General features: G+C 43.2%; 45 protein-coding genes and 2 pseudogenes (2 of these 47 running past the window's edge). 28 read left to right on the forward strand and 19 right to left on the reverse strand.

What is annotated here, in order from left to right; all coding sequences use genetic code 11:
* A protein-coding gene (fdhF, locus tag PR766_RS04450; protein ID WP_080547033.1) for a formate dehydrogenase subunit alpha crosses the window boundary here: on the reverse strand, positions 1–1,340 show its 5' portion. 808 nt of this gene lie to the left of the window's left edge; only the first 1,340 of its 2,148 coding nucleotides appear in the window; the start codon lies at positions 1,338–1,340; the stop codon falls past the left edge of the window.
* 305 nt (positions 1,341–1,645) lie between these two features.
* Between fdhF and PR766_RS04455 the strand changes: the two genes are divergently transcribed.
* The 6 genes from PR766_RS04455 to PR766_RS04480 all read left to right on the forward strand — a co-directional run bounded on the left by PR766_RS04455 (position 1,646) and on the right by PR766_RS04480 (position 8,090).
* The gene (locus PR766_RS04455; RefSeq protein ID WP_154636259.1) at positions 1,646–3,364 is read left to right on the forward strand and encodes a lysophospholipid acyltransferase family protein; all 1,719 of its coding nucleotides are present in this window, start codon (positions 1,646–1,648) and stop codon (positions 3,362–3,364) included.
* Between the two features lie 171 nt (positions 3,365–3,535).
* Positions 3,536–4,288 (forward strand): ABC transporter ATP-binding protein, encoded by a 753-nt coding sequence (locus PR766_RS04460; protein ID WP_154636258.1) that lies wholly within the window; start codon positions 3,536–3,538, stop codon positions 4,286–4,288.
* 14 nt (positions 4,289–4,302) lie between these two features.
* Positions 4,303–5,283: an ABC transporter substrate-binding protein gene (locus PR766_RS04465; protein WP_412033820.1), complete on the forward strand. Its 981-nt coding sequence runs from the start codon at positions 4,303–4,305 to the stop codon at positions 5,281–5,283.
* Between the two features lie 30 nt (positions 5,284–5,313).
* Complete coding sequence (locus PR766_RS04470) at positions 5,314–6,999, forward strand: ABC transporter permease (protein WP_154636257.1); 1,686 nt, start codon at positions 5,314–5,316, stop codon at positions 6,997–6,999.
* 61 nt (positions 7,000–7,060) lie between these two features.
* Positions 7,061–7,444, forward strand: coding sequence for a VOC family protein (locus tag PR766_RS04475; RefSeq protein WP_006662485.1), 384 nt, complete (start codon positions 7,061–7,063; stop codon positions 7,442–7,444).
* A gap of 88 nt (positions 7,445–7,532) precedes the next feature.
* Positions 7,533–8,090 carry a DUF6630 family protein gene (locus tag PR766_RS04480; protein WP_006662486.1) on the forward strand — a complete coding sequence of 186 codons (558 nt, stop codon included), beginning with the start codon at positions 7,533–7,535 and terminating at the stop codon, positions 8,088–8,090.
* A 106-nt stretch (positions 8,091–8,196) separates the two neighbouring features.
* On the opposite strand, the gene glgP is transcribed toward PR766_RS04480, so the two are convergent.
* The 6 genes and pseudogenes from glgP to PR766_RS04515 form a co-directional block, all read right to left on the reverse strand.
* On the reverse strand, positions 8,197–10,641 hold the full coding sequence (glgP, locus tag PR766_RS04485) for a glycogen/starch/alpha-glucan family phosphorylase (RefSeq protein WP_154636256.1): 2,445 nt from the start codon (positions 10,639–10,641) through the stop codon (positions 8,197–8,199).
* Positions 10,634–12,121, reverse strand: a complete 1,488-nt coding sequence (gene glgA, locus PR766_RS04490; protein ID WP_154636255.1) for a glycogen synthase GlgA — start codon at positions 12,119–12,121, stop codon at positions 10,634–10,636. The genes glgP and glgA overlap by 8 nt, the downstream gene beginning before the upstream one ends.
* A 10-nt stretch (positions 12,122–12,131) precedes the next feature.
* Positions 12,132–13,442: a glucose-1-phosphate adenylyltransferase gene (gene glgC / locus PR766_RS04495; protein ID WP_006662489.1), complete on the reverse strand. Its 1,311-nt coding sequence runs from the start codon at positions 13,440–13,442 to the stop codon at positions 12,132–12,134.
* 9 nt (positions 13,443–13,451) lie between these two features.
* Positions 13,452–15,382 (reverse strand): annotated as a pseudogene (glgX, locus tag PR766_RS04505) (glycogen debranching protein GlgX).
* Positions 15,369–17,271 (reverse strand): annotated as a pseudogene (gene glgB / locus PR766_RS04510) (1,4-alpha-glucan branching protein GlgB); the annotation flags it as partial. The pseudogenes glgX and glgB, both read right to left, overlap by 14 nt.
* 383 nt (positions 17,272–17,654) lie before the next feature.
* The gene (locus PR766_RS04515) at positions 17,655–19,328 is read right to left on the reverse strand and encodes an alpha-glucosidase (protein ID WP_006662492.1); all 1,674 of its coding nucleotides are present in this window, start codon (positions 19,326–19,328) and stop codon (positions 17,655–17,657) included.
* 204 nt (positions 19,329–19,532) lie between these two features.
* Between PR766_RS04515 and PR766_RS04520 the strand changes: the two genes are divergently transcribed.
* Genes PR766_RS04520 through PR766_RS04535 form a run of 4 tightly spaced genes read left to right on the forward strand, consistent with a single transcriptional unit; the run spans position 19,533 to position 23,224 of the window.
* The gene (locus tag PR766_RS04520) at positions 19,533–20,531 is read left to right on the forward strand and encodes a siderophore ABC transporter substrate-binding protein (RefSeq protein WP_006658470.1); all 999 of its coding nucleotides are present in this window, start codon (positions 19,533–19,535) and stop codon (positions 20,529–20,531) included.
* Positions 20,532–20,534: 3 nt separating this feature from the next.
* The gene (locus PR766_RS04525; protein ID WP_006658471.1) at positions 20,535–21,497 is read left to right on the forward strand and encodes an ABC transporter permease; all 963 of its coding nucleotides are present in this window, start codon (positions 20,535–20,537) and stop codon (positions 21,495–21,497) included.
* Entirely contained in the window at positions 21,484–22,467 is a 984-nt protein-coding gene (locus PR766_RS04530; RefSeq protein ID WP_006658472.1) for an iron chelate uptake ABC transporter family permease subunit, read from the forward strand. Before PR766_RS04525 ends, PR766_RS04530 begins: the two co-directional genes overlap by 14 nt.
* 1 nt (position 22,468) lies before the next feature.
* A complete protein-coding gene (locus tag PR766_RS04535) occupies positions 22,469–23,224 on the forward strand; it encodes an iron ABC transporter ATP-binding protein (protein WP_006658473.1) in 756 nt (251 codons plus the stop codon).
* A gap of 37 nt (positions 23,225–23,261) precedes the next feature.
* On the opposite strand, the gene PR766_RS04540 is transcribed toward PR766_RS04535, so the two are convergent.
* The 10 genes from PR766_RS04540 to PR766_RS04585 form a co-directional block, all read right to left on the reverse strand.
* Positions 23,262–24,728, reverse strand: coding sequence for a hypothetical protein (locus PR766_RS04540; RefSeq protein WP_006658474.1), 1,467 nt, complete (start codon positions 24,726–24,728; stop codon positions 23,262–23,264).
* A 195-nt stretch (positions 24,729–24,923) separates the two neighbouring features.
* A complete protein-coding gene (locus PR766_RS04545; RefSeq protein ID WP_006658475.1) occupies positions 24,924–25,427 on the reverse strand; it encodes a RidA family protein in 504 nt (167 codons plus the stop codon).
* 84 nt (positions 25,428–25,511) lie between these two features.
* Positions 25,512–26,930: an NAD(P)/FAD-dependent oxidoreductase gene (locus PR766_RS04550; protein WP_006658476.1), complete on the reverse strand. Its 1,419-nt coding sequence runs from the start codon at positions 26,928–26,930 to the stop codon at positions 25,512–25,514.
* A 988-nt stretch (positions 26,931–27,918) separates the two neighbouring features.
* Positions 27,919–29,391, reverse strand: a complete 1,473-nt coding sequence (locus PR766_RS04555; protein WP_006662494.1) for an FGGY-family carbohydrate kinase — start codon at positions 29,389–29,391, stop codon at positions 27,919–27,921.
* A 10-nt stretch (positions 29,392–29,401) separates the two neighbouring features.
* A complete protein-coding gene (locus PR766_RS04560) occupies positions 29,402–30,271 on the reverse strand; it encodes an L-ribulose-5-phosphate 3-epimerase (protein WP_006658479.1) in 870 nt (289 codons plus the stop codon).
* Positions 30,272–30,287: 16 nt separating this feature from the next.
* Positions 30,288–31,322 (reverse strand): ABC transporter permease, encoded by a 1,035-nt coding sequence (locus PR766_RS04565; protein WP_006658480.1) that lies wholly within the window; start codon positions 31,320–31,322, stop codon positions 30,288–30,290.
* 13 nt (positions 31,323–31,335) lie between these two features.
* Complete coding sequence (locus PR766_RS04570; RefSeq protein WP_006658481.1) at positions 31,336–32,325, reverse strand: ABC transporter permease; 990 nt, start codon at positions 32,323–32,325, stop codon at positions 31,336–31,338.
* Positions 32,318–33,823 carry a sugar ABC transporter ATP-binding protein gene (locus PR766_RS04575; protein WP_006658482.1) on the reverse strand — a complete coding sequence of 502 codons (1,506 nt, stop codon included), beginning with the start codon at positions 33,821–33,823 and terminating at the stop codon, positions 32,318–32,320. Before PR766_RS04575 ends, PR766_RS04570 begins: the two co-directional genes overlap by 8 nt.
* A gap of 152 nt (positions 33,824–33,975) precedes the next feature.
* Positions 33,976–34,968 carry a substrate-binding domain-containing protein gene (locus PR766_RS04580; RefSeq protein WP_036963394.1) on the reverse strand — a complete coding sequence of 331 codons (993 nt, stop codon included), beginning with the start codon at positions 34,966–34,968 and terminating at the stop codon, positions 33,976–33,978.
* Positions 34,969–35,183: 215 nt separating this feature from the next.
* Positions 35,184–35,996, reverse strand: a complete 813-nt coding sequence (locus PR766_RS04585) for a DeoR/GlpR family DNA-binding transcription regulator (RefSeq protein WP_006662495.1) — start codon at positions 35,994–35,996, stop codon at positions 35,184–35,186.
* Positions 35,997–36,469: 473 nt separating this feature from the next.
* Between PR766_RS04585 and araD the strand changes: the two genes are divergently transcribed.
* Together araD and PR766_RS04595 are read left to right on the forward strand one after the other, a co-directional pair.
* The gene (gene araD / locus PR766_RS04590) at positions 36,470–37,168 is read left to right on the forward strand and encodes an L-ribulose-5-phosphate 4-epimerase (RefSeq protein ID WP_006658485.1); all 699 of its coding nucleotides are present in this window, start codon (positions 36,470–36,472) and stop codon (positions 37,166–37,168) included.
* A 240-nt stretch (positions 37,169–37,408) separates the two neighbouring features.
* A complete protein-coding gene (locus PR766_RS04595) occupies positions 37,409–38,761 on the forward strand; it encodes a polysaccharide deacetylase family protein (protein ID WP_006662496.1) in 1,353 nt (450 codons plus the stop codon).
* Between the two features lie 87 nt (positions 38,762–38,848).
* Here the strand turns inward: PR766_RS04595 and PR766_RS04600 are convergent, their stop codons facing one another.
* Positions 38,849–40,495, reverse strand: coding sequence for a fumarate hydratase (locus tag PR766_RS04600; RefSeq protein ID WP_154636254.1), 1,647 nt, complete (start codon positions 40,493–40,495; stop codon positions 38,849–38,851).
* 814 nt (positions 40,496–41,309) lie between these two features.
* On the opposite strand from PR766_RS04600, the gene potA reads away from it, so the two are divergent.
* From potA to potD, 4 genes are all read left to right on the forward strand, one after another.
* The gene (gene potA, locus PR766_RS04605; protein ID WP_154636253.1) at positions 41,310–42,419 is read left to right on the forward strand and encodes a spermidine/putrescine ABC transporter ATP-binding protein PotA; all 1,110 of its coding nucleotides are present in this window, start codon (positions 41,310–41,312) and stop codon (positions 42,417–42,419) included.
* The gene (gene potB / locus PR766_RS04610; RefSeq protein ID WP_006658492.1) at positions 42,406–43,269 is read left to right on the forward strand and encodes a spermidine/putrescine ABC transporter permease PotB; all 864 of its coding nucleotides are present in this window, start codon (positions 42,406–42,408) and stop codon (positions 43,267–43,269) included. The genes potA and potB overlap by 14 nt, the downstream gene beginning before the upstream one ends.
* On the forward strand, positions 43,266–44,069 hold the full coding sequence (gene potC / locus PR766_RS04615) for a spermidine/putrescine ABC transporter permease PotC (RefSeq protein ID WP_006658493.1): 804 nt from the start codon (positions 43,266–43,268) through the stop codon (positions 44,067–44,069). Before potB ends, potC begins: the two co-directional genes overlap by 4 nt.
* 117 nt (positions 44,070–44,186) lie before the next feature.
* Positions 44,187–45,236, forward strand: a complete 1,050-nt coding sequence (gene potD / locus PR766_RS04620; RefSeq protein WP_006658494.1) for a spermidine/putrescine ABC transporter substrate-binding protein PotD — start codon at positions 44,187–44,189, stop codon at positions 45,234–45,236.
* Between the two features lie 70 nt (positions 45,237–45,306).
* Here potD and PR766_RS04625 read toward each other — a convergent pair whose 3' ends face one another.
* Positions 45,307–45,864: an NADPH-dependent FMN reductase gene (locus tag PR766_RS04625; RefSeq protein WP_006658495.1), complete on the reverse strand. Its 558-nt coding sequence runs from the start codon at positions 45,862–45,864 to the stop codon at positions 45,307–45,309.
* A 315-nt stretch (positions 45,865–46,179) separates the two neighbouring features.
* Between PR766_RS04625 and PR766_RS04630 the strand changes: the two genes are divergently transcribed.
* The 12 genes from PR766_RS04630 to PR766_RS04685 form a co-directional block, all read left to right on the forward strand.
* Entirely contained in the window at positions 46,180–46,752 is a 573-nt protein-coding gene (locus PR766_RS04630) for a TetR/AcrR family transcriptional regulator (RefSeq protein ID WP_006662497.1), read from the forward strand.
* Positions 46,753–46,794: 42 nt separating this feature from the next.
* On the forward strand, positions 46,795–47,634 hold the full coding sequence (locus tag PR766_RS04635; protein ID WP_006658497.1) for a transcriptional regulator: 840 nt from the start codon (positions 46,795–46,797) through the stop codon (positions 47,632–47,634).
* Positions 47,634–48,152 (forward strand): FidL-like protein, encoded by a 519-nt coding sequence (locus tag PR766_RS04640; protein WP_006658498.1) that lies wholly within the window; start codon positions 47,634–47,636, stop codon positions 48,150–48,152. Before PR766_RS04635 ends, PR766_RS04640 begins: the two co-directional genes overlap by 1 nt.
* A 625-nt stretch (positions 48,153–48,777) precedes the next feature.
* A complete protein-coding gene (locus tag PR766_RS04645; RefSeq protein ID WP_004249182.1) occupies positions 48,778–49,056 on the forward strand; it encodes a BMC domain-containing protein in 279 nt (92 codons plus the stop codon).
* Between the two features lie 17 nt (positions 49,057–49,073).
* Positions 49,074–49,358, forward strand: coding sequence for a BMC domain-containing protein (locus tag PR766_RS04650; protein ID WP_006658500.1), 285 nt, complete (start codon positions 49,074–49,076; stop codon positions 49,356–49,358).
* A 15-nt stretch (positions 49,359–49,373) separates the two neighbouring features.
* Complete coding sequence (locus PR766_RS04655; protein WP_006658501.1) at positions 49,374–49,652, forward strand: BMC domain-containing protein; 279 nt, start codon at positions 49,374–49,376, stop codon at positions 49,650–49,652.
* A gap of 69 nt (positions 49,653–49,721) precedes the next feature.
* Complete coding sequence (locus tag PR766_RS04660; RefSeq protein ID WP_036963337.1) at positions 49,722–51,353, forward strand: acetaldehyde dehydrogenase (acetylating); 1,632 nt, start codon at positions 49,722–49,724, stop codon at positions 51,351–51,353.
* A 25-nt stretch (positions 51,354–51,378) separates the two neighbouring features.
* Complete coding sequence (locus PR766_RS04665; RefSeq protein WP_154636252.1) at positions 51,379–51,642, forward strand: EutN/CcmL family microcompartment protein; 264 nt, start codon at positions 51,379–51,381, stop codon at positions 51,640–51,642.
* A 7-nt stretch (positions 51,643–51,649) separates the two neighbouring features.
* On the forward strand, positions 51,650–52,780 hold the full coding sequence (locus PR766_RS04670) for a 1-propanol dehydrogenase PduQ (RefSeq protein WP_154636251.1): 1,131 nt from the start codon (positions 51,650–51,652) through the stop codon (positions 52,778–52,780).
* A 59-nt stretch (positions 52,781–52,839) separates the two neighbouring features.
* Positions 52,840–56,271: a choline trimethylamine-lyase gene (gene cutC, locus PR766_RS04675; protein WP_112859995.1), complete on the forward strand. Its 3,432-nt coding sequence runs from the start codon at positions 52,840–52,842 to the stop codon at positions 56,269–56,271.
* A gap of 84 nt (positions 56,272–56,355) precedes the next feature.
* Positions 56,356–57,306 carry a choline TMA-lyase-activating enzyme gene (gene cutD / locus PR766_RS04680; RefSeq protein WP_036967719.1) on the forward strand — a complete coding sequence of 317 codons (951 nt, stop codon included), beginning with the start codon at positions 56,356–56,358 and terminating at the stop codon, positions 57,304–57,306.
* Positions 57,307–57,319: 13 nt separating this feature from the next.
* Positions 57,320–57,671, forward strand: the 5' portion of a protein-coding gene (locus PR766_RS04685) for a BMC domain-containing protein (protein WP_006658507.1). Its footprint extends 41 nt past the window's final position; only the first 352 of its 393 coding nucleotides appear in the window; it begins with the start codon at positions 57,320–57,322; the stop codon falls past the right edge of the window.

Genomic DNA, 57,671 nt, shown 5'->3' on the forward strand with positions numbered 1-57,671 from the left:
GATGTTGCAGGGAAAATGACGTCAGCAATGGATGCGGTTTTCGTCATAAAGATGTCTTGAACAATCAATAACTCAAGTTTGTCGAAGGTTCGGCGAATTGTCGCTAAATCTGGCTCAGTTTGTAGTGGATCTTCACCCATGACATAGTGTGCTTTCAGAATGCCTTCATCGATAAAGTGAGGAACTTCACTCAGCGGAATACCATTTTCATCCGGCATTGCGTCAATGCCCCAGAATTTGGCAAATTTCTCCAGTGCAGCTTTATCCGAAACATACTGGTAGCCCGGTAAAGTATTTGGCAGAGCCCCCATATCGCAGGCACCTTGCACGTTATTTTGACCACGTACAGGACCTACGCCCACATGTGGCTTACCAAGGTTACCCGTCAGTAATGCCAAGCTAGTTAGAGACTGAACAGTTTCCACACCTTGGTAGAACTGAGTCACACCCATACCCCATAAAATGGTGGCGGTTTCCGCTTTTGCATACATCCGCGCTGTTTTACGAATATCCTCGGCTTTGATGCCGGTGATCTCTTCAACTGATTCAGGTGTATACGGTGCGACTAATACGCGATATTCGTCGAACTTGTCGGTATGAGCATCGATAAAGGCTTGGTCATACAGATTTTCTTCGATGATTACATGAGCAAACGCATTCAATAACGCAATGTTTGAACCGTTTTTCAGTGGTAAGTGAATATCTGCAATACGCGCGGTTTCAATATAACGCGGGTCGCAGACAATAATTTGTGCCCCTTTTTCTTTCGCTTTTAAAATACGGCGAGCGACAATAGGGTGTGAGTCCGCGGCGTTATAACCGAAGACAAAAATACATTTGGTATCCTCAATTTCAACAATTGAGTTGCTCATTGCGCCATTACCGACCGAACGCTGCAGACCTGCAACCGAAGGGCCGTGTCAGACACGAGCACAGCAGTCGATATTGTTACTACCGACTGCTGCACGAACAAATTTTTGCATCACAAAGTTAGCTTCGTTACCCGGACCGCGGGAAGAACCTGTTGTCATGATGGCTTTTGGACCATACTTTTCTTTTATGGCTAGTAAACGGGAGCTGGCAAATTCAATGGCTTCCTCCCAAGAAACAACCTCTAATTTGCCACCACGTTGACGGCGGATCATCGGGTTTTTTAAGCGCGGCGTTAAAATTTTAGTGTCATGAATGAAGTCCCAGCCATAATAACCTTTCAGGCAAAGTTCTCCTTCATTTGTGTGACCATTTGCGCCTTCAGCGCCAATGATCTTCCCGTTCTCCACCTTCAGGTTGATTTTACAGCCTGAGGCGCAATACGGGCAGACGGTGATGACTTTTTCCATCAACATTGCTCCTCTATTTTTGTGTAGCGGTTTCCCGCTCTTTCATAAGAGCTAATGCAGGGTTTGTGCCAGTTTTTTTAGCCTATAATGAATTTGTAATTAGCTGAATAAAAAGAAAATATTTTTAATCGAGAAATAAACAAAAGCTAAATGGAAGTGAGATCGTCAAAAGTGTCGAGAATTTCTCGGACAATGTCGCATAGGTTTTAAATAATTTATTTCATAATCTTGTCACAAAATGGATATTTATTAGTCATTATTGTGACTTAAATTTGCCAATAACGCGCATGTGAGAGGATTTCATTATGTTTAGTGTTGATGCTTTACTGGAAAGTGCTTTTCCGCAGCAAACACTGCCCGCTTGGAAACGGAAGCTATTAAAGCGTTTATTACATGAAAAAGATTTCCAACAGCTTGCTGAAGATTACCCGCACTTAAAAGGGCTCGATCTTGTTGAGCAATTTATGAATGATTTAAATGTGCGTTGCGAACTCGGTGAGGGAGATTTAGAAAATATTCCCAGCCAAGGACCCGTGCTATTCGTGGCGAATCATCCTATTGGATCCCTTGATGGACTCGCGATTTTACGTGCGGTTGCAACGGTAAGACCGGATGTTAAAATCGTCGCCAACCAAATGCTCAGTTACCTTGAGCCACTGCAAAACTTATTTATTCCTGTTGATAATGTTGGTAATCGCACCAACCGCCAGCAAGTGGTTGGCATGCAATCCCACTTGGATAACCAAGGGGCTTTGGTGGTTTTCCCTGCTGGGGAAGTGTCTCGATGGGGAACTAAAGGCATTCGCGATAGCCATTGGCGCACGGGATTTTTACGTTTAGCCGCCAAATCTCGCGCACCGATCGTTCCTGTTCATGTCCAAGCGCGTAACAGTCTGTTGTTTTACACTACCTCCTTAGTTTATAAGCCATTGTCAGCATTGATGTTGGTGAACGAAATGTTCAAACAGCGCAATAATCTCATCAAATTGCGGATCGGCGGGCGAATTCCCTTCTCGCAATGGTATGACGGGCGCACCAACGATAATGAACTGGCAGAGCGTTTTCGTCGCCATGTCTATCTCTTGGGGAAAGGTAAAGCGGGGTTATTTACGTGTGAAGCCCCCATTGCACTCCCTGAAGATCGTATCGAGCTGAAAAAAGCGTTAGCCGCTTGTGAAAAGCTAGGGGTGACGCCAGATGGCAAAATTATTTATCTCTACCAGCGTCAGCAAGAAGAGCGAACACCGATTCTACGCGAGCTAGGACGCTTGCGGGAAATCGCGTTTCGCGCGATTGGTGAAGGTTCAGGTAAACGCCGCGATCTCGATAGCTTTGACGATGATTACTACCATCTTATTTTATGGGATGAAGATGATTTAGAAGTGGTTGGCGCTTATCGATTTGTGCCGACAGAGCAGCAGTTATCGAAAAAAGGATTAGAGGGAATTTACAGCAATAGCCTGTTTCACTATAACCAAGACATGATGCCTATCTTGGCACAAGGTATTGAATTAGGTCGCAGTTTTATCCAGCCTACTTATTGGGGAAAACGTGGTTTAGATTACCTCTGGTTAGGTATTGGTGCGTATTTAGCAAAGTACCCTCAATATCGTTATCTATTTGGTCCTGTATCTATCTCTGGCAGCATGCCGGTTGCTGCGCGTGATTTGTTGATTGCGTTTTACCGTCTCTATTTTTCATCGGAGCTCGCGATGGCACAATCCCGCAAGCCATATCCAGCTTCGCTGCCTCAGGTGCTAGCGCAGTTCGATGGCAATAATTACCAAGAGGATTTGGTGAAGCTAAAAAGTTTACTGAGCAATATTGGCTGTTCTATCCCGACGCTGTATAAGCAGTACACTGAATTGTGTGAGCCAGGAGGCGTACAGTTTATTGATTTCGGGACTGATCCCGCCTTTAACGACTGTATTGATGGTTTGGTTTTGGTGGATTTAAGTCGCTTGAAACCGCAGCGTTATCAGCGTTATATTGCCGTACACCAAGCCCACAAGCAGACTGAATAAGTTGATGAGAAGGGTGGGGAAACTCACCCTTTCTTATTGAGTTCGTGACTTTATCCATTCCAATCCAATTATTCGTCTTGTCATTATTCCATCACAAATTTGTCATCTCTCTGACCCATTCCTTTCGTAGCATCCTCGATAACGATTAAGTCCCAAAGAGGATAACAATGTATGTTAAACACACTCTCTTCATTGAATGGGAGTTCGGATGCTTTTCAACATGCTAGCGTGGCAAGTACACAATTAGCACTGCGACGTCCGATGATTTCCATTCATCAACTTTCTCAGGTTTTTGCCCATCAAACCGTACTGGACGGCATCGATTTGACGGTGATGAAAGGCACTATCTTGGCGCTACTTGGTCCATCGGGTTGCGGTAAAAGCACGTTATTGAAACTGTTAGCAGGGTTATTGCAACCAAGCTCAGGCGAGATTTTCCTGAATGAAAAGCGGGTAGCGAGTGCTCAGCATCTTGTACCGCCAGAACAGCGTAATCTTGGGATGGTCTTTCAGGATTATGCACTCTGGCCTCATATGACGGTATTTCAAAACGTCGCTTTTCCCTTACGCATGCGTAAAGTTGCACGCCAAGAGATCGAAGAAAGAGTTAATCAAGCACTGGAACGTGTTGGATTGGCAGGGTTTGCTAAACGTAAACCTGCGGATTTATCCGGTGGTCAACAACAGCGTGTCTCGTTAGCCCGCGCCATTATCGCGGAACCCGAAATTTTACTGTTTGATGAACCCCTTTCTAACCTTGATGTTGCCTTACGCTGTGCCCTGTGTGATGAGATGGCGCAGCTACTTCGTGCACTAGAAATTACTGCCGTTTATGTCACTCATGATCCCGCTGAAGCCCATGCATTGGCGCATCAAATCGCTCATATGCAAAACGGCAAAATAGACAGTTTGACCACCTTATGAAGAGAGACTCTGTTATGCAAAAGCTGATGTTATCAAACCATTTTTCCATGAAAGGTATCGCAATGAGTTTAGGATTATCTTGTGCACTATTCTCCGTTTCTTCTCAGGCATTGACCGTCTATACCGCGGGTCCGGGGGCGATGGCAAAACAGCTAGCCGCAGGATATGAAAAGCAAACAGGCGTGAAAGTGGATGTTTTTCAGGCAACCACGGGCAAAGTGATGGCGCGCTTAGAGGCAGAACAAGCTAATCCTCGTGCCGATGTGTTGATTTCTGCCTCATGGGATACGGCATTGGATCTTCAGCAAAAAGGGGGGCTATTGGCCTATGAAAGTCCGAATGCCGAAAAGGTGCCTGCGCAATTCAAAACACCATACTATGTGGCGCAAGGGATCTCCGCATTGGGGATCGTTTGGAACAGTAAAAGTGGTACGCCAAAACCAACAGATTGGGCAGATCTAGCTCAGCCAGCTTTTAAAGATAAAGTGACGATGCCCGATCCTGCGTTATCTGGAGCATCTTTAGATCTATTATTGGGCTTACAAAATGCAAAACCAGAAGCAGCATGGACACTATTTTCTGAATTAAAAGCCAATGGCATGGTGATTTCAGGACCGAACGCTCAGGCATTGACGCCGGTATTACAAGGTGCAAAAGCGGCTGTATTTGGAGCCGTGGATTATGTGGCTTATGGCAGTATTGCTGAGGGAGAATCTATCGAGGTGATTTTCCCAAGTAGTGGAACGGCAATTGCACCGCGTCCAATGATGATTTTAAAGAGTAGCAAGCAGCAAGAAGAAGCGAAAGCATTCATTGATTATGTACTTTCCCCAGACGGTCAGAAAATTGTGGCAGATGCATGGTTAATGCCAGCAAGAACGGATATTGCAGGGAAACGCCCTGATTTCTCGACACTAAAACTGTTACCTGAACCGACAACTGACAGTACAGAGCGCAGCAGCGTGTTATCTCGCTTTAGCGGCATTTTCCGCTAACGGTTTTTTCTTTCTCGCCGCTGGGTGGCAATGAGCGACCCAGCAGGAGCTGATTTACTGATGATTACACGTCGTTTATTGCCATTTTCGGTATTAATCGCTTTGGCGATTTTAGTGATTATTCCTTTGATTTTTATTGTGTTACAAGCGCTATTTCCGCATTTTGGACAAGGGGATTTCAGCCAGATTTTCCAGCCGATTATCCATCTATTTAATGAGCAGGAACTGGCAAGCTTGCTACAAAATACCTTTTTATTGGGTTTAGGCGTGGCGCTGGTGAGTGCTGTTATCGCCATCCCATTAGGGGCTGTGCGTGGCTTATTTAATCTGCCTTTTGCTCGTGTTTGGGATTTACTGTTTTTGATTCCATTTTTAATTCCGCCTTATATCGCAGGGCTTTCATGGATGTTAACCCTGCAACCGAATGGTTATTCTCAACAATTGTTTGGCATTAGCCCCGGTAGCGCACTGTTTTCCCTTGGGGGAATGGTGGTGATTATGTCATTGAATTTATTTCCTGTTCTCTACTTTGCCGTCTCCCGCAGTATGGCGGCAAATGGCAACCGTCTGGCGGATGTGGCACAAGTTCATGGCGCATCCGCATGGCAGGCATTTCTACGGGTGACATTGCCGCTCTCTTTGCCTTCGATTGCCGCAGGTTTATTGCTGGTTTTCACTTTAGCGATTGAAGAATATGGGATCCCCGCAGCAATTGGCTCACCGAATGGTATCCGAGTTTTGACAACCGATATTGAACAACGTCTTGCTGATTGGCCGATTGATTTACCGGGAGCGGCATCGCTGTCGTTGGTGTTAGCCAGTTTGGCGCTATTGGCCTATACACTGCAACGCGCCTTAGTGTCTGGGCGTAATGTGGCGACTAATACGGGCAAAGCCGCGGCATTGGTGACACGCTCTCTGGGTATTTGGCGCATTCCCGCTGTATGTTTGTTTTCTTTCGTAGCGCTTTGTGCGGTTGGTATGCCATTACTCGCCATGTTGGGCACGGCATTTTCCAACACAGTATCGGGGGGCTTAACATTCGATAACCTGACATTACGACATTTTTCTGGGTTACTGAATAGCCACACAGAAGCACTTGATGCATTACTGACAAGCGTGTCTCTTGCGACAGCAACGGCAATATTGACAGGCGTACTTGGATTTTTGTGTGCGTGGCTGGTGGTAGCGCAGCGTATTCGCGGTGCTTCATTACTCGATGGGCTTTCGTTACTGCCGATTGCTATTCCAGGCATTGTGGTTGCTGTTGGGCTTATTCTTGCCTGGAATCAACCGTTTTGGCCTGTCTCTCCATACCATACGTGGGGGATTTTATTGCTGGCTTACAGCTGCTTATTATTGCCTTACCCTGTACGTTATTGCAGTGCAGCATTGACGCAAATTAGCGGTAGCTTATCCGATGCGGCACGGGTTCATGGCGCGGGAGTGATGCGCTCACTCAGATTAATTTTGTTTCCGTTAGTCTTGCCAAGTCTCGTGGCTGCGATGATGTTGGTGTTTGCGGTGGCATCGCGAGAGTTAGTTTCCTCGCTGTTACTGGCTCCTGCGGGCATGCAAACGGTATCGATTTTTGTGTGGCGTCAATTTGAGCAAGGTTCGATTGGTAGCGGCATGGCGATGGCTTGTCTTGCTGTACTCATAAGCTTGGTCTTGATGCTATGCGCACAATATATTCAGCAGCGGTATAGCCGTTAACGGGAATTCATGCCACAGTACGAAACTGATGATTGAATAGCCTATTAGCGGAGCAAAAAACATGAAATTTAAATACGCTATTTTGTATGTCGAGAATGTTGAGAAAACCCTCGATTTTTACCAACGAGCTTTTGGTTTTAAAAAATCGTTTCTCCATGAAAGCGGTGATTATGGGGAGCTGGATACTGGCAGCACGACAATTTCTTTTTCTTCGTTAGCATTGATGAATCAACTCGGTAAAGGCGCGGTCGCACCTAACCCTAGCGCCCCGGTTTTTGAGCTGGCTTTTGAGACCGATGATGTCCCAAAAGCGTTGCATCAAGCCGTGAACGCAGGTGCGGAGTTAGTTCAAGATGCGCAAGACATGCCGTGGGGGCAAACCATCGGTTATGTGCACGACCTTAATGGCTTCTTGATTGAAATCTGCACGCCAGTTCAGGGTTAACTCACTATAAATATCGGAATTAGTCGATATACCGAATAACCTATTTTAGTGAAAATACAGCTAATTACGCTAAAAATAAGGATCCTCTATGCAGGGCATGAACCCCGAAACTGTCGACCACTATAATGACATTATGCCAATGATCACCAAGTTGGCTGCACTGTTAAATCCCCATTCAGCAGAGAATGCTGCCACGGATATCTCTTCGTTTGAGGAGGAACTCAACGAGTGGATCAGCGAAGATGAGGAGGGATTTGTGGAAAGTATTGAAGAGGGTGAGGTTGGCTATTTAATGGCGGACCTGATTGTCAGATCAAATATGGGAAATAGCTTTTGGATCGACTGGAAAGACAGCGAGTCTGCGGTGGGTTTTTTGGACAGCGCGCTTGAGTGTGAAGGATTGGATATTCAGTTAGATTTTGCCGTTAAAGACCCTAAAAACGATTTAAGACCAGACCAAATTTTTGTTCGCGCTAATCAGCAATTACAAGGTCTTGGTTACTATTTATTGGGTCTGACTTCCGGTAACGATGCTTACCATGAAATATTAATTCCTTCCGGCATTTTCGAGCCGTTTATGGATATCATGGAACATTTCGACGTGATGGTAGAGCTAAATGACGAGGAAGTCGATTACAGCGAATAACCATAGCAACAAGGGAATACTGTTCGTATTCCCGCCATTTCTGCCTTCTCGTTAAGGTTGATATTTTCACCATTTCCGCGCATTTTCCTGTGTGGCGGTGCTTTTCTTATGAGTTTGGTTTCATGTCCCATATTTTCTCGACATATTCTTTGATGGTTCTATCGGAAGAGAAATAGCCCATATTGGCAATATTGCACAGGGTTTTTTGAGCCCATAAGTTAGGTGTTTGATATAACTTATCAACGGCATCTTGGGCTTGGACGTAGGAATGATAATCGGCGAGAAGTTGGTAATAATCCCCGAAATTAATAAGAGAATCGTAGAGAGCATAATAGCGATTTGGATCATTTGGACTGAAAACGCCGGAGACTAGCGAATTCAGCACATCATGGAGATCTTCGTGTTCTTGGTAAATTTTACGAGGGTCATAACCTTGCGCACGGAGTGCTTCAACTTGTTTTGCGGTATGTCCAAATATAAATATATTTTCTTCGCCGACATGTTCGCGGATCTCAATATTAGCGCCGTCTAATGTCCCGATCGTCAGTGCTCCATTAAGGGCAAATTTCATATTGCCGGTTCCTGACGCCTCTGTGCCTGCAAGGGATATCTGCTCAGAGAGATCCGTCGCGGGAATAATGAGTTCGGCTAAGCTCACGCTATAATTCGGAATAAAAATCACTTTTAAGCGGTTTTTGATGCGAGCATCATGGTTAATCACTTGTGCGACATCGTTGATTAATCGAATAATCATTTTAGCGTTAACGTAGGATGAGGCTGCTTTTCCCGAAAAGATCACCACGCGAGGCACCCAGTTTTTTTCAGGAAGTCGCAACATACGGTGATAGCGCCCGATCACTTGTAAAATATTGAGTAGCTGACGTTTATACTCATGGATACGTTTGATTTGCACATCAAATAAGGCGTGAGGATCAACGATAATATTTAAGTGATTCGCGATATAACTGGCGAGAGCTACTTTGTTCTCTAACTTGCAGGTTTTTAATCGTTCAATAAATAACGGGAAATCGGTACGTTGTTGTAAGCGTGAAAGTAAAGTGAGATCTTCTCGCCAGTGCTCGCCGATGGTTTCATCTATCAGGCTGGCAAGCGGTTTATTGCATAGCGCCAGCCAACGGCGCGGGGTGATGCCATTGGTGATATTACAAAAACGTTTAGGGAATACTTTGGCAAAATCAGCAAAGATCTCTTGGATCATTAGCTCAGAATGCAGTTGAGAAACGCCATTCACTCGGTAGCTGCCAACAACGGCGAGCCATGCCATGCGTACATAGCGTCCATGGGATTCATCAATCAAGGAAAGCCGAGTTAATAATTCTGGATTATTAGGGTAACGCTGTTTAATTTTAGTGAGAAAATGGTCGTTAATTTCAAAAATAATCTGCAAATGACGGGGAAGCAAGCGTCCAAGAAGATCCACCGACCAGCGCTCTAGCGCTTCACTCATCAATGTATGATTCGTATAAGAAAAGATTTTTTCACTCATTTGCCATGCGGCTTCCCATGTATATTCATGCTCATCAATCAGTAAGCGCATTAATTCAAGGATGGCTAAAACAGGATGTGTATCATTGAGATGGATAGCGATTTTATCCGCAAGATTATGCAAGGTGCCATGGACTCGGTAATGAACATCAAGGATGTTTTGTAAGGTAGCCGAAACTAAAAAATACTCTTGCCCAAGGCGTAAAATCTTGCCTGATTCTGTTGAGTCGTTGGGGTATAACACGCGAGAGACATTCTCTGAAAAATTTTTATCTTCAAATGCCGCGGAGTATTCCCCTTGATTAAATTTGCTGATGTTCATTTCATTTGTGGCGTGGGCTGACCACAGCCGTAGGGTATTTGTGGCGTCACAGCCGTAGCCCATCACGATTTGGTCATAGGCGCGAGCGAGTACTTCTTCGGTTTCTATCCAGCGAGTCACCTTGCCTTCTTGCTGGAGACGCCCCGCAAAGCGAACTTTGTAGCTAAGGTTGTAGCGGGGAAATTCCCATGCATTTCCGTATTGTAACCAGCGGTCGGTGGACTCCACTTGTTGTCCATCAATAATGTTCTGTTGAAACATGCCATATTCATAGCGAATTCCAAACCCGACCGATGGGATCTTTAAGGTTGCCAGCGAGTCTAAGAAACAGGCGGCAAGACGTCCTAGACCGCCATTTCCCAAACCAGGGTCATCTTCCTCTTCCAAAATGGCATTCAGTTCAAAGCCCATTTTCTTCAAGGCACCAGCAACATCGTCATACATGCCTAAATTTAATAAGGTATTAGAGAGGGTTCGACCTATTAGATATTCCATGGATAGATACGCGACGGCACGATCCGATTGGGACAGTGAACGACGAATGGCACGTAACCAACGGTCGACCGTTAAATCGCGAATGGCGTAGGAAATCGCATTGAGCCAATCATGTTGTGTCGCAATAATCGGATCTTTACCAATCATAAACTTTAATTTAGTTTGAATTGAATCGACGAGGGCATTGATTCGTTGTTCGCGATTTTTGATGATAAATGGGTCATTCATTTTCCGATCCTCCTACCTGTGGGGCGATTAAACTTTGGTACAACGCAAGGTATTTTTGGGCAGAAGCGTGCCAGCTAAAGTTCATTCGCATGCCTTGGCGACGAACGCGCTTCCAACGAGTGGGTTCATTCCAAAGTGCAAAGACACGGCGAATAGCATGATGGAGTTCGGTGGTTTTTCCATGGTGTGAGCGATAACCGTGGTAGTCATGGAATACAAAACCTGTCGCCGTCCGGTCGGCTAAATTTTCGAGGGAGCAATCTGTGACCGTATCAGCTAGCCCACCTGTGTGGCGAACGAGTGGTAAAGCCCCATATTTCAGGCCGTACAGTTGAGTGAGTCCGCAAGGTTCGTAGCGGCTGGGAACCACCATCACGTCAGCTGCTGCAATCAGTTTATGGGCATGAAGTTCATCGTAGCCAATCAAGACAGAAACCTGTTTGGGATATTGACGGGCTAATTGTTCAAATGCGAGTTGTAAATTGGTATCGCCACTGCCTAATACCGAAAGTTGCCCGCCTTGGTGTAATAGGTCGGGGATCACCTCTAGCAACAGATCAAGTCCCTTTTGGGTACTTAGACGGCTAACGACGCCAAAGAGTGGCACTTTGTCGGTGACGCTGAGCTGATTTTCACGTTGATGAGTCATTTTACAGATGGCTTTACCCAGCATGTTTTGACGACCGTAATTGTGCGGGATCAGAGGGTCAAGTTGAGGATCCCAAACTTGGTAATCCACTCCGTTTAAGATCCCCAAGATACTCTCTTGAGATTGTCTTTGTTTGAGTAAACTGGCAAGCCCGTAACCATATTCAGGGATCGTCACTTCTTTTGCATAGGTGGGGCTAACAAAGGTAATTTTAGAGGCGTAGAACAATCCCGCTTTGAGGTAAGAAATTTGCCCATAGAACTCTAAGCCTTCGGGAGAATAAAACGTATGAGGTAGCTGCAATTCTGGAAAATGGTTGGCAGAAAATAGCCCTTGGTATGCCAGATTATGTACCGTGAAGACACAGGGCACAGGGTAATTTCTGGCGGCGAGATAAGCCGCACAAAGCCCTGCATGCCAGTCATGAGCATGAATAAGTTCAGGTCGCCAAGTGACATCAAATCCACAGGCAAGTTCGCTGCTTATCCAACCTAATAGGGCAAAACGTAAGTAGTTGTCTTGATATTCATGCAGGTTGTTATCGTGGTAGGGGCTTCCTGCCCGCAGATATAAATGAGGCGCATCAATTAAATAGATGCCTACACCATCATAGGTGCCAAAACGTAATGTGATAGGACCAGCAAACGTGTGGATTTGACTACCCACTACTGTGTGAGGAATGGCATCGAGTAACGCAGGAAAACCGGGCAAGACGAGGCGCACATCGGCGCCCTCGGCGATTTGAGCTTGAGGTAGTGCACCGAGCACATCTGCTAAACCGCCCGTTTTGAGCAGCGGAAAAAGTTCTGAGCCAGCATGCAGTATGCGCATAAAACCTCCTTTAGGCTGCAAGATTGTCAAGCATTTCTTGGGTAATCAGGACCACGCCTCCTTCCGAACGATAGAAATGCTGAGCGTCCCATAGTGGGTCTTCGCCAACGATTAACTGATTTGGCAGAATACAGCCACTATCGACAATGCAGCGTTGTAAGCGGCAAGCATGCCCGATAGATACATCAGGCAGGATCACACAGGCATCGAGTTGGCTGTGAGCGTTAATGCGGACATTTTGAAAGATCACTGAGTTAGTTATCTTGGCATCCTCCACAATGGATCCTGCATTAATCAATGTGTTAATAAGCATGGGTGAATGGTGTGTTTCTCCCTGAATAAATCGAGCAGGGGCAAGGGAAGAATGACCTGTTTGAATAGACCAATTAGGGTCATACATATCAAGGGCGGGTTTGGCAGAGACTAAATCAATGTTGGCTCTCCAATAGGCATCGATAGTGCCAACATCCCGCCAATAGGGGGATGCGCCTGCATTAAAATCAGAGTAGACACAGGAGCGACTAAAGGGGTGTGCCCAAGCTTTACCTTGTTGTACCGCTTTTGGGATCAGGTTTTTGCCAAAGTCATGTTCGGTGTTCTGTTGGTCTTGCTCTTCAGCGAGTAGTTGGTACAAATATTGAGCATTAAAGACATAAATCCCCATGCTAGCTAGCGCGGCATAAGGTTTACCCGGAATAGAAGGGGGAATTTGAGGTTTTTCAATAAAATTAAGGATTTGCTCGTCGTCATTAATATCCATAATGCCAAATTCAGAAGCTTGGCTACACGGGATTTCAATACAGGCAACGGTGCATTGGCTGCCTTTTTCGACATGGTCGAGTAGCATGCGAGAATAATCCATTTTATAGATATGATCTCCCGCTAATACAATGATGTATTTGGCTTGGTAGTGACTAATCACATCTAAATTTTGAAAGATGGCATCTGCAGTACCTTGATACCAACCTTTGGTGTGCTGTTTTTGCTGTGCAGGAAGGATTTCAATAAATTCATTGGGTTTGCCATGGAGGAATGACCAATTGTGTTGAATATGCTGAATTAAAGAATGGGAATAGTATTGTGTGAGGATACCCACTCGATAAATACCTGAATTAATACAATTGGATAAAGTAAAATCAATAATTCGAAATTTCCCCCCAAAATGAAGTGAAGGCTTGGGTTGTTTTTGCGTGAGGGCTTTGAGGCGAGTTCCTTTACCGCCAGCCAATATGAGCGCCACAGTATTGTTAGGGAGCTCCTTGGCTAACCATTGACGCGGTATAGAGTTTGGGTAGGAATAAAATGGCGTATTCTCAGGCATATCACTTCCTTAATAAGCGCTTGGCAAAAATCTGTGGCGTTGCATAACCACGAAGGTTTTTGGGGGAATGGGGCTGAGTGAATGATGATGAAAAGGGGCAACAATTTGCCAATCCCCTTGGGGAAGCGTCATCTCATGAGGTTGTTCAGTAAAATTTATGAGTAACAGCCATTGCCCTGACAGTAATACTTGTAGTGGATACGAGTGCTGCCACTGCTCAAGAGTGACCGGCATACCTTGTGCATTCAGCCATTCAACGGTTTTGTTGGGAGCTAAAGAGTGCCACCATTCCCCTGATATAAGTGCGGAATTTGTTGACGTAAGGCGATCAATTGAGTCGTAAATGCCATCAGGTTCTTATCGGCTTCTTGCCAATTGATCCAACTGATTGGGTTATCTTGGCAATAGGCGTTATTGTTGCCTTGTTGGCTGTGCCCTAGTTCATCTCCTGCGCGTAACATGGGGGTTCCGAGTGACAATAAAAGCAAGCTTAACAAATGTTGCTGACTCTGTTGGCGCTCAACAAGAATCTCCTCTGGGGCATTGAGCCCTTCAAAACCATGATTGTGACTGTTGTTGTGGTCGTGACCATCTTGATTGTTTTCATGATTAGCCTCGTTATGCTTGTGATTGAAACTGACAAGATCCCGTAGCGTAAAGCCATCGTGTGCGGTGATGTAATTAATGGAGACAAAACTAGAATGGTGAGGTTGAAAAAAGCAATCCCGTGAACCGGCTAATCGGCTTGCCAAGATGCCAATAGGAACATCCTGATGCAAAACAATGCGTCGGATATCTTCGCGAAAGCGGTCGTTCCATTCAGCAAAAGGGCTGGGAAATTGACTCAATTGGTAGCCATCACTGGCGAGATCCCACGGCTCAGCAATCAGTTTCAGCTGATTGAGTATAGGGTCTTGAGTGATGGCATTGAGTAATGAAGCGTGTGAGTTAAATATTGGTGTTCTTCCAAGCACGCTGGCTAAGTCAAAGCGAAATCCATCAACATGGCATTCAATAGCCCAAAAATGCAGGCAATCCAACACCCATTGAATGGCAGCGGAATGGTCTAATTTCAGGGTATTGCCGCAGCCCGTCCAATCGAGATATTCCCCACGATGATTTAACCAATAATAGGTGGGATTATCTAATCCCCTAAAAGATAAACAGGGTCCTGAGTCATCGAGTTCGGCAGTATGATTAAAGACGATATCGAGGATAACTTCGATACCTGCGCGGTGTAACGTCTTAACCATATTGCGAAATTCACTTAAGGGTGTAGAGCCTTCGAGCCCAGACCAGTATTGAGGTTCAATGGCAAATGGCGCGAGAGTGTTATAACCCCAATAATTCGTTAATTGACGGGCTTGTAAATGGGGTTCATCAAGATGAAATTGCACTGGAAGTAGTTCAAGTGCGGTGATCCCGAGATTCGTTAAATGCTGAATAATGCAAGGTTGAGCAATCGCGGCGTAGCTACCACGCAATGTTGAGGGAATATCAGGGTGTAATTGCGTGAGCCCGCGAACATGAGCCTCATAAATGACGGTGTTAGACCACGGGGTGTTGGGGCGAATATCATCTCGCCAGTCATAAGGCTCGTGATTAACGATGGAGTAAGGGGATTGCTTATCGGCTAGGGCTCGGCTGTAAGGATCAATCAGTAGGCAATGATGATTGAAACGTAATCCTATTAGCGGCACCCATTTTCCTCTGGCACGGTACCCATAATGCAGACCCGTTTTTGCTCCAGCTAAATAACCATGCCAAATGTGGTTATCCCCTTGATGGAGAGGATATCGAGTTTCGTCGCCGAAAGGGTTCAATACACAAAGATCAATGTGTTCTGCATGCTCGCTGTATACCGCAAAATTCACACCATGCTCATCAACATGGCTACCAAGAGGGTAAGGCTGACCTTGGTGAAAATTAAATGTCGTCATTAGTCTGCTCCCGTTTTAAGTACAAGGTGGCGAGAGGAGGGAGAACTAAATTCAGAGAATATTCTTTGCCATGAGAGGCAATTGCTTGGGTTGAAATGGCGCCTCGATTACCCACGTTACTGCCGCGATAATAATGGGAATCTGTATTGATGATCTCTTGATAATGGCCCGGATGGTGCACGCCAATACGGTAATTATGTCGAACAATCGGGGTGAAATTTGCCACAACCAGAATTTCATGGTTGTTGGCATCTCGGCGTATGAAAGCAAATACAGAGTTTTGATGATCATCAACGACTAACCATTCAAAACCCCCCTGAAGAATAATCGAGCTGGTGCAGTGCACGATAGCGGCGATAGCAATGGTTTAAATCACGAACAAGGCGTTGTACACCCGTGTGCCAGTCATCATGTTCGGGCTCTAATAGGTGCCAATCAAGACCTGTGTCATGGTCCCATTCTCGCTCTTGTGCGAACTCGCCTCCCATAAACAACAACTTTTTACCCGGATGCCCCCACATAAACCCGTAATAAGCTCGTAGATTGGCAAACTTTTGCCATGTATCACCGGACATCTTGTTCAGCAGTGACCCTTTTCCATGTACCACTTCATCGTGAGAAAGGGGTAAAACGAAGTGTTCATTGTGGGCGTAAAACATACCAAAGGTCATTTGTTGGTGGTGGTATTGGCGGTAGATTGGGTCAAGGGACATATAGCTGAGCGTATCGTGCATCCAACCTAAATCCCATTTAAAATCAAAACCTAAGCCCTGTTTTTTTACGGAACTAGTGACGAGGGGAAATGCCGTCGATTCTTCCGCTATCATTAGCGCATGAGGGCAATTTTCTTTGATGATTTGATTGGTATAGCGTAAAAAATCGAGAGCTTCGAGGTTCTCTTTCCCTCCCCATTTATTAGGAATCCATTCTCCCTCTTTGCGGCTGTAATCTCGATAAATCATCGAGCTAACAGCATCAACACGTAACCCATCAATCCCAAAACGTTCAATCCAATACAAGGCATTACCTGCCAAAAAATTAGCCACTTCATAGCGGCTGTAGTTATAAATCAGCGTATGCCAATTTTGATGAATGCCTTCACGAGGATCAGCGTATTCATAGAGTGCGGTGCCATCGAATTGCACTAATCCATATTCATCCGTGGGAAAATGCGCAGGTACCCAATCAAGAATGACCTTGAGGTGATATTGGTGAGCAGTTTGAATCAGATAGAGAAAATCATCCACGCTGCCAAAACGGTAAGTTGGGGAATACAATCCAATAGGCTGGTAACCCCAAGAGCCATCAAAGGGATGTTCGCTGATGGGCAAAAACTCAAGATGGGTAAAGCCCATTTCGGCGACATAAGGAATGAGTTGTTCCGCCAATTGTCGATAGCTTAGCCAGCCATTATTGTGCTTGTGTCGACGCCATGAGCCTAAATGAACTTCATAAATAGAAATTGGTGCTGATAATGGTGCTGATGCCAAGGTCGACTGTGGCTGAATATATTTTTTAGGCAGTGAGGTCACCACGGATTCTACATGGGGAAACAGCACACTTTTTATCGCGTAAGGGTCTGCTTTTATTCGCCGATAGCCTCGGCTATCTTGCAGTTCATATTTATAAGATTGCCCAATCTGAGCCTCTGGGATGAACCGTTCCCAAATCCCCACCTCATGACGTAATACCATTGGATGAATATGTCCATCCCATTGGTTAAATTCTCCAATAACAGCAACACGTTGAGCATTGGGCGCCCAAACAGAAAAAATCACCCCATCAACACCGTCGAAGTTGATAGGGTGGGCACCAAGACATTCATAGGGACGTAGATGGGTGCCTTCTGCCAGTAGCCAACCATCTATGTCTCGAATGAGTGTGCCAAAGCCATCAGTGTGCTTGTGAATTGTTTGGGTCTCTGCGTCTGAAATATTCGCAGTACGACACCGTGAAGTTATTCTTGGAATAACGTCATAATTTTTATTTGGCAAATAAATAACCTTAAAAAAAGTAAAGTGAGCTGTTTAGACTTTACTTAAATTATTTAATTTGTATTTGATAGGCTTCACATATTTAGCTTTGGATTGAATTTAATTCCTTAAATAACAATGATTTAATTTGTTTTTTAATAGTATTATTAAGTTATCAATTAATAATATTCACCGTAATTAAAATCATTATTTTAGATATATCACCCGACTATGCGCTATTTCAAATTTACGGGTGAAAATATATCTTTAATTACACTGATTATGAGTGGGGTATTTAATTATTCACTTTTCTCTACCTCAAAAATTATTGATTGATAGGGTTGTAAGATAATTTGCTGATTGTGGTCGCTAATTGTCGCCATGTTATTTAAATGTACCTTAGCGTAATTTTGGCGAATAGGCTGAGGCTTATCACTAAAATTACAATAGATATCAATCGAGTGCGAATTTAGCGTTCGACGATAAGCTATCACGGATGCGGGGGCATCAATCGCTGAAAATTCACCGTCTACTAGAATGGGGCTAATGACGGAATGGCGGCGAAGGTGAATTAACTGTTGGTAAAATGCAAACAGTGAATCCGGCTCCTGTTGCTGAGCTGCGGCATTGATTTCAGGGTAGTTAGGATTGACTTTTAGCCATGGGGTTCCCGTCGTGAATCCAGCCTGTGATGCGTTATTCCATTGGAAGGGAGTTCGTGCGTTGTCACGGCTGCGTTGGTCAAAATACCTCATCATAGTGGGCTCGCTGTACCCTTGATGCTTGCCCCATTGGTAAAGTTTGAAGAGGTGGAGGTCATCGTGCTCATCTAAAGTCATTGGGCAGTTAGTCATGCCAATTTCTTGCCCCTGATAAATGAATGGTGTTCCACGCTGAGTCAGTAAGAAAGTGGCCAACATTTTCGCCGCAAATGGATTTTTAGCATGCTGGTTTAGAAACTTATTCAGTGAGCGTGGCTGATCATGATTTTCTAAATAAGGCGCACCCCAGCCTACTTGCTGAGTTGTTAGCTGGCTGTTGAAAAATACGGGTTTTAAACGCTCAGCGGTGATTGGAGAAATGGAAAAAGGAGGCTGCTTTGCAATATCGAGGTCTGCAATACTAAAGTCGAATACCATGGAAAATGCGCCATCTTCACCGATATAGTCGACTAAGTCATGTGGAGGAACATCAATTTCGGCAACGGTCATGACATTGGCGGGATGGAACGTTTGGCAGGCGAGTTCCTTTAAAAAATCATGGATCCCTGGCTGATTGACGACCCAAGGAACTAAAGAGGCGGAACCATCTTCGCGATCTGCAGGGAATTGATGAGGTGAAAGTGCTTCAGTGGATTTTTTAATATTTCCAATGGCATCAATACGGAACCCAGCAACACCTTTAGCTATCCAACGATTAATCATCTGAATAATTTCTTTGCGTAATTGTGGATTTTCCCAGTTGAGATCAGGCTGCTCAGGACCAAACGAATTAAAGTACCAGCGCGTGCTATTGGGAACCTGCGTCCAAACAGGGCAATCAAAATATGTCCGTAAATTATTCGGAGGTGTAGGATGATCCCATTCGATAAATTGATAGTAATCTGCATACGGGCTTTGAGGATCGGCAAGTGCGGCTTTAAACCACGGGTGTTGGTTAGAAGAGTGATTGAGCACCAAATCTAATAGTATTTTAATCCCTCGCTGCGCGGCTTGGCGTATCAGTTCATCAAGGTCGTCGTTATCGCCAAAAATGGGGTCGACACAATCATAGTTAGCAATGTCATAGCCATTGTCTTTCATTGGAGATTCAAAAATAGGGCATAACCAAATGACGTTAGCGCCCAAGGATTGGATGTAATCGAGCTTGGCGGTGATACCCGCCAGATCGCCGATGCCATCGCCATTATAGTCATAAAAGCTTTTTGGATAGATTTGGTATACCACAGCGGATTTCCACCATGCTTGAGTCATTTGCGTTCTCCTTAATCAAAACGAGGTAACAGTAAGGTGATTTAAATATAGGCAATGTGTGTTTTTGTGCGATACATCATTGTTTTTCGAAATGCAAATGCAAACTAATATCATTAGCGCTATGTTTCATGTAAGATATCCGCCATCTTCGGGTCATGAGTGACGTGGCTAACGATAATCACATTGAAAGGTGGAGGAATTTAGATGTTCGCAAAATCATTAGTTTCAGGGTTTGCCTTATTATCTGTTGTTGCATTAGCTGGCTGTGATGACGCTAAGCAAACACAAGGTGCGGCACCAACAACTGAGCAGCAAACAACAGAAAAGCAATCAACTGAAAAACAAACGATTGTCGTAGAACATGCTCAAGGCAAGACTGAAATTCCTAGCCACCCACAACGTGCATTTGTGATGAACATGGAAACGCTAGATATCATTGATGCGCTAGGTATTCCGGTAATTGGTGTCCCACAAACTAACGCCCATTTTCCTAAATTTTTAGAAAAATATAGCACCTCAGAATATGTTAATGGTGGAAGCTTATTTGAACCTGCATATGAAACGATCAGCAGTGCAAAGCCTGATGTGATCTTAGGTGGTAGCCGTGCTCGTGATGCTTACGATAAATTAAACGGTATCGCACCAACTATTTCTTTGGATATTGATAACAAACATTTTATTGATAGCCTGATTGAACGTACGACTCTGCTGGGTTCTTTATTTGGTAAAGAAGCCGAAGCGGATAAAGTCGTGACTGACTTCAAAAACAAAATTAATGATATCAAAGGTAAAGCCCCAAGTGCGGGTAAAGCCATGGTGATCTTAGTCAGTGGCGGTAAAATTTCTGCTTACGGTCCAGGTTCTCGTTTTGGCTTTATTTTTGATGTATTAGGTTTTGAACCAGCTTATGTCTTCACAGAAGATACTGGTCGTCACGGTAATATCGTGAATTCAGAATTGTTATTAAAACTGAACCCAGACTGGTTATTTGTGATTGACCGTGATGGCGCTATCGGTGCAAAAGATGCACAACCTGCTGCGGATGTATTAGACAACGCATTAGTGAGAAAAACGTCTGCATGGCAAAAAGGACAAGTAGCTTATTTAGATTCCTCATCAGTCTACATTGCGGGTGGTATCCAAACTTATTCCCAGTTAATGGATGATGTAAACAAAGCTTTAGAGAAGAACAAAACGAATTAATCAATGAAAACGCTTTATCTTTCTTTTGGTATTCTCGCGTTATTGGTATTAGCGGTATTAAGCTTGTTTATTGGAGCGGGTGACGTGTCACCCGTTTCGCTTTTCACCGATCCCGAGATGCAAGATATCTTTTTTGTGAGCCGAATTCCTCGCACTGCCGCGCTGATCCTCGCTGGGAGCGCCATGAGTGTCGCGGGGCTCATTATGCAGTTACTCACGCAAAACCGCTTTATTGAACCTTCCCTTGCCGGTACAACACAATCCGCAAGCCTTGGCTTACTGTTCGTGATGATCCTCTATCCAACGGCCTCTATCATGACCAAAATGGTGGTTGCGAGTGGTTTTGCGTTGTTAGGTACCGCATTGTTCATGCTGATTTTACGACGGATTATTCTGAAGTCCGCCCTGATTGTCCCTTTAGTCGGCATTATGCTTGGGGCTGTGATCAGCGCACTCACTATTTTTACCGCGTATTATTTTGACTTGCTTCAGTCTCTTAGTGCATGGATGAGTGGTGATTTCTCTAGTATTTTGCAAGGTCGCTATGAGCTGCTATGGCTGGTTGGTGGCTTGACACTGGCTGCTTGTTTAATCGCAGATAGCTTCACCGTGGCAGGTATGGGGCGTGAGTTTTCTGTTAACGTCGGCTTAAATTATCAAAAAGTCATGACCATCGGGTTATCTATCATTGCATTGATCAGTGGTGTCGTGGTGGTGGTGGTTGGCGCATTACCTTTCTTAGGATTGATCGTACCGAACCTTATCAGCTTAGTGATGGGGGACAATATTCGTAAAACTATCCCATGGATCTGCTTAGCTGGTGGTGGACTGGTGCTGTTATGCGACATTATTGGTCGCTTAATTCGCTATCCGTTTGAAATCCCTGCAAGCGTGATTCTAGGTGTTGTGGGTGCGGTTATCTTCCTTTATCTCTTGTTAAAGCATCAGCGTTATGGAAAAAGTTAATTCATTAAGTTTGCCCGTGAAGAGAACCTTCTCACCCATGCAGCGTATTGGTCTTTTGGCTGCGCTGTCGGTGCTGTCGATCATTCTGTATATGACCATTAATTTGGGCAGCAATTTAGCTTACATTCTGCCTCATCGTGGTTATATCGTACTGACGATGATTATTGTGGCGTTTGGCTCAGGTGTTTCGACGGTTCTGTTCCAGACTATCGCGAATAACAAAATTCTTACCCCGTCTATTATGGGTTTAGAGGCACTGTTTATTCTGCTGCAAACTATTTTTGTGTTTTATACCGATAGCTTTCCGGCATCATGGTTATTGAATATTGGTAAGTTTTTGCTGGAATCGTCGCTGCTCGTTATCTTCTCTGTGCTGCTGTATCGCTGGTTATTTATCTCCGTCAAAATGAATATCAACCTTGTTTTGATGGTGGGGATTATTCTCGGTACGCTGTTTCGTAGTGTGGCGACGTTGCTACAGCGCTTAATGGATCCTAATGAGTTTTCCATTCTACAAAGCCGGATGTTTGCGACATTCACTAGAGGTACGCCTGAGCTGATTCTCTTCACACTCGTGATTACGGTGATTGTGGGAATTCTACTCTGGCGCATGCGTTACTGCTTCGATGTGTTAGCACTGGGGCAAGCCAATGCGGTGAACTTAGGGATTAACTATCGCCAGCAAGTCACGGTCATTTTATTGCTGATTTCTGTCTTAGTGGCGATTTCTACCGCGCTAGTGGGACCACTAACATTTCTCGGGTTGATGGTAGCAAACTTGGCTTACTATATTGCAGGTAGTAGTCAGCATCGTTATTTACTGCCCGTCTCTTTCTTGCTGGGTGTCATCGCTTTAGTCGGTGGGCAGCTGGTTCTTGAATATGGATTAAATAAAGCCGGAACTCTGTCTGTGGTGCTGGAGTTTGTTGGCGGAATATTCTTTATTTATATGGTGTTAAGAAGGTTTTAGTATGATTGAAATTCATCAGATATCGAAAAGTTATCAAGATACTAAGGTCTTAGATAACGTCACTGCCAGTATTAAAAATAGTGGTGTTACTTCAATCATTGGTCCAAATGGTGCAGGAAAATCAACGCTATTATCGATCATTGGTCGCTTATTATCGGCGGACCATGGTTATGTCAAAGTAAACGAACTCGATGTGTCGACAACACCTAGTGACAAGCTTGCAACCTGCTTATCGGTGCTTCGCCAAGAAAACCAGTTCGCTAGCCGTTTAACGGTGGAAGAGCTGGTGGGTTTTGGGCGCTATCCATATACCAAAGGGCGCCTAACTCTGGATGATAAAAAGAAAATCGATGAGTCTTTGGCGTTTTTGAATTTAACCGAATTTCGTCATCGTTACCTTGATGAGTTATCGGGTGGTCAGCGCCAGCGTGCTTACGTGGCGATGGTATTATGCCAAGATACGGAATATGTGCTGCTAGATGAACCGCTGAATAACTTAGACATGAAGCATGCGGTGATTATGATGAAATTATTGCGCCGTGCTGCTGACGAGCTGGGTAAAACCATCATTCTGGTGATCCACGATATTAACTTCGCTTCCGTTTATTCGGATTATATTGTGGCGCTGAGAAATGGGCGTTTATCTTATCATGGTGCACCGGAAGAGATCATGAAGTCTGAGATTTTAGAGGAAATTTTTGATACGCCTCTTGAAGTCAAAGAGCTCGATGGGCAACGTATCGCACTGTATTACTAGTGATATCCGCTCCAATAGGCGATATTGGAGCGGTGTTTTATTGTGGCGGAATAGTAATATCTTCGTCGCTGTCTAATTCATCAAGTGGCTGAAGAATTTCCAAGCGTTTGATGCCATCTGCATTTACCACTAACCGAGCCAGCTCATTGTAAGCTTTTTTATTCATGATGACGCGGCGGCAAAGGTAGATATGGTAAACCTTCTCGCCAATGATGGCTGGCTCATCATCGTTAACCATTAACTCTTCATAGCTAATATCGATATATTTCAGGAAATCCGAAATATTGACCCGCGTAATATCCACAATGGAAGATTGAGTCTGCATAAACGCGGCGGAGTGGCTGTGCAGGGTTACATCTTTTCGATAATACAAAATGTCTTCAACCCGCTGCACATTGATCAAATTTACCCAGTGGGATTTTTGGCGCATCTCGTGAATGTCGGGTGAGAGGGTGCTCTCTTTTAGAAAACGGAATGACTCTTTACATATCCCGACGGGCTCTTTGACGCCTTCACGATAAATACGTAGCTGGCGGTCGGGTATCCAACGTTGGAACAAACGATACAGTTGTTCACGTCCAATCTCTTTTAAACGGTCTTTAAAGATATAACCAATGACCATTGCCAAGAATAAATTCGCGCTAAGTGCCCCATATTTTCCTTGCCACATAAATGCAATAAATGTAGCGAATACCATCGAAATTGCGGCGGCGATACCATAAATTGAGTGTAAAAGTAGAGGGAGTCCTCGCTTATGACGAATGTCTAAATAGAGGTAGCGGTTAATATATTTCTTCAGCAAATTGCGCCGATAGGTCACCATTTCTGCATCATTTTCATCGTGAGGAAAGTTATCGGGAGCCAGCTTTTTCAGATAACGCATTTCTTGATACCACAGATGACGAATTTCATCGCGCAGAGGAAGTTGTTTCTCTTTTAATAAATCGTGCAAGTAAAACAACGTGTAATGAGACATAAATTCATCGCAATACGCGAATGCGTTAGAGTGAATAATATTTTCAATCGGAGCGGTGTAAGTACTCAGTTCACGATAGCGCTTAAGCCCATGCTCAATGTCGGCTAATAACCCCGTTATGTACTCTTCAGTTTGCCTCTGCGCGTTTTGAGCGACCATTTTTAGCGTGAGTCTGACACTACGCTTAAAGGTAAGCGCGAAGCGTTTTAGGTGGTTTTCGTATTCATCTAATGTTGGGGGTAATTCTGGGTCGAGTCGCTCTAACCAGCTTTTTAATTCATCGACTAATCCATTCTCTGCGGGGATAGAGGACAATTGAACCGTAGGTGCCCGTAAACGAATATAGTTTTTTAAACTGCGCTGAAGGTTTGAGGCGGTGTAGAGATCAGGGTTAACTTGCATCGATGCAGGAAGAAAAAAGAAAGTCTCAACTTGGTATCGGATCTCTTTGGATTTTCGAGGAAAAAAAACCTGCTGTTTGATTTCAAACTGTTTTTTTCCATGGATCTTCAGAGATTCTTTAATCATATTCTTCCTACTGGTGCTCAGTATGCCCTAACTGTAAGTATATAGGCGGTGAATTCGATATAAGTATTTATCAAAGAAGAATAATAGTAATGGGAATAAAAGAGAAAGGAAACAAAAACGGCCGCTAAGGTTTACTTCCAAGCCAAAGCGGAAATAAATAGTCGGCCGTTTTAGGAATTCGTTGTCAGTTAAAAATTATTTTTTAGCTGCTGGACGAACTGCTGTAACTTCAATTTCCACTCTCCAAGCTGGGTTAGCCAGTTTAGCGACTTGGAAGGTAGAGCGAGCTGGCAGATTAGTCACTTTTTCAGTTTCATAGAACTTGTTGTAGCCAGCCATGAAGCCAGCGAAGTCCATAGTTCCTTTAGTTTCGTCACCACCCACTAAGAAAACTTGCATTTTAACAACGTCATTCATAGTCAGACCCATTTCTTTTAGGTTTGCTTGAATTTGGTTCAGGACGCTGAGTGTTTGCGCTTCGGTATTACCGTAAGATTCTAAAACGCCTTCTGGAGCATCTTTAGAGATTTTAGCAGGGACTTTTCCGCTCAGGAAGATGATGCTGTTACCTGCGCCGATTTCTACGGATTCAGCAATTGGAAAACCTTTAACTGGAACACGTTTCACATCATCTGCTGCATTTGCAGTTGCTACACCTAAAACTAAAGGTAAAGAAAGCAGTAAAGTTTTGTAGCTCATAATAACTCCATTATATATGTGAATAAGAACCTATTAAGACTGTTAAGTATTTAATAGGTTCAATTTAATAGTGTTTCGTCTTAATTAGTTAAAACGAGACAGTTTATAAGGCGTCGGATCGATAAAGGTTTTTTCATCCATTAACAATTCAGCCGTTAATCGACCAGCCGCCGGGCTTTCAGTCATACCCCAACCAGTCGCGGTATTGATAACCAGACCTGGGTATTGTTCAACTTTAGAAATGATTGGAATCTCATCATCAGTCGGAGAAACAGTGCCACCCCAACGCTCGACAACTTTAGATTCTTTAAATACTGGGAACTCTTTTCTCAGTCTTTCCAGCACGCCATCTAAATGTTCATTGTTTGGTGTGTTGGTTGCTGTACGGAACTCTTCAAATGGTGTTTTCTCGTCTAAGTTCCAAGATGTTGCCATTGTGAATGAGTTGAACAGGTCTTTACCAAGAGAGAATTCTAATGGTAATTCACCACCGCCTAATACGTGCAGGAATCTTGGCCCTAACAGGAAGCTGTCTTTCACGATAGAGCTGGTGAAGATACGTGGTGCAACTGCGTAAGTACCGTCTGCTTGTTCACGGAAGTGGATACCGTTTGGCAGGTGAACGTTACCTTTTGGTGCGCCTGGAACACCAGTAATACGCTGTTGAGACAGGTAAACGTTCAGAGTAGGGACATCAACACCTAAGTTACCCATGAACAGACGTGACCAGATACCACCAGTCAGAACGACTTGAGAGGTTTTGATTGCGCCTTTTTCAGTCACAACGTCAGAAATTTTACCGCCGGCGGTTTCTAAGCCACGAACTGCGCAATTTAGGTAAATTGGAATGCCAATTGATTTTGCGTAGTTAGCCATTGCTGGGGTAACAGTTTCTGGGTCAAGACTACCAGAATCTTCTTCAAAGCCACCAATTTTCCATGGAGTTTGAGCATCAACCAGACGATTAGCCAGTTCTTGACCTTCGATCATACGGGTTCTCAGCGGGGTATCGAAACCTGGGTTTTCAGACGCAGATTTGATCCACGCTCTTGAAACTTCCAGATCTTCTTCGCTTGAAGGAACTTCAACACGACCTTGAACGCGGTAGCTGGTATCAGCGCCGATTTTTTCGTTCATGCCGAGCCATTGAATTTTTCCGTAGTGGTGTAAAGGGAAAATAGCTGGGGAGGTTTTGTAGCTGATGATTTGGCTATATGCACGGCCAGATTGTTCACCGCCCACAACACCTTTTTCACAGATAACAACGTTTAAGCCACGTTCTTTCAGGTTAATCGCAGTCATGATCCCTTGAAGACCCGCTCCGATAACTACTGCATCAGCTGACGCAGGTAATTTACCTTCTGTACCAGCAACCGCAGGTACGCGAGACTGAGTAGATTCAAAACGACCTTCTCTGCGGATCATAGGGACAACAGCTGCGCCCCCAGCAATCACACCAGCAGCACCAACCCCTAATAATAGTTTTCTTCTCGAGATTTTCATCTATAACCTCAATAACAATCTTGTTTTTTATATAGTAAATAATTTCAAATTGAGATAATGATCTTATCATATATTTTGAAATTGTTAAGTATGGTTAGTACTTGTTAATAAATTTGAGTGAAATGTATGAATGAATTATTTGATCTGGTCAGTGTTGTTGGGGGTTTGTCGCAATTTGGCTTATTTTTTAAATAGCATAAATAGTGAAATTTAATTGTTAATGTCAGAAAAAGTGTACAGGTGTAAATAGATTTATTTTAGATAAGTTAATTATTTCGTTGGGTGGGTTGGAAAAATATTAAATAATCATTCTTAGTTGATTATGCTAGATTTTGATTAAGTCAGATTATTTTTTTTGAGACATAAAATAAATATTAAGTTAAATTTTTTAGTTATTTAATCATCACTTGATGTATTTTCAACCAATTAATTTATTTTTAATGAAAATGCATATTAACGACTCTTCTTCAGTGATTTCTTTTTTTTATGATATTTTTTTGTTTGTATCTATATGAAAAATTTAACTTTAAATTTAAGTGCTCATTTTTTAGCACAATCGGTCAAATATATGTTAGATATTTTTACTGACTTTCCAGACTTAATCAAAATATGGAAAAAATCCAATTTCTGAGCATTTGGTTGCTAATTAATCACGTTTAATTTGGGATTATTGATCTGACTCACAGTAATATTTTTTTATGCGTAATTTCTGCATTTTCATTTTTTATATTGAAAGGAAATTTATTTTTCTATTTCGATTATTATTTGGTCGAATAAATTAATTAGGAAAATTTCGCTTTATTTCGCTATTTAACATTTGAGTACTTTTTAAACTTACAAAAAATTAGTTAATAAAATGTTAAGTTGGTAAATGAAATTTTGAGTAACGAAATAATATATATAAGAGGAGGTGCCATTGGAGGGGTTATGGCAGGTAAAAATACCTCCTACCTTCGTCATGTGACGAATTTGGGAGGTATTTTTGACGTTATTGGCTCAATGCATCTGCTACCGCTTTAAAGCGGGCAAACTTATCCCGTAACTGTAAGTGAGCCGCTTGGCTTGGCTGATATGCTGTGATTTTTGGGGTGCTGGATGAAATCGCAGCATCAAATCCAGTGTAATAGCCGGAGCCGACAGCGGCACATAGTGCTGCCGCTTGGCAACCTGATTGCTGAACATCGACAACTTCTAGTGGTAAATTGCTTGCATCACAGAACATCTGCATCCACAGCGCAGAGTTAGTCGGTCCGCCAGTAAAGCGGATAGCTTGAGTGCAATTATCGATACCTACAATACGATCTTGATGCAGTAGATGAGAGAACACTATTCCTTGGTAAATCGCGTAAGCGATATCCCCCTCAGTATGATGAGAGCTTAAACCAAGCAATCCACCATGCAGGTTACTGTGATAATTGGAACCATACAGCCAAGGGAAAAACAGGATGTCATTCTGCCGAGTTGCACCTTCCGCAACACATGCGTTAAGCACGTTATAATCCTGCAAGCGTTGGTTGAAAAAATGTCGCGTAAACCAAGCTAGATTACTGGCGGAGGTTGGGCTTCCTTCGTGGACAAAATAGGTGCCTGGAATACAATATTTTCCCCAAACATAAGGATAATCAGCAGGCATAATTTTGTCGAAAACCCGTGTTGAAATAGTCCAGGTTCCCGCCACTGCGCTCAGCTTATCTTTTTGGCTGACACCGGATGATAACGCCGCACCGACCACATCAAAGAAACCACCAAAAACGGGCGTGCCTTCTTGTAAACCGCAATCTTTGGCTGCTTGGGTGGTGACGCAACCCGCCGATTGTGCGGAGTTGATAACTGGCGCTAATTTTTCATTAGCTTCTTCAATGCCAAACAATTCACACAGTCTAGGGTCATAGCTGGATGTGGTTGGGTTATATAATTGGCTACCTGAAATATTGGTTTCTTCACAAGTGAGCTGGTCAGTCAACCGGTAACGAATATAGTCGTGAACCATTAAAACGTAGCGGCCATCACGGTAGCTATCGGGCTCATGTTGTTTTAGCCAATTCAGCAGTGCAACTGGGTGCGATGCCCACAGTTGCTGCAAGCTGAGTGGGTATGCTTGCTCTGCGGTGCCATTTTGATGCCATTGGTCAACAATCGCCTGTGCGCGGGAGTCTGAAGAAACGATCCCGTTCCTGACGGGTTTTCCGTGCTTGTCTAGCAAATACAACCCTTTGCCGTGAGAGGAAAAGCTCACTCCCGCAATTTGTGAGGCATGTAGCTGGCTTTTGACTATGGCCTCACGGATCACGCCGCAGGTGACTTGCCACAGTGTTTCCATATTGCGTTCACTGAACCCAGCTTGTGGGCTTTCTGTTGGGAAAGGATGCTCAGCCACGACAATCTCTTGACCATCAGGGCTGTAGATCCCCGCTTTGATAACGGTGCCTCCGAGGTCAACACCCATGAAAAATGTGCTCATTGTGTGCTCCTTAATTTCCCCAGCCCGCTTGTTGCATTTTATCTTCAATCCAATGGCGCGCCTTGATGATCTCAATCAGCGGTTCATCGGCTTTTTCCGTCCACATTTCAATTAAGAAGGTGCCACGATAATTGAGCTGCTTAAGCTGTTTGAACAGTGCTACAAAATCCACGCACCCTTCGCCGAATGGCACATCACGGAATTGACCTTTGCAACTGTCTGTTACGGCGTAGGTATCTTTCAGATGCAGAGCAACAATATTTTCGATGCCTTTGGTTAACTCGGCAGCCACATCACTACCCCAAGCGGTTAAGTTACCGACATCGGGATACACTTGGAACCATGGTGAGCGAATTTTATCGGCAAGGGCTTGCCATTTAGTAATCGAATTCATAAATGGTGTATCCATGATTTCGACGGCGCACATCACCTGAGAAGCCGCGGCAATTTCAGAGACCCATTTCATGCCTTCTTCAAAGCGGGCAATGGTGCCTTCATCTTGTTCTTCGTAATACACGTCATAGCCAGCCAATTGAATAGTACGAATACCAAGGTCTTGTGCCAATTTGATGGCTTTTGTCATTAATTCACGAGCTTTTTGACGCGTATTTTCATCATGGCTACCAAATGGAAAACGGCGGTGGCCAGATAGACACATTGTTGGAATGCGTACTTGTGTTTTCTGGATAGCGGCGACAATTTCAAGGCGTTGTTCCAAGCTCCAATCTAAACGCGCTAAACGCTCATCCGTTTCATCAACAGACATCTCAACAAAATCAAATCCAGCGGCTTTCGCAATAGCTAATTTTTCGCTCCAGCTGCTGTGCTTTGGAAGGGCTTTTTCGTAGATACCAATCGGATTTTTTCGTGAAGTATTCATCTGTATTCCCTGTCAGTTAATTTTGTACGGATGCTTTGTTGAGACGCTGATTACGTGTCATTGCACGCTTAGCGCTCCATTTTTCTTTAAAGAATTTGAAGGCGAGTGCGAGGATTAAGGTGATGCCCCAAACGGCAAGGTTGAAGTGTAAACTGACGCCTAACAGGCTTAGACCCGTTGCTATCACTTGCAAAACAAGCAGTGCACAGAATACACGGCTGACTTTTCCGACGCCGCCAAACGGGTTTGTACCGCCCAAAACAATGGCTAAAATAGTCAGCAGTAAATAAGAGTCCCCGTAGCCCATACGCGCGGAGTTAAAACGCGCCATCATGATCAGCCCTGCTAACACGCACAGCAAACTGGAAATGGTATAGATGGCAATCATTACGCGGTCGGTACGCACACCACTGAACCAAGTCGCATTGATGTTGCTGCCGCTCATGTAGATATTTTTCCCAAGGCGTGTACGTCCTAAGAAAAGCGCTAAAATAATCGCCGTCACAATGAAAATAATCATGGCAATAGGCATCCCGAAGACAGTATCAGAGCCAATTGCGCGAACGATTGGGGGCATGCCGCTAAGCGCTGCGCCTTTTGTGAGATAAACCCCAATACCACTGATAATCGTCATCGAGCCGAGAGTCACCAAAATAGGGTGCGCCCCAATATGGGATATCATCAATCCAGTGAGGCAACCAATGATCACCGCAATGACGGTTGCACCGATTAACGCAAAAACCAACCACATTAGCTGTGTGCCCGTACCCGCATCAACAGGCAGGTAGTTGATAAACACCCAAGCCATAAATAAGCCCGTTAAGTTGGCGGTGCTAATAATGGCGAGGTTTAGTCCACCGCTTAGCATTGGAACAAACATGGCGAAGGTCAGAAGACCTAACTCTGGCAACTGAAACGTAATACTTAAAAAGGTATTTTGTGTAAAAAAGTGCCCTGGCATGGCGATACTAAATGCCGCAATCGCGATAAGAAAGATTGAAAGCAGTCCGATAACAGAGCCATCAATTTTAAAAAAATCTTGTTTTTTCATGGTGATATTCCTGTTAAACAAAGCCTACGTCCGTCTCTTTACGCTTTTTGTAGTGAGTAATACAAATGGCGATAAGAATAACCATCCCGATAACGATATTGACGAAGTAGTTAGAAACCCCGATCAAGTTCAGACCGTTTTTCAATATACCGATGAGGAAAACGCCCATGAGGGTGCCTATCACACTCCCTCGGCCACCGGATAAACTTGCGCCCCCTAATACCGCCGCTGCAAGTACATCCAATTCCCCACCTACCAGTGCACTTGGAACAACTTCACTCATGCGGTAGGTTTGCAACATGCCGCCAATCGCCGCCATAGCACCAAGATAGCCGTAAGCAAACAGATAGATAACCCAAACACGGATACCAATACGTGAAGCCGATTCTTGGCTACCACCAACCGCGTACAGTTGGCGCCCAATGTGGGTTTTGTTCATGAGAATCCACGTTAAAAACGCGATGCCTAGCATCACCACGAGCGGTAAGCCTATTTGGTAATATTCACCATCCACTTCAAAAGGCAGGATGGTCACAGGATCCACCCACCAATCCGGCAAGTCGTAGATACTGTGCCCGTTGGTTAGCCACATCAGCATACCGAACAGTAAAGATTGCATACTGATGGTGATAATGATCGACACTACATTGAGGGAGTAGATCAAAATTGCATTGATCAAACCAAAGGTAATCCCGATCACGATGGCGAGAGCAATGCTAAGCGTTGGGCTTTCGAGTAAACCTTGTAGTAAAAAAGTGGCAATCACATATTGGACAACCGAGGCAACGGCGGCGAAGGAAATATCAATTCCTCCGGTGACCAGTACCACGAATAGACCTAGCGCAAAGATGCCCGTGACCGCATAGCTTTCACTTAAGTCGAGCAAGTTTTGAATGGTAAGAAATTGTGGGCTCATTAAGGTGAAAAATACCACCATCACGAGGATCACCCAGATTAACCAGCCTTCAACAGACTGTGGACGAAGTTTTTGCCAATTAGTCATTGATGATTTCCTCCAATTGTTGCTCAGTCATGGAATCCGTCACAATTTCTTTGACGATAGATCCTTGCTTCATATGTAAAATGCGATCGCAGTTGTAAAAGGCTTCGGAAGCTTCATCCGTGATCAACAAAATGGCGATCCCAACCCCAGAAAGGCGATGGATCAACTTATAAATACTGTCTTTTGCACCAATATCGACTCCCACGGTTGGGGCATCGAGGATCAATACTTTGGGGCGAGTTAGGATCCATTTAGCGAGCACCACTTTTTGCTGATTTCCCCCCGATAAGGTGGAAAGGGCATTGTTGGGATCCGTGACCTTAATATCTAAATCCGCAATCCACTCTTGAACGATTTGTTGGCATTTTTGCTCGTCAATTAGATGCAGAGGGGTTTTCAAGCGATCTAAAATGGAAATTACCATGTTATCGGCGATTGACTGCTGCAAAATGGCACCAAGGGTTAGCCGGTCTTCAGAGACATAGCCAATACCATGCTTGATAGCTTGGGCATTGCTTTTGAAGATAATCGGTTTGCCTTCTACTCTCATTTCGCCGCTATCGGGGCGCGTGATCCCAAAGAGAGATAGTGCGAGTTCAGTTCGACCAGAGCCTAATAACCCACATAGTCCAAGCACTTCACCTCGTTTCAGCGAGAGGGAAATATTCTGATATTGCCCTTTACGGCTGAGGTTCTTCAGCTCTAGAACCGTATGAGTTTCTTCCGCGTTATTCGGTAACTTACGTTCATGTACAATGTCGAGTCCCGTCATCAACTCAGTGATTTTTCGGGTGGTGAGATCCTCTGCTGGCCACGTCCCCATTTTTTGTCCATCGCGGATCACTGTGATGCGATCTGAGATTTCTTTCACTTCTTCTAATCGGTGACTCACAAAAACGACGGTGATGCCCTTATCTTTTAAATAATTCACCGTGGAGAGAAGTTGATTTACTTCTGTGCGTGTCAATGAGGCAGTTGGCTCATCCATAATCACTAAGCGAGCTTCTGCCACGAGCGCACGGCAAATAGCGACTTGTTGGCGCTGTGCGATAGGGAGGAACTGTACTGGTGTGTCTGGGTCGATCGTAAATTCAAGTTCTTTGAGGATTTGTAGCGCTTTTTCCCGAATTTTTCCCTTTTGGAACCAACCAAAATAACCGTTTAGGTTTAGCTCAAAAGCGATGTTTTCAGCCACCGTTAAATTAGGGAATAGAGATAAATCTTGGTAGATAACTTGTACGCCAAGCTCTCTGGCTTTGTCTGGCGTTAAACGGGTGTAGCGCTTGCCATCTATTTCAATTTCGCTACCTTCATCGGGAGCGTAAACGCCGCTGATGGTTTTGATTAATGTGCTTTTTCCGCAGCCATTGGTGCCCGCTAAACAGTGAACTTCACCTTTGTTCAGCGTTAAGTCGATATTGCGTAATGCACGATGACCACCAAAGCTTTTGGAAAGATCCCGTAATGTGATGAGAGGGGAGTTTTTTTCGGCTGTCATAGTGGAGTCCTGGTGTTGACTGTGTCGTCATATTCAGAGCGACAACAAACGCCATAACTGACCTAAAGGGGGAAAAGTCACGACGTTGTTGTCACTTAAACTATGTGGAACAAAAGAATACTGTTATCGTATTTTTATTATGTAGAGCGAACTTACAGACCGACTTCAACCAGCTTTTTGGTATTTTCAATATTCAGGTTAACGGGCTTATCACTGAGTATCGTGTTGCCACTGACTTTGATCTCACCCATATCACCAATGCTCACGCCATCTTTGATCTCTTGACCATTCATCATTGCGGTAGCCACTTGAACGAAGACTTGACCGGCTACTTTCGGGTTAGAGATATAGCCTCCATCAATCGCACCTTTTTCTAATAATTTAATGCCTTGACCTGGAGTGAACGTACCAAATACACAGGTTTCTGCATTTTTACGGCGTTTGTCGATAGCACGTCCTGCACCGATAGGACCTTGTGAACCAAATGACATGATGCCTTTCAGGTCTTTATGCTTGGAGAGCAGGTCGTTTGCAGTACGCATGGAGTCATCAACGGATTCTGCAACCCCGAAACGATCATCGACCATTTGCATTTTTGGATAGTGTGCTTTTTGGTAAGCGATAGCAGCATCAGCCCATTCGTTCACTAATGGCACTGTTAAGCTACCAACGAACATGGCGTATTTACCTTCTTCACCCATGCATGCAGCCATATCTTTCATATGGTTAGCACCCATGCTTTGGGTATCTAATAATTCGAAATCCCAATCTGCATTTTTTTGATTTGGTGATTCGTGAGTGATCACTTTGATGCCTGCTTCTTGGGCACGTTTTAAAACAGGCTCAAGCACTTTTGCATCATTAGGAACAACACCGATGACATCGACTTTCTTCGCGATCAGATCTTCAATTGCACGAACTTGTTCAGCAGGGTCGGCGGTTGTTGGACCAACTTGAAATGCATTAACACCCAGTTTTTGACCTTCTTCGGTGATCCCTTGTTCCATTACGTTGAACCAAGGAATACCACCAACTTTCACCACGACACCCATAGTAAATGGCTTCTGCGCTTTCTGAGATTCAGCCATTGCCACGTTGGAAAATAGTGCTGCGCCCATTAAGCAAGGTAAAACTAATTTTTTCATATTCATCGTTATATTCCTCAGAGATGATGCGCATATGTAGCCATGCTCATCAACATAGGGTTAATGTTTTGTTTAATTAGATAGATATAATTAATTTCTATTAATCGTTAATTTAATTAATAGGTTTTTTTGCTGCCTGGTGTAATTCATTTATTTAAAATAAAACAAAATGCTTAATTCACTGACTTACGCTGCTACTATGATGTATATAAAGATTACTTATCACATTCAATAATGTTTAATTTTGGAAATGTTTGCTTAAAGTTTTTGTCATTTAGTTTATTTGTGATTAACACGTTAATATCATTTAAGGTACAAACTTGGCTAAATGCATATTGGTCTAATTTATTATTATCAGCTAATAACACACAGTTCTCAGAAACCTGAATCATAATACTTTTTAATTTGGCATTTATTTCGCTACCATCGCGCACGCCAGTCTCTATATTGAATCCTTGGCACGATAAAAATAACGTTTTAATTTGAAAACTACGGATAATACTTTCCGATATTGGACCATGAAAATCATCATGGCGTTCTGAGTATTCCCCACCAATTCCAATGACTCGGACGCGATCTCGACACGCAAGAGCTTGAATAATTTTGACGGAATTCGTAACCACCGTAATATCGATATCCGGTATTTGCCTCGCGAGAAACCAGCAAGTGCTGCTGTTATCCATCATGATGCAATCACCGGGTTGGATAAATTTCAGTGCGGCTTTTGCTATTTTCATTTTCGCATCCGGATTCTCTTCCGTTCTTTTGCGAAACGATTCTGCGCCATCCACCATTTGACTGAGTTTGACCGAAGAAGGCATGACACTCAGTACTGGAGTTTCATCTTGTTCAGTAGCAACGGCACCGCCGAAGCTGCGGAGCAGACGTTTTTCGCGTTCAAGCGCCGTTAAATCACGACGAATAGTTTCTTGAGAAACGTGACAAAGCAGGGCTAAATCGCGCACTAGTGCTGAACCATGCTGTGAAACATGAGAACAAATTAATCGATGGCGTTCAGCTTGTAACATCTCAAGACTCCTATTCTTTCCATGATATGCATTGTGCCTGCGTTGATTTTTTTTTGTCGTGACTCGACTCATGTAACGGTGGAGAGAAATAAACAAAGCTATTTATAGAGATATAAGTCACCTTTTTAATGAAAATTAATTATATGCTTTCATTAAAATAGTTATTTAGATCACCAAATATAGCGATGTGTAGGCAAAAACCAGACGATGCTTTAATCAACTTCATCAAACTCGGTCATTTTTACTAGGGCTATTTTTGTTTTAGTTTGACTGAATATGACCGACTATGACTGAAATTCATGGTTTTGTTAATGATTTGTAAAGCTACGAGCTTTTTAATTCGGCTAAATCTGTTTACCTTAATACCAGAACATCCTCTGTACATCGGCAAAAAAAGAGACAACAAAATAAGTTTTTGTCGTTGATATTCATAGCTATTTTCAAATTTTATTTTCACACCTGGGGAGGTAATCATGCTGGAGAAATTAAAACAGCAAGTTTTTGAGGCTAATCTTGAATTACCAAAACATAAACTGGTGACGTTTACTTGGGGTAACGTTAGCGGGGTAGACAGAGAAGCAGGCTTAATGGTGATTAAACCTTCAGGGGTGGATTATGAAACCATGAAAGCGGATGACATGGTCGTTGTGTCATTAAGCTCTGGCGAAGTGGTTGAAGGTAAATATAAACCGTCATCCGATACTGATACCCACTTAGCGTTATATCAAGCATTTCCAGAGATTGGTGGCATTGTTCACACTCATTCTCGTCATGCGACTATTTGGGCTCAAGCAGGGCTACCACTGAGTGCATTAGGTACAACACATGCCGATTATTTTTACGGTGAAATCCCTTGTACCCGTAAAATGACCGAAAGCGAAATTGCTGGGGAATACGAGAAAGAAACAGGGCATGTGATTATTGAAACATTTAAACAGCTCGGTGTATCTGCAAAGGATATTCCAGCAGTATTAGTGCATAGTCATGGTCCTTTTGCTTGGGGTAAGGATGCCCATAATGCTGTTCATAATGCAGTGGTATTGGAAGAAATTGCCTATATGAACTTATTTACTCGTCAATTGACACCTCAAATTGGTGATATGCAGCAAGAGCTGTTAGATAAACATTATTTACGTAAGCATGGGAAAAATGCCTATTACGGGCAAAAATAGTTTTTATTTTTAAATTGATAATTTAAAAGAGATTCTTTTTATTGTTAATTGATTGCTAAAGTTGTTTTTCATTTAATTGAAATTTTAGCTCATTCATTTTTCATCTGTTCACCATGCCAAAAGCCACGGAAATATTTTCGTGGCTTTGTCGTGCAAAAAATATTTTTATCAGGGTATAGGGTTAAATTGTAAGTCGGTTTAAACTGGCGCGGTGTATTGGTGACACTGAGTGGAAAGGACATGTCTAATCGATTACTTTTTCTATTTTTGACCTTTTTCGTTAATCTTTTTTCTGTTTCACATGCTGCAGATATAAAAAATAATAATTTAATCATCAGCGGTTCAAAAGCTATCAATCTTGATAATTGGGAGCTTGTGGATGTACCGCCTAAATTGATTCAGACAAAAGTCCCAGAAAATATCTTTGCTGTTGTTGGTGGTCAAATGCGAGTTGTAGGGGAAATTAATCCGGATACGGGTTTTTACGCCTATAGCCCGAATGGCGACTATAATGCTTTACAGTTTGGTAATGATTTTGCCTATGTAAAAAACACCCAAATATCCAAAAAGAAACCTCGAAATATTCCTGAGGATGACCGATTAAATGACTTAAAGAATCCGGTCTATGACTATTTGATTACAAGCCAAAAAACACCGGTATACAGCGCAACTGATGAGAATTCTCGGCAGATAGCCTCGTTATGGGAAAACTTACGTTATCCGGTACTCGCGCGGATGATCAAAACCGATGAAGATGGTGATAAAACATCGTGGCTAACGATTCGTATAGGTGATCGCCTTGGGTATGTCCGTTTAGATGATGTTGCCATAGATAAAGGCATTCCTATTTTAACCTACCACCATATTCTCAAAGATAGCGAAAATAAAAACTTTCGCCATACATCGACGACCACCTCTGTTGAGGCATTCCGTGAACAGATGAATTACCTCAAAGAGATGGGATACCAAACGCTATCTTTAGACGATGTGGAAGGGTATTTAAATAAGAGTGCAAATTTGCCGGGGCGAGCAGTGGTATTAACGTTTGATGATGGACTGAAATCAGTGTATCGCTATGCGTTGCCTATTCTAAGGGAAAACCAGCAGCAAGCGACGCTGTTCGTGATTTCTGCCCGTATTAAAACACAGCCACAAAAATGGGACCCAGATTCTCTGCAATTTATGAGTAAGCAGGAAATTAAAGAGAGCCAAGATGTGTTTCATATTCAGTCTCATACGCACTTTTTGCATCGCTTAGATAACCGTAATAATCCGATTATCTTTAGTCGTAAAGAGCATACGATAATGTTGGATTTTAAGCGTTCAATGAAAGCTCTTGCTAAGTTTGAACGAGACCAGCGTTATTTAGCCTATCCATTTGGCGCTTATAACCAAACGGCAATTGAGGCAGCGAAAGAGGCAGGTTTGCATATTGCGGTATCAACTATTCAAGGCAAAGTTAAACTTGGCGATAACCCCTACGCATTAAAACGATTATATGCCTATAGCACTGACCCTATTAGCAAATTTGCATTGATGGTAGGCAATAGCGAGCAGGATGTGGTGAATAAGAACGTGGTCGTTGATAAGTAGAGAATCGATAATAAGTAGAAAGCTGATAAATAACGATTGGTTAAGATAACAGGGTGAGCAAAATGATTATTGCTCACCCTTTTTTAATTATTTAACACATTTCTTGCAAGAGTCATTTTGGACAATATCAAAGAAGTTATTGCCTTTATCATCCACTAGAATAAATGCAGGTAATCCTTCCACTTCCATTTTCCATACGGCTTCCATACCTAGCTCTGGGTATTCGAGACAATTTAAGCTTTTCACAAATTCTTGCGCCAAAATCGCCGCAGAGCCGCCAATGCTACCAAGATAAAAACAGCCGTGTTTTTTACACGCATCGGTGACTGCTTGAGTTCGGTTACCTTTTGCTAGCATTAACATGCTGCCGCCATGGGATTGGAAGAGGTCAACGTATGGATCCATACGGTTTCCGGTGGTTGGACCTAAAGAACCTGACACCATGTCCTCAGGTTTTTTCGCAGGGCCTGCGTAATAGACCATATGATCTTTAAAATATTGTGGTAGCTCTTCACCATTATCTAAGCGCTCTTTGAGCTTGGTATGGGCGATATCGCGAGCGATGATCAGTGGACCACTGAGGGATACACGGGTCGACACAGGGTGTTTACTCAACTCGGCCAAAATATCTTTCATTGGGCGGTTGAGGTCGATATGAACCACGGTTCCTTCTGTCTGATGACGCATCGATTCAGGGATATATTGCGCTGGATTATGCTCCATTTTCTCCAGCCACAAGCCGTCTTTAGTAATTTTTGCTTTGATATTGCGGTCAGCGGAGCAAGAAATGGCTAAACCGATCGGACAAGAAGCGCCATGGCGAGGCAAGCGAATGACACGCACATCGTGGGCAAAGTATTTACCACCAAATTGCGCACCAAAGCCAAGATGGCGTGACGCTTCTAATAACTCATTTTCTAGCTCAATATCACGGAACGCACGACCATACTCATTACCTGTCGTTGGCAGGTTATCATAGTATTTTGCTGAAGCCAGTTTGGCTGTTTTCAGCGTGGTTTCTGCAGAAGTACCGCCGATAACGAATGCGATATGATAAGGTGGGCAAGCGGTTGTCCCTAAGTTTCTCATTTTCTCAATTAAGAAGTTTTTCAACTTAGCTGGGGTCAGCGTTGCCTTAGTTTCTTGATAAAGGGCGGATTTATTTGCAGAGCCGCCGCCTTTGTTAACAAACAAGAAATGGTATTCATCACCCGTGGTGGCAAAAATGTCAAATTGCGCTGGCAAATTCGTGCCTGTATTGACTTCGTTGAACATATCCAGCGGGGCATTTTGCGAAAAACGCAGGTTTTCGCGTTGGAAAACGTTATAAATACCTCGAGAGAGGTATTCTTCGTCATCACAGCCAGTCCAAACTTGTTGACCTTTTTTCCCGACTACGGCAACAGTTCCCGTATCCTGACAGTTTGGCAGAATACCTTTCGCAGAAATCTCGGCGTTACGCAGTAATTGCAGGGCGACATACTTGTCATTCTCGCTCGCTTCAGGATCGTGCAAGATAGCCGCTACTTGTTTTTGGTGGGCTGGTCTTAAAAAGAACTGGGATTCATAAATTGCATGTTCAGCAAGAAAGGTTAAAGCCTCCGGCTCAATTTTTAACATTTGCTTCCCAGCAAATTGCTCTACAGAAACATATTTATCAGAGACTTGGTAATATTCGGTTTTATCCTCAGATAACGGATAAGGTTCTTGGTAAAAAAACTCTTTATTAGCCATTTTGCTCACTCACATATCAATTTTAGCGGAAAATATAAAAAATAAATTATTTATAGGCTTTTTGTTCTAAATGCCGCTTGTTTTGTCAGGCGGGATAATCGTTTATAGGGATAATAGTCTGAATGCAATTAGAATAATTACCCATTATATTCAAAGGGATGTAAAAGAAAATATGACTTTGGTTAAACTTTTCCGAGAAACTCAAATTCAAATTCAAAGTATGAAGTTAATCACATAATTTAATTATGGGTATTAGATTTAACTATTTGTTATTCATGTTATATCTAGGGTGTTAATTTAGATTTTATGCATTCAATTTTTCCATAAATATCATGCTAGGTTAGCTGATTCATTAATCATTCATGGTTTATTAGCATTTAGAAAATAATAAATAAAATGAAGCACAAGGATTAAATAAAAAAGAGTGATTATTATTACTTAGATAAGTTATCTTAATCATCAATAAGACCGGTAATTAATATAACCATTTGAACACATTGTGTTTTTATGGTTTTATTATTTTAAGTCTTATAATGAAAAATGATAGTTAAGCGGAAAGCTATGAAAAATAGGGCAATGTCACTTATTTTCATCATAAATCGCTTTTATTTGTTTTAAATTCATAATGAAAGGCAAACAAAGTGTTGAAAATGGCTTTCAATTTTCATTAACAGTGTTTATTATGCAGCCCTTATAGTTTTATTAAAATGGCGCTACTGGTTTTGGGCTTTGCTGGGGATCTTCCTGGGGGCTTAACAGTCTTTAACGGTGGCGGTTCTATCTGCATTATTCCTAGGGATAGAGTGTATTATAAATGACTGAGACAACTTCTCTCACACCACTCGTCGAATTAAAATCTTTAAATAAAGGTTTTGATGGCAAACAAATTATTTCTGAGCTTGATCTCACCATCCGAAATGGCGAATTCTTAACCATTTTGGGACCTTCTGGTTGCGGTAAAACGACAGTTTTGCGTCTGATTGCTGGATTAGAAGATGTAGATGACGGTCAAATTATTCTTGATGGTCAGGATATTACAGATATTCCTGCGGAACAGCGTTTCGTGAATACTGTATTCCAAAGCTATGCATTATTTCCTCATATGACCGTATTTGAAAATGTCGCATTTGGCTTGCGTATGCAAAAAACGCCGAAAGCTGACATTCAAAAACGTGTGGAACAAGCCTTGCATATGGTGCAATTGGCTGATTTTGCAGAGCGTATGCCGAATCAACTTTCTGGTGGTCAACAGCAACGTGTGGCAATTGCCCGTGCAGTCGTGAATCGCCCGAAAGTACTGCTTTTGGATGAGTCCTTATCGGCGCTGGATTATAAACTGCGTAAACAGATGCAAAATGAACTGAAAGCCTTACAGCGCAAGCTCGGTATCACGTTTATTTTTGTGACCCATGACCAAGAAGAAGCACTCGCGATGTCTGACCGTATCATTGTGATGCGTGAAGGCAAAATTGAGCAGGATGGCACGCCTCGTGAAATTTACGAAGAGCCAAAAAACCTGTTTGTTGCTCAATTTATCGGTGAAATCAATATTTTTGATGCAAAAGTATTGCATCGTATTGATAAGCAAAGAATTCGTGCCAATGTTGAAGGGCATGAATGTGATATTTTTACCGATTTATCGGTCACCGAAGGTCAGCATTTAAACGTTTTACTGCGTCCCGAAGATTTACGTGTCGAAGAAGTTAACGATGCCGATAATCATCCTGGGCTGATTGGTTACGTACGAGAACGTAACTATAAGGGTATGACGTTAGACTCAGTGGTTGAGATGGAAGATGGCAAAATTATTATGGTCAGCGAGTTTTTCAACGAAGATGACCCTGATGTCGACCACTCGCTTAACCAAAAAGTTGCAGTGACTTGGGTTGAAAGCTGGGAGGTAGTTCTGGATGATCATTCGTAAGCATAAAATCTTGCAGAATGTGATTATCACCGGCGTTGTCGCTTGGCTGCTACTCTTTGTTTTTCTGCCAAATTTAATGATTATTGGTACCAGTTTCTTCACACGCAGTGATACGAATCTGGTGGATTTGGTCTTCACTTGGGACAACTATATCCGCTTGTCGGATCCGATGTATGCCCAAGTGATGCTACATTCATTAAATATGGCGTTAATCGCCACATTTTTCTGTCTTGTGATTGGCTATCCTTTTGCGTTTATTTTGGCAAGGTTGCCTAAACGCATCCAGCCGTTAATGCTGTTTCTGCTGATTGTGCCATTTTGGACTAACTCATTGATTCGAATCTATGGGTTAAAAGTCTTTTTAAGTACCAAGGGGTATTTGAATGACTTTTTACTGTGGGTTGGCATTATCGATAAGCCGCTGAAATTAATGTATACCCCAGAAGCGGTGGTATTGGGCTTAATCTATATCTTATTGCCATTTATGGTGATGCCGCTCTATTCCAGTATTGAAAAGCTGGATAAATCCTACTTAGAAGCGGCGCGAGACTTGGGCGCCAATAAATGCCAAACTTTTGTGAAGATTATTATTCCACTGACCATGCCGGGAATTATTGCGGGCTGCTTATTAGTGTTGCTGCCAGCAATGGGGCTGTTCTACGTGGCGGATTTAATGGGCGGGGCGAAAAACCTGCTGATTGGTAACGTCATTAAGAGCCAGTTCTTGAATATTCGCGATTGGCCGTTTGGGGCGGCAACCAGTATTTTCCTCACGGTGATGATGGGGCTGCTACTGTATGTGTACTACCGAGCTGCTAAGCTTTTGAATAAAAAGGCGTATGAAGAATGATCGGACGTATTTTGCGTGGTGGCTTTATGACCACCATCTACGCGTATCTTTATATTCCAATCATTATTCTGATTGTGAACTCATTCAATGAATCGCGTTTTGGGATCCAGTGGCAAGGCTTTTCGACTAAGTGGTATGAGTTACTGAGCAATAATGACAGCTTGCTTGAGGCGGCTGGGCATTCATTAACAATGGCGGTACTTTCAGCGACATTTGCGACAATTATCGGCACATTAACCGCTGTGGCGCTCTTTCGTTATCGTTTTAGAGGCAAGCCTTTTGTCGGCGGAATGCTGTTTGTGGTCATGATGTCTCCTGATATTGTGATGGCAATTTCGTTGCTGGTGCTGTTTATGATCCTTGGGGTTTCATTAGGTTTTTGGTCACTGCTATTTTCACATATTACTTTCTGCCTGCCTTTTGTGGTGGTGACGGTGTACGCCAGATTGAAAGATTTTGACGTGAAAATGTTAGAAGCCGCCCGAGATCTTGGCGCTGGGGAATTTACGATTTTACGTAAAATCATCCTGCCATTAGCATTACCCGCCATTGTTGCTGGGTGGTTACTGAGCTTCACTTTATCGATGGATGACGTGGTGGTCTCTTCCTTTGTGACGGGTCCAAGTTATGAAATCTTACCGTTAAAAATTTACTCGATGGTTAAAGTGGGGGTCTCCCCTGAAGTGAATGCATTAGCAACGGTCTTGTTATTAATGTCGTTGATTTTGGTGTGCCTCAGCCAGTGGGTGATGCGCGACAAACACGGTAAAAATGCGGTGGCTAAGCCATCAAAACGTTAAGTTGTACTTGGTGGGTGCTGTCAGCACCCAATCTTTCCATGCCATCAGGCGAGAGGGTAGGCTTTAGCGAAGCCTATTAAGATAGATAAAAAGCACTTTGTTGAGGGAAAATCAGTGATGAAAAAATGGTCCTATCTGCTAGCCGCAGGTTTAATGGCTGCAAGCATTGGCACGGCAACAGCCGCTGACGATAACAAAAACGTACTGTATTTCTATAACTGGACAGAATATGTTCCCCCCGGTTTATTAGAGCAATTTACTAAAGAAACTGGCATCAAGGTGATTTACTCCACCTATGAATCAAATGAAAGCATGTACACTAAATTGAAAACCTACAAAGAAGGGGCTTACGATTTAGTGGTGCCATCGACTTATTTTATCGACAAAATGAGTAAAGAAGGCATGTTACAAAAGATTGATAAGTCACAACTGCCTAACTTTAAAAACCTCGATCCAAACCTTATCCACAAAGAGTTCGACCCAAATAACGATTACTCAGTACCTTATATTTGGGGGGCAACGGGTATCGGGATTAATGGTGATGCGGTTGATCCGAAATCTGTTACCTCTTGGGCGGATTTTTGGAAGCCGGAATATAAAAATAGCTTGTTGATGATGGATGATGCTCGTGAAGTGTTCCAAGTCGCGCTGACAAAATTAGGCTATTCCGGTAATACCACTGATCCAAAACAGATCGAAGAAGCGTATAACGAGCTGCAAAAATTGCGACCAAACATTCTGGCGTTTAACTCAGACAACCCTGCGACTCCGTACATTGAAGGGGAAGTGGATGTGGGTATGCTGTGGAACGGCTCCGCATTTGTCGCGAGACAAGCAGGGTTACCGATTGAAGTTGTGTGGCCAAAAGAGGGGGGGATTTTCTGGATGGACAGCCTAGCGATTCCGGCGAATGCTAAAAACGTAGAAGGGGCTCATAAGCTTATCGACTTCTTATTACGCCCAGAAATTGCGGCACAAGTAGCGGAGTCTATTGGTTATCCGACGCCAAACTTAGAAGCGAAAAAATTACTGCCTACGGAAATCGCCAATGACCCATCTCTGTACCCATCGGAAGAGGTATTGAAAAAAGGGGAATGGCAAAGCGATGTGGGGAATACCAATATTCTGTATGAAGAGTATTTCCAAAAGCTGAAAGCAGGGCGCTAATTTCGGTTCTGTTTTGAAATGGTCAGAGGCATCACCTTGGTGATGCCTTTTTCATACATAAAATCAGTGATTAACGCGCACTATTATGGATAACAAATTTGGCAAAATTATCTGCCCAAGGTTGTAAGAAGTCCTTACTTTTTGGTGAAATATTATCGTGGTCATCAACCATGCCGTCATACCATTTTAAATAACACTCAGGTTGATTCATGGTAGGCATATTTAAAAATGCGAGGCTATTACGTAAATGCTGCTGGGCGATTGCCGTACTAATATTACCAATAGAAACGCCTAATACTCCCGCAGGAATGCCATCCCATGAGTTATCACCCCAAGGTCTTGAACCTTGGTCAATCGCATTTTTTAATACACCAGGCATTGAACGGTTATACTCAGGTGTGGCGAAAATAATACCGTCAGACGCTTTTATTTGGCTCTTAAAATTAGCCACTACCGCAGGAACATTTTGGTCGGCTTCTTGGTTATAGAGAGGTAAATCGGCAATGTTGATAAATTTAAAGGTGAAATTAGATGGGAATAATTTAGTGATGGCTTTAGCGACTTTTAGATTGTAAGAGTCAGCACGTAAACTACCGACAACCACACCGATATTATACTGATTGGACATAATCAAAACCTCTTCTTATGTTGTGAAAATACAATGAATTCGCATATTTTCTTTGGAATAGGAATGTCTTTAATAATTTAGCATAATAAAATTCACTAAAGCTAAATTAAGTTAAATTTAATTTTGCCAATGATAAACCGTCGATAATTCATTACAGTATTTGTTTATATTTTAAAATTAACTTTATGTTTTTTAACTATTAAACAGAAATACTGTGAAGTTAATTACACTATTCATATTTAATTCCTCTCAATATTCTCTTCATTGATACGAGTCAAAATAGAACATACCGACCAGTCGGTATTATTCATCCCCATGAACACACTCGCGCATCCAAGAAAAAAAGATCCAATCAAACGACAAGAAGAGCTGCTAAACGCAGCTAGGGTAATCGCTGGTCGAGAAGGTATTGCAGCGCTTTCACTCAATGCGGTTGCCAGAGAAGCCGGTGTGAGCAAAGGGGGACTGATGCATCATTTCCCCAGTAAACAAGAACTGATTCATGCTTTGTTTATCCAGCTATTAGACATTATGGATGTGCGTATTGCCGCCATTATGGCGAATGATTCTGATCCTTATGGGCGATTTTCTCGCGCCTATTTGCACTATGTTGGCGAGCTAAAAGACTCCGATGAAAGTTTTCAGCTCGCACTTTTATCATTGGCGATGCCGACAGAACCTGTTTTGCGGAAATGCTGGCGTGATTGGATGCTAGGGCATTTAGCCCAAGGTGATGCGTTTGATAATGGCTATTTGGGGGCTTTAGTGCGCTATGCCGCCGATGGATTGTGGCTATCCGCGTTAACGGAAGGTCCTACATTATCACGTCAAGAGCGTGATGCAATCATTCAACGGTTAACCCAAATTTCATTTGAAGAGATGCATTAGTTTTCCAAGGGAAAGTACGTCTAAAAATAGAATGAGGCGATAATGAAATATAAGATCAATGCCTTCATTATTTATGATGCCGTTGATGGCACTTTATCTTTAAAAAAAGATGAGGTGGATACTCAGTTATCCATCACTGCAAATGCCCTGTTATTCTATATGATCCAAAAAAAAGGCGTCGTTTCCCGTGATGAAGTGCTTAAAGCTATTTGGGATGATAATGGACTAGTGTCTTCAAATAGTAATTTAAACCAATACATTAGCTTGCTTAGAAAAACGTTTCGACAATACGGCATTGAAAATATCATTGTCACCGTCGCGCGTGGGCGATTAGAGTTTAACTCTGAGGTTTTGTTGGAAGTACTTGATGAAGAAACGCTCAATACGACCCACTTGTTAAATAGCTTAAGTCAAATACAAAAAGCGGAAGTGATGCTGGCTCCTTCCTCAGAAACTAAACCTACCGAATCGCCTTCAGATCCATTACCTCATGCAATATCAAAACAAAAACGGGAAATTTGTTGGTATTTAGCCAGTGCCGCTTTTTTGTGTTGCGCCATTTTGTTGGCGACGATGAGCTATTTTTCATCTCAGCCTTCTGCTCCCATGATTTTGCCAACATTAGAACACGCCAGCTGTGATGTGTTATCGAATGAGAAAATGATCAACGGTGTTGTTGCAGATAACTATGTTCAAAACTTTGATAAAGTTAGAAAAAATTTAAATCTCGTATGTAATGATAAAGAGCGTTTTGTCTTCTTCTACGGGGACAAATTACAAAAAAATGGGTTGGGTAGGGTCTTTCTTGCCCACTGTGCGGCGAATGAATCTAATCCATTTAGTTATTGTGATAATTATTTTTATTATTCTTGGAAGCCATAATGAAAATATCCGGAAAATTATTATGTGTCTTGAGTGCGCTAATTTTTACAGGTGTGGTGATTTATACCCAATCGGTTGTGCTATCCAATAAAAATTCCGGTGAAATGGCATGTTCAACGAAAGGCATTATGCGCTTTGAAAATATGAAGGATGAAAACGTTAACGGGAATATTCACTTTAATTTTGGTGCAAATGGCGAAGGCTCAATTGTTGTTGAGGGCTATACGACGTCCAGTGCAGGATGGCTTTATTTACAACGATATGTGAAATTTAAATACACCAGCAAACGCATTTCGCCGACTGAGCGGCACTATAATATTAGCCACTGGGAAGCCAGTGCTTCCTCGATTGATGAATCCCCCGATGTGATTTTCGATTATTTTATGCGAGAAATGTCTGATAGCCATGATGGCTTATTTATTAATGCCCAAAAACTCAATGATAAAGCACTGCTTTTGAGTTCGATTAATTCCCCCCTGTTTATCTGCACACCTAAGTTAGGTAGCAAGTTTAATTGATAACCTACGTAGCTAGGGTGCTTATCTACACATTTCCCCTCATCGGTTTACCACACCATTTTCTCTAACACGCTGCGACAGTTTTTACTGCACGAATAACAACGTTACTGCATGACATGGAGTGTTAACATCCAGCCACACGTTGTGGAATACAGTGATTCTCCCGTTCATCTTCTGTTCTTAGCCCCTATTTACCATTGACCTCTGGTCCCCGCGTGAGGCAAACCACACTTATTATTGACCAAATTACCTTCTAGCATCAGCTCAATCATATCTTGTTAACAATCTCCTCAATAAACCCACCAAGTGTATTTATCGCTTTTTTTCTTACCGGACGGAAACGTGAATTTTCTCATTTTTCAGCATAGACGTGTGAATTTTTAAGCTAACAATTATGGGTTATAGTTTTTTATTCTAATTATCTTCATATCATGGATTTATATTTTGTTTTATTTTTTGGGGATTATAGTGATTTTGAAGCCAAAAGCTGCGTTCAATTAATCACCACGCAGACTCAATTGGCATAAATGTTTACTCACAGTTAAGAGGCATCAGCATTTTGGGGAATGGCTCTTAGGCGCTGGGAGTAAAGAAAAACGTAACGGCTTCCTTGGAGGAAACAACAATGGGTGATGCATTAGGACTTATTGAAACAAAAGGTTTGGTGGCTTGTATCGAAGCAGCTGATGCGATGTGCAAAGCCGCTAACGTCGAGCTTATCGGCTATGAAAACGTGGGTTCTGGTCTCGTGACTGCCATGGTGAAAGGTGATGTTGGCGCAGTAAAAGCGGCAGTCGATTCAGGTGTTGAATCAGCACAGCGTGTTGGTGAAGTGGTGACGTCGTTAGTCATCGCCCGTCCACATAACGATATCAACAAAATTGTGATTAAGCATAAAGCATAGCGTTTTCGGGGGAAATCATGGGTGATGCATTAGGTCTTATTGAAACACAAGGATTAGTTGCTTGTATTGAAGCCGCTGATGCGATGTGCAAAGCCGCAAATGTGGTGTTGATTGGCTATGAAAATGTGGGCTCTGGGTTAGTCACCGCCATGGTGAAAGGGGATGTTGGTGCGGTGAAAGCAGCCGTTGATTCTGGCGTTGAATCTGCATCTCGTATTGGCACGGTAGTGACCTCTCTGGTTATTGCCCGTCCACATAGCGACATCCAGAAAATTGTCTCTCAGTATAAAGTCGCAGAATAAATAGGAAATTTACTTATGAAAGAAGCTCTTGGCTTAATTGAAACCAAAGGTTTAGTGGCATGTATTGAAGCTGCTGATGCCATGTGCAAAGCCGCCAATGTTGAATTAATCGGCTATGAAAATGTGGGTTCAGGGCTTGTGACTGCCATGGTCAAAGGCGATGTGGGCGCAGTTAACGCAGCGGTTGAGTCTGGTGTAGAAGCGGCGAAACGTGTCGGTACAGTGGTTACGTCTCGAGTGATCGCAAGACCACATAATGATATCGGCAAAATCGCGCAGCAACACAAAGCTTAATCATTAGAAGCATTAGAAAAAACAACAAATTAGTAAGTTTAATCTTTTGACTCCGGTACGGGGGAAGACATGGTTGCATTAGATAAAGATCTGCAATCCAGACAACTGGCAAGAGAGCTAGTTAGAAACGCGAAACAAGCGCAAAAAACCTTTGCAACTTTTTCGCAGGAGAAAATTGACAGTATTGTTAAACACATTGCAACAGAATCTGCGCGCCATGCAGAAGAGTTAGCAAAAATGGCGAACGAAGAAACAGGCTTTGGGAAGTGGCAAGATAAAGTCCTGAAAAACACGTTTGCATCAGTTCGTGTGTATGAACATATTAAAGATCTGAAAACAGTTGGCATCATTAATGATGACAAAATCAATAAAGTGATGGATGTGGGGGTTCCGTTAGGGGTGATCACGGCACTGGTGCCTTCGACCAACCCAACATCAACCATTATCTATAAAACATTGATTGCCTTGAAAGCGGGTAATGCCATCGTCTTCTCCCCTCATCCTAACGCGAAAGCGTGTAGCTTCAGAACTCTGGACATTGTTAAAAAAGCCGCTCTGGAAGCTGGCGCGCCAGCGGGCATCGTAGATGGTGTCACCATGCTGACATTGGAAGCGACAAAAGAATTAATGCACAGCAAAGACGTTTCGTTAATTCTGGCAACGGGTGGTGAAGGCATGGTACGTGCTGCTTATGCATCGGGCACACCCACAATCAGTGGCGGTCCGGGTAACGGTCCTGCTTTCATTGAACGCAGTGCTGATATCAAAAAAGCCGTCAGTGACATTATTACCAGTAAAACCTTTGATAACGGTGTGATTTGCGCATCTGAGCAATCCATCATTGTTGAACGTTGCATTTACAACGATGTTCACCGCGAGTTATTAGCTCAAGGTGCTTACTTCATGAATGAAGATGAAGCAAAACGGATGGCTTCAATGCTGCTCAGAGCGAATGGCACCATTAACCCTGATGTCGTGGGGAAAGATGCGATTACGCTGAGTCAACGTGCAGGTTTTAGTGTTCCAGCTAATACGAGAGTATTAATTGCATTACAAGATACTGTCTCACCGAAAAATCCGTATTCACGCGAAAAACTGTGCCCAATCTTAGGGATGTACGTTGAAGAAGATTGGCGCTCTGCATGCCACCGCGTTGTCGATTTGCTGACAAATGAAGGCTTGGGGCACACGCTGGTGATCCACACGCAAAATGAAGATGTTATTCGTCAGTTTTCCCTCGAAAAACCCGTAAACCGTATTTTGATTAATACCCCAGCGGCATTAGGTGGTATTGGGGCAACCACCAATATTACGCCAGCGCTGACATTAGGATGTGGGGCGATTGGAGGGGGTTCAAGTTCTGACAACGTCGGTCCAATGAATTTACTCAACATTCGTAAAGTCGGTTATGGCGTCCGTTCTATTGATGATTTGAGACAACCAGCACCGGTGAACACGCCAGCGTATTCAACATCGCCAGTAACTCATGGATGTCAGTCATCGGTCAGTATTCTGGACGATGATCGTTTCCGTCAGTCGCAACCAGCAAAAATTCAAGGTCATTCAAGCGCTACGGATAACCGGTTTGCTAACACGGTGAGTCATGCAGATATCGCTGAAGCGGTTGCGACTCATGGCGATATCACGGAAGAGAATGTTGAGCAGATTATTAAGGCCGTTCTCGGACGCCTAAATAAGTAATTCATTGAGATAAGGCGGGTAAATCATGATTTTGGCAAAGGTAATTGGACATGTTGTCGCAACGCAGAAATGCCAAGAGCTAAGTGGTAGTAACTTACTGATGATCACGGCACTTGGCGATGATCTGAATCCGTTGAAGGATAAAACGTTTGTTGCGGTGGACAGTGTTGGCGCAGGGATTAATGACCTTATTTTGGCGGAAGAGTATTTCGCTTTGAACAAAGACAAATACAAAGCCATGTCCGTGGTTGCCATTGTTGAAAAAGTGTATCGAGACGGCAGGGAGTAAATAACGCATGAACCAGTTTTTCATTAAGCCAAGAGTGCAATTCGGTGCAAACGCTTTGGATTATTTATCTCAAGTGAATGCCCAGCACGCGTTTATCGTGACCGATAAAGCGATGGTGAAATTCGGGTTAGCCGATGAAGTGATTCGTCGATTAACCCAGCAAGGTATCTCATTTTCTTTGTACGATGATGTGGTGCCAGATCCAGAAATTTCATCCATCGTGAAGGGTATGAAAATCATGGATAGCCAATACCCAGATTTAGTGATTGCACTGGGTGGTGGCTCGGTTATTGATGCTGCGAAAGCGGTTATTTACTCCTTATGGCATACCCGCCAAGACAGTCATAGAACCAAACCTCATTTTGTGGCAATCCCCACAACCAGTGGAACGGGTTCTGAAGTCACGGCTTTTTCGGTGATTAAGTCTCACTCAGAAAAACTGGTATTGGTTGATGAGTTTATGTTGCCCGATGTGGCAATTTTAGACCCTGTATTAGTGAAATCTGTTCCTGCCGCTATCACCGCAGATACGGGAATGGATGTGTTATGTCATGCCATAGAAGCGTATGTGTCACGCAGTGCTTCTGATTTTTCAGATGCACTTGCAGAAAAAGCCGTTCAGTTAGTTTTTGCCCACCTCATTGATTGCTATCGCGACGGCAGCAACTTAGTGGCTCGTGAAAAAATGCATAACGCATCGTGTATTGCGGGAATGGCATTTACCAATGCATCTCTTGGGATCACCCACAGCTTAGCGCATGCACTAGGTGGTGTGTTTCATATTCCTCATGGTCGTGCCAACTCAATATTGATGGCGCAAGTGGTGGCATTTAACGCAGGACTGGAAGGCTGTTGTGAAACGACTGCGGCTAAGCGTTATGCCGAATTAGCGCAAAAACTTAATTTACCAGCATCGAACGTACGTGAAGGCGTTGAGAGCTTAATCATGGCAATCAACGTACTGAAAGATGAAATGAATATGCCGAAAGGCATCCACGCGACAGGCGTCAATGAAACTGATTTTAATGCCCGTTTAGGGGAAATGGTTGGACAAGCATTGCGCGATAGTTGCACTCCGACTAATCCACGGGACGTAAATGAAAAGCAGCTAGAAGCACTGTACAGACAGTCTTTTTAATAGTTAACGCTTTTTATGTGATGAATAACGAACGAGAAAGAACATCAGGAGAGGCTAACATGGCCAAATATGCTTTGACCCCACGAGTAAAAACACTGGCTGAACGTTTAAGTGCTCGTAATTGCTCAATCATTACCGAACGTGCCAACATTCTTGAAACCGTGAGAAACCAACTGACGGGTGCACCACAAGCGATTAAACCCGCTCAACAGTTTTATGAATTTATTCGTCATTTCCCTGCGTTTATCGCACAAGATGAATTGATCATTGGTAGCCAGTCTTCAACGCCGCGTGGTGCTATTTTTCATACGGAAGACGAAGTGCACAGCCAGAGTATTTATGAGTTTTTAGCCGGTGATAGTGCCATTGCCGCTCCCGATTATTTAGTTGTGTTAAATGTGGGATTCGCCGAAATTAAAAACCAGCTGGAAAATCGCGTCAGAAATATTGGTAGTGCGGTCAGTCGTAACAGTATTGATGAGGCAAATAATTGCCGTGCGGCGATTTATGCCTGTGATGCTGCTATCCATTTTGCCCAATCTTTAGCGTTAAGAGCTGAAAATCTCGCGTCAACAGAGGCGAATTCATATCGTCGTGCTGAGCTGCAAGAGAGTGCAGAAGTATTACGCCAAGTACCCGCAAAACCCGCGCAAACCTTTAAAGAAGCTTGCCAAGCATTCTACTTATTACAACTGATTTTGCATTTAGAAAATGGCAGCTATGCCATCAATCCAATGGGTTTCGACAAAGCGGTTTATCCATTCTACCAGCGCGACATTGAGCAAGGTCGCTTAACGCCACAACAGGCTTATGAGATTGTTGAAAGTCTATGGTTGAAACTGGCTGAATTGTCGGAAGTCCGTGCAACTCGCGCGATGGATGGTTATCCGATGTTTGATGCGCTTAAAGGCGGTATCTATCTTAATGATCCGCAAGTTTGCATCAACGAACTTTCCGCGATGATGCTTTCGGCTCATGAAAATATCAGCGCAATTAATGCTGGATTAAAAGTCCGTTTATATTGCGGCCAAGCAAGTACGCAGCCTCAATATTCTGCGGCTTCAGCGAGTTATGTCGCACCAACGGCTCAACAAGATAATGAATTCAAAGTGATGGAAGGGTTAACGCCGCGCTTACAGCGTTTGCGTAACCGTTATCTAGAAGCGCGTCCAAGTGTGTCTATCTATCGCGCATTAGCCTTTACGGAAGTGGTAAAGAATAATCCAGGTTTACCGCCGATTTTGTTGCGTGCAAAAGCGTTCCGTCGTGCGTGTGAAACCGCACCTATCTTGATTCAACCTGAAGAGCTGATTGTCGGTCACCCATGCGGTAAAGCCCGCGCTGGGGCATTTTCTCCTGATATCGCATGGCGCTGGGTGGTAGACGAACTCGATACAATGAGCACTCGCCCACAAGATCCATTTGTGATCTCTGAAGAAGATAAAAAAGTGATTCGTGAAGAAATCGCGCCATTTTGGGAAGGCCGTTCTCTGGATGAAATTTGTGAAGCGCAATACCGTGAAGCGGGGGTTTGGGAATTCAGCGGCGAAACCTTTGTGAGTGACTTGTCCTATCACCAAATCAATGGCGGCGGCGATACTTGCCCAGGTTATGACGTATTACTTTTCACTAAAGGCATGAATGGCATTAAAGCGGATGCTCAGGCAAGACTGGCTGAGTTAAGCATGCAAAATCCAGAGGACATCGACCGCATCTATTTCTATAAAGCCTCGATTGAAACCTGTGAGGGTGTGGTGGCTTATGCGCATCGTATCGCTGAACATGCTCGTGAACTTGCTTCTCAAGAGACAGATCAGAAACGTCGTGAAGAGTTACTGACAATTGCTCAAGTGAACGAAAATGTCCCAGCGAACCCACCAAAAACATTGCAAGAAGCGCTGCAAAGTATTTGGACTGTGGAATCCTTGTTTGAAATTGAAGAAAACCAAACTGGATTGTCATTAGGTCGTTTAGACCAATACTGTTTCCCAATGTATGAAAGCGATATTCAATCGGGTCGTTTAACCCAAGACCAAGCACTGGAAATGATGCAGGCGTTTATCATCAAATGTGCGGAATTAATGTGGATGTCCAGTGAGCTGGGTGCTAAATATTTCGCTGGATATCAGCCGTTTATCAATTTAACTGTGGGTGGTCAAAAACGCTCGGGTGGTGATGCATGTAACGATTTAACGTACTTAATTATGGATGCAGTCCGTTTCGTTAAAGTTTATCAGCCATCATTAGCATGCCGTATTCACAACCAATCTCCGCAAAAATATATGGAAAAAATCGTAGATGTGGTGAAAGCCGGTATGGGCTTCCCTGCCTGCCACTTTGACGATTCCCATATCAAAATGATGCTACGTAAAGGCTTTGATTTCGAAGATGCGCGCGACTATTGCTTAATGGGTTGCGTGGAACCACAAAAATCAGGTCGAATTTATCAGTGGACATCAACGGGTTACACACAATGGCCTATTGCGATTGAATTTGTTCTGAATCGTGGTCGGATGGTGCTGTTTGATAGCCACCAAGGCTTAGATACCGGGGATCTGCGTAACCTGAAAACCTTTGAAGATTTCGATAACGCGGTGAAAGCGCAAATTGCCCATATTGTTCGCCTATCTGCGATTGGTACGGTCATCAGTCAGCGTGTTCACCGTGATGTCGCGCCAAAGCCATTGATGTCTTTGCTGGTGGAAGGCTGTATGGAGAAAGGGAAAGATGTTGCGGCGGGTGGTGCAATGATTAACCACGGCCCAGGGCTGATTTTCTCTGGTCTAGCAACTTACGTTGACTCAATGGCGGCTATTCGCAAAGTGGTTTATGAAGAGGGTCGCTATACCTTAGAGCAAGTGCGCGATGGCTTGCTTGCCAACTTTGAAGGTTATGAAGAGTTACGTCGTGATTGCCTGAATGCACCTAAGTTCGGTAATGATGACAACTATGTTGACCAATATGCTTTAGACATTACTGAATGGACTGAACGTGAGTGTCGTAAATACGACATGCTGTATTCCACATTGAGCCACGGAACATTGTCCATTTCTAACAACACACCGATTGGTGAGTTAACCGCAGCGACGGCAAATGGTCGTTTGGCGTGGATGCCGCTGTCAGATGGTATTAGCCCAACCCAAGGTGCTGATAAACAAGGACCAACGGCGATTATTAAGTCCATCAGTAAAATGAACGTGGAAACGATGAATATCGGGATGGTGCATAACTTTAAGTTCTTAAAAGGCTTATTGGATACGCCAGAAGGCCGCAATGGATTAATCACCTTGTTAAGAACGGCATCCATTTTGGGTAACGGTCAAATGCAGTTCAGCTACGTTGATAACGAAATGCTGAAAAAAGCACAGCAAGAACCTGAGAAATATCGTGACTTAATCGTTCGTGTTGCTGGTTACAGTGCTTACTTCGTTGAATTGTGTAAAGAGGTTCAGGACGAAATCATTAGCCGTACCGTGATTGAGAAGTTCTAAACCCAATCTGGGTGGGGATAGATAGCTATTCCCTACCCATCATAATAAAAACAATAAGTTTGAAACTGTTTTGGAGATGCAATGATGAACACAGCGGCAGAAATCAGAGGGCGGATATTTAATATCCAGAAATACTCAATTTATGACGGTGATGGCATTCGTACCCTGATTTTTCTCAAAGGATGCAATATTCGTTGCCCTTGGTGCGCTAACCCTGAAGGGCTCAGTAGCCAATTTCAAGTGATGTTTTCCCACGACAAATGTGTGGGATGTGGGAAATGTGTGGATGTCTGCCCGACAGGTATCCATTACATGACAACCAATGAACAAGGGGAAGCTGTCCATCGCGTGAATCGCAGTATTGACTGCATTGGCTGCCGTAAATGTGAGGAAGTGTGCATTTCTGATGCATTAGACATTATGGGAAAAGATGTCACGGTTTCTGAAATGATGGACATCATTATGCAGGATTACGATTTTTATATTTCCTCTGGCGGTGGTGTCACGATTGGTGGCGGTGAAATGAGTTTACAGACTGACTTTGCTGTGGAACTTCTGCGTGAATGTAAAAAGATGATGATCAATACAGCCGTTGAAACTCAAGGAACAACGTCACTCGCCAATTATGAAAGGTTAGCCGAAGTTGTCGACCTATTCTTGTTCGATGTGAAGCATATCGATACCGTTGAGCATAAAAACTTGTTTGGTATTGGTAATGAAAATGTGCGCCGTAATCTCGAAAGATTAATGGAGTTGGGGGCAAATGTGGTGATGCGTATGCCTTTAGTTCGCGGATACAACGACTCTTTTGATGCCATAACTGGCGCAATTGAGTACGCCATGGAATTGTCGAAACGCGGTAATTTAAATCGAATTGATATCTTACCTTATCACCAGCTTGGTCGTGGGAAATACGACAAGCTCGATATGATTTATCCCATCAAGAAAGATCCAACCTACAGCGTTGAAGAGTTAGATCAATTAGAGGCTTTCTTTAAAACATTCGATTTTGATATTCGACTGGTTCGTCACTAAGTAGGAGAGAAAGATGAAAAGTTTAGGTGTCATTGAGACTTACGGACTGACATCGGCAATACAAGCCGCCGATGCGGCATGTAAAGCGGCAAGTGTTGAGATTGTTGGTTATCGTAAAATTGGTTCTGGCTTAGTTTCTGTCTGTTTTCAGGGGGAAATTAGTGCAGTAAGAACAGCGGTTGATCATGGTGCATCGGTTGTCAGCCATCAAAATTTATTAAAAGGTACGCTAGTGATTGCTCGCCCTGAGGAGAGTGTGATCACTCAACTGTTATCTGCCAAGAATACCGCGAGTGAAATTGAGCAATGTCGTGAAGCGTCAGTGCGTGAGTCTTCTGTAGAAACGCTAGAAAATCATGTTGTTG

Origin of the sequence: Providencia sp. PROV208 (genome assembly GCF_028479465.1) — a bacterium.
In the GTDB taxonomy this organism is placed as follows: domain Bacteria; phylum Pseudomonadota; class Gammaproteobacteria; order Enterobacterales; family Enterobacteriaceae; genus Providencia; species Providencia alcalifaciens.

What these genes read in the sequence shown, in the direction of transcription:
- PR766_RS04455 (WP_154636259.1), top strand. Translation starts at nt 1,646, where the DNA reads ATGTTTAGTGTTGATGCTTTACTGGAAAGTGCTTTTCCGCAGCAAACA.
- PR766_RS04460 (WP_154636258.1), top strand. Translation starts at nt 3,536, where the DNA reads ATGTTAAACACACTCTCTTCATTGAATGGGAGTTCGGATGCTTTTCAA.
- PR766_RS04465 (WP_412033820.1), top strand. Translation starts at nt 4,303, where the DNA reads ATGCAAAAGCTGATGTTATCAAACCATTTTTCCATGAAAGGTATCGCA.
- PR766_RS04470 (WP_154636257.1), top strand. Translation starts at nt 5,314, where the DNA reads ATGAGCGACCCAGCAGGAGCTGATTTACTGATGATTACACGTCGTTTA.
- PR766_RS04475 (WP_006662485.1), top strand. Translation starts at nt 7,061, where the DNA reads ATGAAATTTAAATACGCTATTTTGTATGTCGAGAATGTTGAGAAAACC.
- PR766_RS04480 (WP_006662486.1), top strand. Translation starts at nt 7,533, where the DNA reads ATGCAGGGCATGAACCCCGAAACTGTCGACCACTATAATGACATTATG.
- glgP (WP_154636256.1), bottom strand. Translation starts at nt 10,641, where the DNA reads ATGAATGACCCATTTATCATCAAAAATCGCGAACAACGAATCAATGCC.
- glgA (WP_154636255.1), bottom strand. Translation starts at nt 12,121, where the DNA reads ATGCGCATACTGCATGCTGGCTCAGAACTTTTTCCGCTGCTCAAAACG.
- glgC (WP_006662489.1), bottom strand. Translation starts at nt 13,442, where the DNA reads ATGCCTGAGAATACGCCATTTTATTCCTACCCAAACTCTATACCGCGT.
- PR766_RS04515 (WP_006662492.1), bottom strand. Translation starts at nt 19,328, where the DNA reads ATGACTCAAGCATGGTGGAAATCCGCTGTGGTATACCAAATCTATCCA.
- PR766_RS04520 (WP_006658470.1), top strand. Translation starts at nt 19,533, where the DNA reads ATGTTCGCAAAATCATTAGTTTCAGGGTTTGCCTTATTATCTGTTGTT.
- PR766_RS04525 (WP_006658471.1), top strand. Translation starts at nt 20,535, where the DNA reads ATGAAAACGCTTTATCTTTCTTTTGGTATTCTCGCGTTATTGGTATTA.
- PR766_RS04530 (WP_006658472.1), top strand. Translation starts at nt 21,484, where the DNA reads ATGGAAAAAGTTAATTCATTAAGTTTGCCCGTGAAGAGAACCTTCTCA.
- PR766_RS04535 (WP_006658473.1), top strand. Translation starts at nt 22,469, where the DNA reads ATGATTGAAATTCATCAGATATCGAAAAGTTATCAAGATACTAAGGTC.
- PR766_RS04540 (WP_006658474.1), bottom strand. Translation starts at nt 24,728, where the DNA reads ATGATTAAAGAATCTCTGAAGATCCATGGAAAAAAACAGTTTGAAATC.
- PR766_RS04545 (WP_006658475.1), bottom strand. Translation starts at nt 25,427, where the DNA reads ATGAGCTACAAAACTTTACTGCTTTCTTTACCTTTAGTTTTAGGTGTA.
- PR766_RS04550 (WP_006658476.1), bottom strand. Translation starts at nt 26,930, where the DNA reads ATGAAAATCTCGAGAAGAAAACTATTATTAGGGGTTGGTGCTGCTGGT.
- PR766_RS04555 (WP_006662494.1), bottom strand. Translation starts at nt 29,391, where the DNA reads ATGAGCACATTTTTCATGGGTGTTGACCTCGGAGGCACCGTTATCAAA.
- PR766_RS04560 (WP_006658479.1), bottom strand. Translation starts at nt 30,271, where the DNA reads ATGAATACTTCACGAAAAAATCCGATTGGTATCTACGAAAAAGCCCTT.
- PR766_RS04565 (WP_006658480.1), bottom strand. Translation starts at nt 31,322, where the DNA reads ATGAAAAAACAAGATTTTTTTAAAATTGATGGCTCTGTTATCGGACTG.
- PR766_RS04570 (WP_006658481.1), bottom strand. Translation starts at nt 32,325, where the DNA reads ATGACTAATTGGCAAAAACTTCGTCCACAGTCTGTTGAAGGCTGGTTA.
- PR766_RS04575 (WP_006658482.1), bottom strand. Translation starts at nt 33,823, where the DNA reads ATGACAGCCGAAAAAAACTCCCCTCTCATCACATTACGGGATCTTTCC.
- PR766_RS04580 (WP_036963394.1), bottom strand. Translation starts at nt 34,968, where the DNA reads ATGAAAAAATTAGTTTTACCTTGCTTAATGGGCGCAGCACTATTTTCC.
- PR766_RS04585 (WP_006662495.1), bottom strand. Translation starts at nt 35,996, where the DNA reads ATGTTACAAGCTGAACGCCATCGATTAATTTGTTCTCATGTTTCACAG.
- araD (WP_006658485.1), top strand. Translation starts at nt 36,470, where the DNA reads ATGCTGGAGAAATTAAAACAGCAAGTTTTTGAGGCTAATCTTGAATTA.
- PR766_RS04595 (WP_006662496.1), top strand. Translation starts at nt 37,409, where the DNA reads ATGTCTAATCGATTACTTTTTCTATTTTTGACCTTTTTCGTTAATCTT.
- PR766_RS04600 (WP_154636254.1), bottom strand. Translation starts at nt 40,495, where the DNA reads ATGGCTAATAAAGAGTTTTTTTACCAAGAACCTTATCCGTTATCTGAG.
- potA (WP_154636253.1), top strand. Translation starts at nt 41,310, where the DNA reads ATGACTGAGACAACTTCTCTCACACCACTCGTCGAATTAAAATCTTTA.
- potB (WP_006658492.1), top strand. Translation starts at nt 42,406, where the DNA reads ATGATCATTCGTAAGCATAAAATCTTGCAGAATGTGATTATCACCGGC.
- potC (WP_006658493.1), top strand. Translation starts at nt 43,266, where the DNA reads ATGATCGGACGTATTTTGCGTGGTGGCTTTATGACCACCATCTACGCG.
- potD (WP_006658494.1), top strand. Translation starts at nt 44,187, where the DNA reads ATGAAAAAATGGTCCTATCTGCTAGCCGCAGGTTTAATGGCTGCAAGC.
- PR766_RS04625 (WP_006658495.1), bottom strand. Translation starts at nt 45,864, where the DNA reads ATGTCCAATCAGTATAATATCGGTGTGGTTGTCGGTAGTTTACGTGCT.
- PR766_RS04630 (WP_006662497.1), top strand. Translation starts at nt 46,180, where the DNA reads ATGAACACACTCGCGCATCCAAGAAAAAAAGATCCAATCAAACGACAA.
- PR766_RS04635 (WP_006658497.1), top strand. Translation starts at nt 46,795, where the DNA reads ATGAAATATAAGATCAATGCCTTCATTATTTATGATGCCGTTGATGGC.
- PR766_RS04640 (WP_006658498.1), top strand. Translation starts at nt 47,634, where the DNA reads ATGAAAATATCCGGAAAATTATTATGTGTCTTGAGTGCGCTAATTTTT.
- PR766_RS04645 (WP_004249182.1), top strand. Translation starts at nt 48,778, where the DNA reads ATGGGTGATGCATTAGGACTTATTGAAACAAAAGGTTTGGTGGCTTGT.
- PR766_RS04650 (WP_006658500.1), top strand. Translation starts at nt 49,074, where the DNA reads ATGGGTGATGCATTAGGTCTTATTGAAACACAAGGATTAGTTGCTTGT.
- PR766_RS04655 (WP_006658501.1), top strand. Translation starts at nt 49,374, where the DNA reads ATGAAAGAAGCTCTTGGCTTAATTGAAACCAAAGGTTTAGTGGCATGT.
- PR766_RS04660 (WP_036963337.1), top strand. Translation starts at nt 49,722, where the DNA reads ATGGTTGCATTAGATAAAGATCTGCAATCCAGACAACTGGCAAGAGAG.
- PR766_RS04665 (WP_154636252.1), top strand. Translation starts at nt 51,379, where the DNA reads ATGATTTTGGCAAAGGTAATTGGACATGTTGTCGCAACGCAGAAATGC.
- PR766_RS04670 (WP_154636251.1), top strand. Translation starts at nt 51,650, where the DNA reads ATGAACCAGTTTTTCATTAAGCCAAGAGTGCAATTCGGTGCAAACGCT.
- cutC (WP_112859995.1), top strand. Translation starts at nt 52,840, where the DNA reads ATGGCCAAATATGCTTTGACCCCACGAGTAAAAACACTGGCTGAACGT.
- cutD (WP_036967719.1), top strand. Translation starts at nt 56,356, where the DNA reads ATGAACACAGCGGCAGAAATCAGAGGGCGGATATTTAATATCCAGAAA.